The 57671-nt window shown below is 56.6% G+C and carries 50 protein-coding genes, 4 tRNA genes and 2 rRNA genes (1 of these 56 running past the window's edge); 35 read left to right on the forward strand and 21 right to left on the reverse strand.

Features of this window, described 5'->3' with window-relative positions; all coding sequences use genetic code 11:
• The first annotated feature begins 43 nt into the window (after positions 1-43).
• From rrf (F3J39_RS08785) to rrf (F3J39_RS08795), 3 genes are all read left to right on the forward strand, one after another.
• Positions 44-159 (forward strand): 5S ribosomal RNA (gene rrf, locus F3J39_RS08785).
• A gap of 15 nt (positions 160-174) precedes the next feature.
• Positions 175-250, forward strand: a tRNA-Thr gene (locus F3J39_RS08790).
• A 38-nt stretch (positions 251-288) separates the two neighbouring features.
• Positions 289-404, forward strand: a 5S ribosomal RNA gene (rrf, locus tag F3J39_RS08795).
• Between the two features lie 122 nt (positions 405-526).
• Here the strand turns inward: rrf (F3J39_RS08795) and F3J39_RS08800 are convergent.
• The 4 genes from F3J39_RS08800 to F3J39_RS08815 all read right to left on the reverse strand — a co-directional run bounded on the left by F3J39_RS08800 (position 527) and on the right by F3J39_RS08815 (position 4684).
• Positions 527-1288 carry an amino acid ABC transporter ATP-binding protein gene (locus F3J39_RS08800; protein WP_071669154.1) on the reverse strand — a complete coding sequence of 254 codons (762 nt, stop codon included), beginning with the start codon at positions 1286-1288 and terminating at the stop codon, positions 527-529.
• Between the two features lie 8 nt (positions 1289-1296).
• Positions 1297-2397: an amino acid ABC transporter permease gene (locus F3J39_RS08805; RefSeq protein ID WP_071669155.1), complete on the reverse strand. Its 1101-nt coding sequence runs from the start codon at positions 2395-2397 to the stop codon at positions 1297-1299.
• Positions 2398-2411: 14 nt separating this feature from the next.
• Positions 2412-3590, reverse strand: a complete 1179-nt coding sequence (locus F3J39_RS08810) for an amino acid ABC transporter permease (protein ID WP_071669156.1) — start codon at positions 3588-3590, stop codon at positions 2412-2414.
• 68 nt (positions 3591-3658) lie between these two features.
• Positions 3659-4684, reverse strand: a complete 1026-nt coding sequence (locus F3J39_RS08815) for an amino acid ABC transporter substrate-binding protein (protein ID WP_071669157.1) — start codon at positions 4682-4684, stop codon at positions 3659-3661.
• Positions 4685-5061: 377 nt separating this feature from the next.
• Between F3J39_RS08815 and F3J39_RS18925 the strand changes: the two genes are divergently transcribed.
• Positions 5062-5193 (forward strand): hypothetical protein, encoded by a 132-nt coding sequence (locus tag F3J39_RS18925; protein WP_255402078.1) that lies wholly within the window; start codon positions 5062-5064, stop codon positions 5191-5193.
• Here the strand turns inward: F3J39_RS18925 and fis are convergent.
• The 10 genes from fis to msrP form a co-directional block, all read right to left on the reverse strand.
• Entirely contained in the window at positions 5190-5486 is a 297-nt protein-coding gene (gene fis / locus F3J39_RS08820) for a DNA-binding transcriptional regulator Fis (RefSeq protein WP_003855228.1), read from the reverse strand. The two genes, F3J39_RS18925 and fis, sit on opposite strands and share 4 nt — an antisense overlap.
• A 24-nt stretch (positions 5487-5510) precedes the next feature.
• The gene (gene dusB, locus F3J39_RS08825; RefSeq protein ID WP_039380734.1) at positions 5511-6476 is read right to left on the reverse strand and encodes a tRNA dihydrouridine synthase DusB; all 966 of its coding nucleotides are present in this window, start codon (positions 6474-6476) and stop codon (positions 5511-5513) included.
• Between the two features lie 371 nt (positions 6477-6847).
• Entirely contained in the window at positions 6848-7729 is an 882-nt protein-coding gene (prmA, locus tag F3J39_RS08830; protein WP_039380731.1) for a 50S ribosomal protein L11 methyltransferase, read from the reverse strand.
• Positions 7730-7740: 11 nt separating this feature from the next.
• On the reverse strand, positions 7741-9186 hold the full coding sequence (gene panF / locus F3J39_RS08835) for a sodium/pantothenate symporter (RefSeq protein ID WP_104085371.1): 1446 nt from the start codon (positions 9184-9186) through the stop codon (positions 7741-7743).
• Complete coding sequence (locus F3J39_RS08840) at positions 9176-9418, reverse strand: YhdT family protein (RefSeq protein WP_071669160.1); 243 nt, start codon at positions 9416-9418, stop codon at positions 9176-9178. Before F3J39_RS08840 ends, panF begins: the two co-directional genes overlap by 11 nt.
• 71 nt (positions 9419-9489) lie before the next feature.
• Positions 9490-10839 carry an acetyl-CoA carboxylase biotin carboxylase subunit gene (gene accC, locus F3J39_RS08845; protein WP_071669161.1) on the reverse strand — a complete coding sequence of 450 codons (1350 nt, stop codon included), beginning with the start codon at positions 10837-10839 and terminating at the stop codon, positions 9490-9492.
• Positions 10840-10850: 11 nt separating this feature from the next.
• Complete coding sequence (gene accB, locus F3J39_RS08850) at positions 10851-11315, reverse strand: acetyl-CoA carboxylase biotin carboxyl carrier protein (protein ID WP_039380716.1); 465 nt, start codon at positions 11313-11315, stop codon at positions 10851-10853.
• A gap of 21 nt (positions 11316-11336) precedes the next feature.
• Complete coding sequence (gene aroQ / locus F3J39_RS08855; RefSeq protein WP_166714166.1) at positions 11337-11789, reverse strand: type II 3-dehydroquinate dehydratase; 453 nt, start codon at positions 11787-11789, stop codon at positions 11337-11339.
• A 232-nt stretch (positions 11790-12021) separates the two neighbouring features.
• The gene (gene msrQ, locus F3J39_RS08860; protein WP_108569965.1) at positions 12022-12624 is read right to left on the reverse strand and encodes a protein-methionine-sulfoxide reductase heme-binding subunit MsrQ; all 603 of its coding nucleotides are present in this window, start codon (positions 12622-12624) and stop codon (positions 12022-12024) included.
• The gene (msrP, locus tag F3J39_RS08865) at positions 12625-13629 is read right to left on the reverse strand and encodes a protein-methionine-sulfoxide reductase catalytic subunit MsrP (RefSeq protein WP_071669248.1); all 1005 of its coding nucleotides are present in this window, start codon (positions 13627-13629) and stop codon (positions 12625-12627) included. It lies immediately after the preceding gene.
• Positions 13630-13926: 297 nt separating this feature from the next.
• On the opposite strand from msrP, the gene csrD reads away from it, so the two are divergent.
• The 13 genes from csrD (at position 13927) to F3J39_RS08930 (ending at position 31698) form a co-directional block, all read left to right on the forward strand.
• Positions 13927-15873, forward strand: a complete 1947-nt coding sequence (csrD, locus tag F3J39_RS08870; protein ID WP_094111842.1) for an RNase E specificity factor CsrD — start codon at positions 13927-13929, stop codon at positions 15871-15873.
• 309 nt (positions 15874-16182) lie between these two features.
• Positions 16183-17226 carry a rod shape-determining protein MreB gene (gene mreB / locus F3J39_RS08875; protein ID WP_003855260.1) on the forward strand — a complete coding sequence of 348 codons (1044 nt, stop codon included), beginning with the start codon at positions 16183-16185 and terminating at the stop codon, positions 17224-17226.
• Between the two features lie 212 nt (positions 17227-17438).
• Positions 17439-18473 carry a rod shape-determining protein MreC gene (gene mreC, locus F3J39_RS08880; RefSeq protein WP_039380699.1) on the forward strand — a complete coding sequence of 345 codons (1035 nt, stop codon included), beginning with the start codon at positions 17439-17441 and terminating at the stop codon, positions 18471-18473.
• On the forward strand, positions 18470-18958 hold the full coding sequence (mreD, locus tag F3J39_RS08885) for a rod shape-determining protein MreD (protein WP_039380697.1): 489 nt from the start codon (positions 18470-18472) through the stop codon (positions 18956-18958). The genes mreC and mreD overlap by 4 nt, the downstream gene beginning before the upstream one ends.
• Before the next feature lie 8 nt (positions 18959-18966).
• Positions 18967-19560 carry a Maf family protein gene (locus tag F3J39_RS08890; protein ID WP_039380695.1) on the forward strand — a complete coding sequence of 198 codons (594 nt, stop codon included), beginning with the start codon at positions 18967-18969 and terminating at the stop codon, positions 19558-19560.
• Complete coding sequence (rng, locus tag F3J39_RS08895) at positions 19550-21019, forward strand: ribonuclease G (protein ID WP_071669165.1); 1470 nt, start codon at positions 19550-19552, stop codon at positions 21017-21019. The genes F3J39_RS08890 and rng overlap by 11 nt, the downstream gene beginning before the upstream one ends.
• A gap of 47 nt (positions 21020-21066) precedes the next feature.
• Positions 21067-24861 carry an AsmA2 domain-containing protein YhdP gene (yhdP, locus tag F3J39_RS08900; RefSeq protein ID WP_166714089.1) on the forward strand — a complete coding sequence of 1265 codons (3795 nt, stop codon included), beginning with the start codon at positions 21067-21069 and terminating at the stop codon, positions 24859-24861.
• A 64-nt stretch (positions 24862-24925) separates the two neighbouring features.
• Positions 24926-26371, forward strand: a complete 1446-nt coding sequence (tldD, locus tag F3J39_RS08905; RefSeq protein WP_039380688.1) for a metalloprotease TldD — start codon at positions 24926-24928, stop codon at positions 26369-26371.
• A gap of 377 nt (positions 26372-26748) precedes the next feature.
• Positions 26749-26952 carry a p-hydroxybenzoic acid efflux pump operon protein AaeX gene (gene aaeX, locus F3J39_RS08910; RefSeq protein ID WP_065648072.1) on the forward strand — a complete coding sequence of 68 codons (204 nt, stop codon included), beginning with the start codon at positions 26749-26751 and terminating at the stop codon, positions 26950-26952.
• Between the two features lie 8 nt (positions 26953-26960).
• Positions 26961-27890, forward strand: a complete 930-nt coding sequence (gene aaeA / locus F3J39_RS08915) for a p-hydroxybenzoic acid efflux pump subunit AaeA (protein ID WP_039380683.1) — start codon at positions 26961-26963, stop codon at positions 27888-27890.
• Between the two features lie 11 nt (positions 27891-27901).
• On the forward strand, positions 27902-29854 hold the full coding sequence (aaeB, locus tag F3J39_RS08920; protein ID WP_094111847.1) for a p-hydroxybenzoic acid efflux pump subunit AaeB: 1953 nt from the start codon (positions 27902-27904) through the stop codon (positions 29852-29854).
• A gap of 105 nt (positions 29855-29959) precedes the next feature.
• Positions 29960-31414 (forward strand): NAD-dependent succinate-semialdehyde dehydrogenase, encoded by a 1455-nt coding sequence (locus F3J39_RS08925; RefSeq protein ID WP_104085375.1) that lies wholly within the window; start codon positions 29960-29962, stop codon positions 31412-31414.
• A 14-nt stretch (positions 31415-31428) separates the two neighbouring features.
• Entirely contained in the window at positions 31429-31698 is a 270-nt protein-coding gene (locus F3J39_RS08930) for a hypothetical protein (RefSeq protein ID WP_094111849.1), read from the forward strand.
• Between the two features lie 60 nt (positions 31699-31758).
• On the opposite strand, the gene yhcN (F3J39_RS08935) is transcribed toward F3J39_RS08930, so the two are convergent.
• From yhcN (F3J39_RS08935) to argR, 3 genes are all read right to left on the reverse strand, one after another.
• Positions 31759-32025 (reverse strand): peroxide/acid stress response protein YhcN, encoded by a 267-nt coding sequence (gene yhcN / locus F3J39_RS08935; protein WP_039380672.1) that lies wholly within the window; start codon positions 32023-32025, stop codon positions 31759-31761.
• A 93-nt stretch (positions 32026-32118) separates the two neighbouring features.
• The gene (gene yhcN, locus F3J39_RS08940; protein ID WP_039380669.1) at positions 32119-32382 is read right to left on the reverse strand and encodes a peroxide/acid stress response protein YhcN; all 264 of its coding nucleotides are present in this window, start codon (positions 32380-32382) and stop codon (positions 32119-32121) included.
• A 465-nt stretch (positions 32383-32847) separates the two neighbouring features.
• Positions 32848-33318 (reverse strand): transcriptional regulator ArgR, encoded by a 471-nt coding sequence (gene argR, locus F3J39_RS08945; protein ID WP_039380667.1) that lies wholly within the window; start codon positions 33316-33318, stop codon positions 32848-32850.
• Between the two features lie 419 nt (positions 33319-33737).
• Here argR and mdh point away from each other — a divergent pair, with 419 nt between their 5' ends.
• On the forward strand, positions 33738-34676 hold the full coding sequence (gene mdh, locus F3J39_RS08950) for a malate dehydrogenase (RefSeq protein ID WP_039380662.1): 939 nt from the start codon (positions 33738-33740) through the stop codon (positions 34674-34676).
• A gap of 47 nt (positions 34677-34723) precedes the next feature.
• Here mdh and mscM read toward each other — a convergent pair whose 3' ends face one another.
• The 3 genes from mscM to rsgA all read right to left on the reverse strand — a co-directional run bounded on the left by mscM (position 34724) and on the right by rsgA (position 40117).
• Complete coding sequence (gene mscM / locus F3J39_RS08955) at positions 34724-38059, reverse strand: miniconductance mechanosensitive channel MscM (protein WP_071669169.1); 3336 nt, start codon at positions 38057-38059, stop codon at positions 34724-34726.
• A gap of 16 nt (positions 38060-38075) precedes the next feature.
• Positions 38076-38972: an archaetidylserine decarboxylase gene (gene asd / locus F3J39_RS08960; protein ID WP_094111853.1), complete on the reverse strand. Its 897-nt coding sequence runs from the start codon at positions 38970-38972 to the stop codon at positions 38076-38078.
• A 95-nt stretch (positions 38973-39067) separates the two neighbouring features.
• Complete coding sequence (gene rsgA / locus F3J39_RS08965; protein WP_039380655.1) at positions 39068-40117, reverse strand: small ribosomal subunit biogenesis GTPase RsgA; 1050 nt, start codon at positions 40115-40117, stop codon at positions 39068-39070.
• 102 nt (positions 40118-40219) lie between these two features.
• On the opposite strand from rsgA, the gene orn reads away from it, so the two are divergent.
• The 4 genes from orn (at position 40220) to F3J39_RS08985 (ending at position 41317) form a co-directional block, all read left to right on the forward strand.
• Complete coding sequence (gene orn, locus F3J39_RS08970; RefSeq protein ID WP_039380653.1) at positions 40220-40768, forward strand: oligoribonuclease; 549 nt, start codon at positions 40220-40222, stop codon at positions 40766-40768.
• 218 nt (positions 40769-40986) lie between these two features.
• Positions 40987-41062: transfer RNA gene (locus F3J39_RS08975), tRNA-Gly, on the forward strand.
• Positions 41063-41140: 78 nt separating this feature from the next.
• Positions 41141-41216 (forward strand) — tRNA-Gly (locus F3J39_RS08980).
• A 25-nt stretch (positions 41217-41241) separates the two neighbouring features.
• Positions 41242-41317: transfer RNA gene (locus F3J39_RS08985), tRNA-Gly, on the forward strand.
• Between the two features lie 425 nt (positions 41318-41742).
• Here F3J39_RS08985 and queG read toward each other — a convergent pair.
• Complete coding sequence (queG, locus tag F3J39_RS08990) at positions 41743-42882, reverse strand: tRNA epoxyqueuosine(34) reductase QueG (RefSeq protein WP_104085379.1); 1140 nt, start codon at positions 42880-42882, stop codon at positions 41743-41745.
• Here queG and nnr point away from each other — a divergent pair.
• The 13 genes from nnr to rnr form a co-directional block, all read left to right on the forward strand.
• Positions 42881-44395 (forward strand): bifunctional ADP-dependent NAD(P)H-hydrate dehydratase/NAD(P)H-hydrate epimerase, encoded by a 1515-nt coding sequence (nnr, locus tag F3J39_RS08995; RefSeq protein ID WP_071669171.1) that lies wholly within the window; start codon positions 42881-42883, stop codon positions 44393-44395. The genes queG and nnr overlap by 2 nt on opposite strands.
• A gap of 6 nt (positions 44396-44401) precedes the next feature.
• The gene (gene tsaE / locus F3J39_RS09000) at positions 44402-44875 is read left to right on the forward strand and encodes a tRNA (adenosine(37)-N6)-threonylcarbamoyltransferase complex ATPase subunit type 1 TsaE (RefSeq protein WP_039380649.1); all 474 of its coding nucleotides are present in this window, start codon (positions 44402-44404) and stop codon (positions 44873-44875) included.
• Positions 44872-46533, forward strand: coding sequence for an N-acetylmuramoyl-L-alanine amidase AmiB (gene amiB, locus F3J39_RS09005; protein ID WP_094111854.1), 1662 nt, complete (start codon positions 44872-44874; stop codon positions 46531-46533). The genes tsaE and amiB overlap by 4 nt, the downstream gene beginning before the upstream one ends.
• A gap of 40 nt (positions 46534-46573) precedes the next feature.
• Positions 46574-48463 (forward strand): DNA mismatch repair endonuclease MutL, encoded by a 1890-nt coding sequence (mutL, locus tag F3J39_RS09010; protein WP_145339504.1) that lies wholly within the window; start codon positions 46574-46576, stop codon positions 48461-48463.
• Positions 48456-49406: a tRNA (adenosine(37)-N6)-dimethylallyltransferase MiaA gene (miaA, locus tag F3J39_RS09015; protein WP_094112182.1), complete on the forward strand. Its 951-nt coding sequence runs from the start codon at positions 48456-48458 to the stop codon at positions 49404-49406. Before mutL ends, miaA begins: the two co-directional genes overlap by 8 nt.
• 100 nt (positions 49407-49506) lie before the next feature.
• Positions 49507-49821 carry an RNA chaperone Hfq gene (hfq, locus tag F3J39_RS09020; RefSeq protein WP_039380637.1) on the forward strand — a complete coding sequence of 105 codons (315 nt, stop codon included), beginning with the start codon at positions 49507-49509 and terminating at the stop codon, positions 49819-49821.
• Between the two features lie 80 nt (positions 49822-49901).
• Positions 49902-51182 (forward strand): ribosome rescue GTPase HflX, encoded by a 1281-nt coding sequence (gene hflX, locus F3J39_RS09025; protein WP_104085381.1) that lies wholly within the window; start codon positions 49902-49904, stop codon positions 51180-51182.
• Positions 51183-51400: 218 nt separating this feature from the next.
• Positions 51401-52636, forward strand: a complete 1236-nt coding sequence (gene hflK / locus F3J39_RS09030) for an FtsH protease activity modulator HflK (protein ID WP_071669173.1) — start codon at positions 51401-51403, stop codon at positions 52634-52636.
• 3 nt (positions 52637-52639) lie between these two features.
• On the forward strand, positions 52640-53644 hold the full coding sequence (gene hflC / locus F3J39_RS09035; RefSeq protein ID WP_039380630.1) for a protease modulator HflC: 1005 nt from the start codon (positions 52640-52642) through the stop codon (positions 53642-53644).
• Between the two features lie 54 nt (positions 53645-53698).
• Positions 53699-53899, forward strand: coding sequence for a DUF2065 family protein (locus tag F3J39_RS09040; protein WP_039380628.1), 201 nt, complete (start codon positions 53699-53701; stop codon positions 53897-53899).
• A gap of 165 nt (positions 53900-54064) precedes the next feature.
• The gene (locus F3J39_RS09045; RefSeq protein ID WP_071669175.1) at positions 54065-55363 is read left to right on the forward strand and encodes an adenylosuccinate synthase; all 1299 of its coding nucleotides are present in this window, start codon (positions 54065-54067) and stop codon (positions 55361-55363) included.
• 194 nt (positions 55364-55557) lie between these two features.
• Positions 55558-56001, forward strand: a complete 444-nt coding sequence (nsrR, locus tag F3J39_RS09050) for a nitric oxide-sensing transcriptional repressor NsrR (RefSeq protein ID WP_039380624.1) — start codon at positions 55558-55560, stop codon at positions 55999-56001.
• 15 nt (positions 56002-56016) lie between these two features.
• Positions 56017-57671, forward strand: partial view of a ribonuclease R gene (gene rnr / locus F3J39_RS09055; protein WP_039380621.1) — the 5' portion only. The gene runs 781 nt beyond the window's last position; 1655 of the gene's 2436 nt are visible here — the first part of the coding sequence; it begins with the start codon at positions 56017-56019; its stop codon lies beyond the right edge, outside the window.

Below are 57671 nucleotides of genomic sequence, written 5' to 3' on the forward strand. Positions count from 1 at the left end.
GAGACCCGATTTTCAGCTTGTTTTGCCGGATTAACAGAATTTGCCTGGCGGCCACAGCGCGGCGGTCCCACCTGACCCCATGCCGAACTCAGAAGTGAAACGCCGTAGCGCCGATGGTAGTGTGGGGTCTCCCCATGCGAGAGTAGGGAACTGCCAGGCATCCAATTAAAGCGTGCTGATATGGCTCAGTTGGTAGAGCGCACCCTTGGTAAGGGTGAGGTCCCCAGTTCGACTCTGGGTATCAGCACCAGTTTTAAAAAAAAGCATGAGTTCGGGTAAAAGAATTTGCCTGGCGGCACTAGCGCGGTGGTCCCACCTGACCCCATGCCGAACTCAGAAGTGAAACACCGTAGCGCCGATGGTAGTGTGGGGTCTCCCCATGCGAGAGTAGGGAACTGCCAGGCACCAAACACAGAAGCCCTGAACGAAAGTTCAGGGCTTTTTTGTTTTTGCCTGGCAGGATAAAAACGCGCAGCCATAAAAAAGCCCCTGCTGCATGGCAGGGGCAGAGCTAAGGGCGCTGAGATCAGTGAATAACCTGCGACAGAAACGCGCGGGTACGCTCTGAGCGTGGATTAGCGAAGAACTCCTCTGGCGGCGCCATCTCTACGATCTCTCCCCGATCCATAAAGATCACCCGGTCAGCCACCGTACGTGCAAATCCCATTTCATGCGTCACACACAGCATGGTCATGCCATCTTCTGCCAGGCCAATCATGGTATCCAGCACCTCTTTTACCATCTCAGGATCAAGGGCTGAAGTCGGCTCGTCAAACAGCATAATTTTGGGTTTCATACAGAGCGAACGGGCTATCGCCACACGTTGCTGCTGACCACCAGAGAGCTGTCCCGGAAACTTATGTGCATGTTCGGCGATGCGCACCCGCTCAAGGTAGTGCATCGCCAGCGCTTCCGCCTCCTTCTTCGGCATCTTTCTCACCCAGACAGGGGCCAGCGTGCAGTTCTGCAGAACGGTAAGATGCGGGAACAGATTAAAGTGCTGAAACACCATGCCGACTTCGGTGCGTACCCGTTCGATGTTACGCACGTCATCATTAAGATGAATACCGTCCACGACGATACGTCCCTGCTGATGCTCTTCCAGATGGTTGATACAGCGAATAGTGGTCGATTTTCCTGAGCCTGACGGGCCGCAGAGTACAATGCGCTCACGCGGTTTAACCTGCAGATTAATATCCTTAAGCACGTGAAACTGTCCGTACCACTTGTTCACGTTTTCGAGCGTAATCATCATAGCGTTAGCCGCCGTCGTTATTGTGGATGTCATAGTAAACCTCAGTGCGCTTTACGCCCGGTGTGAAAACGCTTCTCCAGATACTGGCTATAGCGCGACATGCTAAAACAGAAAATCCAGTAGACCAGTGCAGCAAAGACATAGCCTTCTGTGGACATGCCCAGCCATGCAGGATCGACCGTGGCCTGCTGCACGCTGCTGAACAGATCAAACAGGCCGATAATGATCACCAGACTGGTATCTTTGAAGAGTGCGATAATGGTATTCACCAGTCCGGGGATCGTGAGCTTAAGTGCCTGCGGCAGGATCACCAGCGCCTGCGTCCGCCAGTATCCCAGTGCCAGCGATTCAGCCGCTTCATACTGGCCTTTTGGCAGTGCCTGCAGACCGCCGCGCACCACTTCCGCCACATAGGCGGACTGAAACAGAATCACGCCAACCAGCGCCCGAACCAGTTTGTCGATAGTCGTGCCTTCCGCCATAAACAGCGGCAGCATGACAGAGGACATAAACAGCACGGTGATCAGCGGTACGCCACGCCAGAACTCAATAAAAATAACGGATAGCGTACGCACCACCGGCAGGTTTGAGCGCCGGCCCAGTGCCAGCAGAATACCCAGCGGTAATGCGCCGGCGATACCAACGGATGCGATAATCAGCGTCAGCGTCAGGCCGCCCCACTGACGGGTTTCCACCCGCTCCAGACCAAAATAGCCGCCATAAAGCAGCAGCCACACCGCGATCGGATAGAGCACCGCCCAGCAGGCCAGATAGCGGCCACGGCGCGGCATGGCGCGGATAAAGAGCGGAATGACTGACAGTAAACCGATAACCAGAGCCAGGTTGATTCGCCAGCGCAGTTCGTGCGGATAAAGTCCATACATAAACTGACCAAAGCGCGCATGGATAAACACCCAGCAGGCCCCCGCTTTAGTGCAGTCAGCACGGGTTTCACCCAGCCAGTTTGCCTGAAATATCAGCCAGTTCAGTGCCGGTGGAATAACACTCCAGATGAGCCACAGACTGACCAGCGTAAGCAGGGTATTCAGCCAGCCGGAAAAGAGATTTTTGCGCGCCCAGCTCCAGCTCTTCTGCAGCAGATTACTGCTTACCGGCGGCGTTTCATGCGTTGTCACGGACATAGTGTTTCGTTCTCTTAACGCTCAACCAGCGCAATTTTGCGGTTATAGAGGTTCATCAGCAGGGAAATGGTCAGGCTGATGATGAGATAAACCGCCATGGTAATCGCAATGGTTTCTATTGCCTGGCCGGTCTGATTAAGCACCGTACCGGCAAAAAGCGACACCATATCGGGGTAGCCGATAGCGGCGGCCAGCGACGAGTTTTTGACTACGTTTAAATACTGACTGGTCAGCGGAGGAATAATGACGCGCATCGCCTGAGGAATAATGACCTGACGTAGCGTCACGGGATTCGGCAGTCCCAGCGAGCGCGCTGCTTCACTCTGGCCATGTGGTACTGACTGAATACCGGCGCGGATCACCTCAGCAATAAATGAAGAGGTATAAATAGAGAGCGCCACCGTCAGCGCCGCCAGCTCCGGGATCATCACAAAGCCACCGCGGAAATTGAATCCGCGTAGCTCAGGCACATCCCAGTGCACGCCCGCGCCGAACAGGGTATGAGCAATCAGCGGCAGCAGCACAATGAGCCCGGCTGCAGCGGGCCAGGTACGACGCAGCTGACCGGTTTTCAGCTGATGTTTACGATTAAAGCGAAACAGCGCCAGGCTGGCGATAATGCTTAACGCCAGCGCAACCAGAAACGGCAGCGTACCAGGTGCATACTGGGGCCATGGAATATACAAGCCACGATTGCTGACAAAGGCGAGGTCAAAGGCGTTTAGCGCCTGGCGCGGACCCGGCAGATTACGCAGTACGGCAAAGTACCAGAAGAAAATCTGCAGCAGCGGCGGAATATTACGGAACGTCTCAATATAAATGGCAGAGAGCTTACGCAGCAGCCAGTTATCGGACAGGCGCGCCAGGCCTACCGCAAAGCCAAGCAGGGATGCAAAGACGATGCAAAGTGCAGAGACCAGCAGGGTATTGGTCAGCCCGACCATAAAGACCCGGGCGTAGGTATCTCCCTCGGTGTAGTCAATCAGATGCTGAACAATACCAAAACCGGCACTGCGCTCCAGAAAGCCAAAACCTGACGTAATGCCGCGGTTAGCCAGATTGATAATGGTGTTGTGGATTAAATATCCCACCACGGCCACTACCGCAATAATCGCGACAAACTGGTAAAGCCAGGCGCGAACCGCAGGGTTACCGAATGAAAAATCCCTTTTCACGGTTGGGCGTTGCGACATGTTGAAACCTCAATGATAGATACGCGTGGGCACCGCAGGACGCGGTGCCCGACTGGCACAGCAGTAAATCAGCGCACCGGCGGTGCGTACTGAATACCGCCCTGATTCCAGAGCGCATTCTGTCCGCGTGCGATTTTCAGCGCGCTATCTTTACCGACGTTGCGGTCAAAAATTTCCTGATAGTTGCCCACCTGCTTGATGATGTTATAGGCCCACTTGTTATCAAGTTTCAGGTCTTTACCAAAGTCGCCTTCTGCACCCAGCAGATGCGCCATGTCAGGCGTGGTCGGTTTTGCTGCCATCTGATCGACGTTCTTTGAGCTGATGCCCATCTCTTCGGCATTCAGCATGGCAAACAGCGACCACTTAACAATCGTAAACCAGTCGTCGTCACCGCGACGTACCAGCGGCCCGAGCGGCTCTTTGGAGATCACTTCCGGCAGTACAATAAATTCGTCAGGCTTGCCCAGCTTGATACGCAGCGCATAGAGCTGGGATTGATCGGAGGAGAGTGTATCGCAGCGGCCGCTATCAAGTGCTTTGGCTGACTCATCGGAGCGGTCAAAGGTGACCGGGGTGTACTGCATTTTATTCGCTTTGAAATAGTCGGCGACATTGAGTTCGGTATCGGTACCCGCCTGAATACAGACCGTTGCGCCATCCAGCTCTTTGGCACTTTTCAGTCCCGCTTTCTTATGCGTCAGGAAGCCAATGCCGTCATAGTAATTTACGCCGGCAAACAGAAAGCCCATTCCGCCATCGCGTGAAGAGGTCCAGGTAGTATTACGCGACAGGATATCCACTTCGCCCGACTGCAGCGCAGTGAAGCGCTCTTTAGCCGTCAGCGGGGTATATTTAACTTTGCCGGCATCGCCAAACACGGCAGCGGCGGCGGCACGGCAGACATCCACATCAATACCCGTGAATTTGCCGCTGGCATCTGCGTACGAGAAACCAGGCAGTCCATCACTGATCCCACACTGCACAAACCCTTTCTTTTTAATTGCGTCCAGAGTGGTACCTGCATGCGCCTGCTGAGTCACGCTCAGCAGCGTGGCAGCGGCAATCAGGGTGGAGAGCATCATCTTTTTCATAAAGCATCCTGTGTGGCGGTTCGTCTGTTGTTATTGTGGTGCGCACTTTGTAGTGCACTGCTGTCTGTCGGTGGCAATTAGCCATCCAGCCTGTTGCAAAGCTGATGCCAGGTTTGCAGCGGGCTGAATTCTTCAGGAAAGAGCGTCAGAAAAGGGCAGGAAGTAACGTGCGGTTACTATCGCGCACCAAAAGGCGGCATGACGAGTCGCCGCGATCACAAATAGTGCAAATAGTTTCACTATTGGAGCGCAGTGTGAGCTACCGCTCATTAGCCGGACCAGTTAATGCCGCTATGGGTAAACGCAGCAGTGACCGGGGATAGTGGCAGGCACGTGTGAACAGCCCGCAGATTTACGCAGGAGAGGGAGCAGGAAAAATGACGCAGGAGATTGCAACGATAGTTACCATTCAGGCGGTAACTGTTTCACCTGAGGTGATGAGCGGAAGCGGCGACAGAAACAAAAACGCCAGCCCGGAGGCTGGCGTTATCGCAGCAACGAACAATTAGTTCATGCCGTATTTTTTCAGCTTCTTACGCAGAGTACCACGGTTGATACCCATCATCAGGGCTGCACGGGTCTGGTTGCCACGGGTATACTGCATTACCATGTCCAACAGAGGCTGCTCAACTTCAGCCAGTACCAGCTCATACAGATCACTAACATCCTGACCATTCAGTTGAGCAAAATAGTTCTTCAGTGCCTGTTTAACCGAATCACGCAGTGGCTTTTGGGTCACCTGATCCTGTGAGTTAACGGTAGAAACGGTCAGTACGTCAGAATTTACGCGTTGTTCGAACATAGTTCTTTCAGCTCTTTATTTCGTTTACGCAAGATTTTCGAAGTATGCCTCCAACGCCTCCAGCTGTTCGCTGGCATCCTCAATGGCGTTGAATGTGCGCCGAAACTGGTCGTCAGGGGCACTTTCCTGCAAATACCAGGAAACGTGTTTTCGGGCAATACGGTATCCCTTGCGCTGACCGTAAAAGTCGTGCAGCTCCCGTATATGTCCAATCAGCATTTGCTTCACCTCTGCCAGCGGCTTTGGTGCAAGCAGCTCCCCTGTGTCCAGATAATGCTGGATTTCCCGGAAGATCCACGGTCTTCCCTGAGCAGCACGTCCTACCATCAGAGCATCTGCCCCGGTGTAGTCGAGCACTGCCCTGGCTTTATGCGGGTCAGTTATGTCCCCATTCGCGATAATCGGAATGGAAACGCTCTGCTTAACTGTCCGAATGCTGTCGTATTCAGCCTGCCCCTCAAACAAACAGGCGCGGGTGCGTCCATGAATGGTGAGAGCCTGAATGCCACAACGTTCAGCCAATTGGGCAATCTCTGTACAATTACGATTTTCTTTGTCCCAGCCGGTGCGAATCTTCAGCGTAACCGGTACGTCTACTGCATTAACGACCGCACGGAGAATCGATTCTACCAGTTGCGGATGCTGCAGCAGCGCGGAGCCAGCCATCTTACGATTCACTTTTTTAGCCGGACAACCCATATTGATATCGATAACCTGCGCGCCAGACGCAACGTTAATTCGCGCGGCGGCAGCCATCTCATCGGGATCGCAGCCAGCAATTTGCACGGCACGAATGCCGGGCTCGTCACTATGCACCATACGCAGCCGGGATTTGTCACTGGCCCAGACTTCCGGGTTAGATGACAGCATCTCGGAGACAGTCATACCGGCGCCGTTCTCGTAACAGAGTGTGCGAAATGGCTTGTCGGTTACTCCGGCCATAGGCGCAGCAATGAGGCGATTACGTAGCTGGTGGTGTCCAATGCGCATGAAAAAAGAAGTGACCCTAACTGTTCGCAAGGCGGCGTATATTACGCATTTTTTCCGGAAGATGAAAGGCCAAACTTTGAACAACAGCCTCTTAACATTAAAGCGTCTGCGCTGCCTTCAACCCGCCTCTTATAATAGTCTTTTAAAATCATTAGGTTAAATATTTAAGGCGAAATTGTGAACAAACATTTTTCTGAATTCAGACCGCAAAACGCGATATAAAAGCCGCGATTTTAACGAATTAACCACAGAATTAACGGCTATTTGCGCAAATTTAATACAAAATTATTCTGTCCGAAGGCAGTGCCGGTACCGCATGCTATCTGTTCCGAAGAAACCCCAGGCTTGCGCTTGCAGACCTGGGGTAAAAACTAACGCAGGCGTCCGGTAATACGGCACCACTCTTCTTTCTCCGCGACCGGATCAAGTGCGAAGCGCTCAGCATAAGCTTCACAAACGCTTTCTGCCTGACTGGCCAGTACGCCAGAAAGACCAAGGTAGCCGCCTGCTTTTGGCAGAACGCCAATCAGCGGTGCCAGTTCGCGCAGCGGGCCCGCCAGAATGTTGGCGACCACCACGTCAGCCTGCAGGTTTTCAGGCTGCTGATGTGGCAAGTAGAGCGACAGGCGATCTGCCACGCCGTTGCGTTCAGCATTATCACGGCTCGCCTGAATGGCCTGCGGATCGATATCGATCCCAATCGCCTGTGCGGCACCCAGCTTGAGCGCGGCGATCGCCAGAATGCCGGAGCCGCAGCCAAAGTCGATCACCGTTTTGCCCTGCAGATCGAGACCATCCAGCCAGCTCAGGCAGAGTGACGTGGTAGGGTGAGTTCCGGTGCCGAAGGCCAGGCCGGGATCGAGCATGACGTTGACCGCGTCCGGATCGGGAACATCCCGCCAGCTTGGACAGATCCACAGGCGTTCACCAAAGCGCATCGGATGGAAGTTGTCCATCCACTCGCGCTCCCAGTCTTTATCTTCGATCTGCTCGATCTTGTAGTGAAAGGTCGATCCCGGCACCGGCTGCAGACGCAGTGCGGCTACCACCTCATCCATATCACTTTCGGCGTCAAACAGGCCAATGACATCAGTATCACCCCACAGTCGGGTTTCACCCGGGAGGGGTTCATACACCGGATTGTCGTGCGTGTCCTGAAACGTCACCGAGACGGCACCCACTTCCATCAGAGCATCGCTCAGCGGCTCAGCCTGTTCTCCGGTGCTGTTAATCTTGATTTGAATCCATGGCATAGCGTTTCTCTTTATTTCAGTGCAGCGTCGTGCGTCGCAGACGCGCTGCCAAACAGGTTACCTGCCAGAAAAGCGAGCAGGCTCAGGGTTAGCGAGGGAACAATAGGGTGGAGTCCCCACCACTCAATATTCAGGCTGGCGAGCAGCGTATAGCTTACGGCACCGGCGATCATACCGCTGATGGCTCCGGCAGCATTGGCGCGCTCCCAGTAGAGACCCAGCACCAGCGGCCACAGAAAGACCGCTTCCAGCCCGCCAAACGCCAGCAGATTAAGCCAGATGATCATATCCGGCGGATTCCAGGCCGCCAGCAGCAGCAGGATGCCCAGCACAAAAGTAATCGTGCCGGAGAGCATGCGCAGCCGCGCTTCATTTTCACTCTGCCGGGGCGCAAGACGCAGATAGAGATCTTTGATCAGCGTAGCGGATGCCTGCAGGAGCTGCGCGTTAATGGTCGACATAATGGCCGCCATCGGCGCGGCAAGAAAAATGCCGGCTGCCATCGGCGGCAGTACGGTAATCATCAGCGTCGGGATCACCTGGTCAGGTATGGTCAGGTCAGGCAATACCACACGTCCCAGCGCGCCAGCCAGATGCATCCCCAGCATCAGGATCACCACCACGATGGTGCCGAGAATGATCCCGCGATGCATCGCCTTGCTGTCTTTGTAAGAGATGCAGCGTACGGCGGTATGTGGCAAACCGATAACGCCAAAGCAGACCAGTACGGCGAATGAGCTGAGGAAGGCAGGTGTAATCACATTGCCTGCCCCTTCCGGCGACACCAGTTGCGGATCGATAGCGCGCAGCGTGCTGACCGCGTGACTCAGCCCGCCGGCATGATGAATAACAGCAAACAGCAGCAGAAACGTGCCAGCCAGCATTACCAGCCCCTGCATCGCATCGTTCAGCACGCTGGCGCGAAAGCCCCCGAAAGCCGTATAAAGGGCGATAGTTCCGCCAAAAATCAGCAGGCCCGTATCGTAAGGAATGCCCGCCGCCGTTTCCAGCAGGCGAGCGCCGCCGATAAACTGCACGGTCATGGCACCGATAAATGCCACCAGCAGGCTGATACTGGCCAGCCAGATCAGCAGCGGGCTGCGATAGCGACCATAAAGCATATCGTTGAGCGTTACTGCGTTATAGCGCCGGGCCAGAATGGCAAATTTCTTGCCGAGCACGCCCAGTGATAGCCAGACGGCAGGCACCTGAATCATCGCCAGCAGTACCCAGCCCAGACCATATTTATAGGCGGCACCGGGCCCCCCTATAAATGAGCTGGCGCTGATATAGGTTGTGGTCAGCGTCATGGCCAGCACAAACCCGCCCATGGAGCGGCTGCCGAGAAAATATTCGGTCAGAAAACTGCCCTGGCGCTGTTTGCGCATGGCGATTACCGATAGCACGGCGATCAGAACCAGGTAAGCCAGCAGCGGCAGAAGGATCTCACTCTCCATCACGGTCCTCCAGTGACATATCACGGAAAATGACGCGGACCATCAGCGCACAGAGTCCGGTAAACAGTAGCGGTGCAAATATGCAGGAGAGTTCGAACCAGCGGGGCAGGCCAGATATTCCGCTTTGCGTCCCGCCGAGCCAGGCAGACAGGGCCCACACCAGCAGATATGCGAGAGCGAGGCCCAGCGACCAGCGCGCCTCTTTGTTCGCTTGTAGAAAACGCCCATCCATCAGATAACCTCACAGGCGATAACAATAAAAAAGGCCGGATTAACCGGCCTCTGTCGTGCTCTGCGCTGCGATTACTTTTCGTGCAGGCCGAGTTTTTTCTCCAGATAGTGGATGTTGGTGCCACCCTGCTGGAAGTTTTCGTCGGACATGATTTTCATCTGCAGCTCGACGTTGGTTTTGATGCCGTCGATGATCAGCTCAGCCAGAGCATTTTTCATGCGGGCGATCGCCACTTCACGGGTTTCGCCGTAAGTAATGAGTTTGCCAATCATGGAATCGTAGTACGGCGGCACGGTGTAGCCAGCGTAAATGTGCGATTCCCAGCGTACACCAAAGCCACCCGGCGCGTGGAAACGCGTAATTTTACCCGGGCTTGGCAGGAAGGTATTAGGATCTTCGGCGTTGATACGGCATTCCACCGCATGACCACGCACGACCACATCTTCCTGTTTGATCGACAGCGGCTGACCGGCAGCAATACGCAGCTGCTCTTTGATAAGGTCAACGCCGGTGATCATTTCGGTAACCGGATGTTCAACCTGAATACGGGTGTTCATCTCAATAAAGTAGAACTCGCCGTTTTCATACAGGAACTCAAAAGTACCGGCTCCACGATAGCCAATTTCCACGCAGGCGTTAGAGCAGCGCTCGCCGATGAAGCGACGCAGTTCCGGCGTGATGCCTGGCGCAGGTGCTTCTTCCACCACTTTCTGGTGGCGACGCTGCATGGAGCAGTCGCGCTCCGCCAGATAGATGGCGTTGCCCTGGCCATCGGCCAGCACCTGAATTTCGATATGGCGCGGGTTCTCGAGGAATTTTTCCATGTAGACCATGTCGTTATTGAAAGCCGCTTTGGCTTCCGCTTTCGTCATGCCGATGGATTGCTCAAGATCTTTTTCATGGCGTACAACGCGCATACCGCGTCCGCCGCCGCCGCCAGAGGCTTTGATGATAACCGGATAACCGATACGCTTCGCGATAGCGCGGTTTTTATCCATATCATCAGTCAGTGAGCCATCTGAACCCGGAACGGTCGGTACGCCCGCTTTTTTCATCGCGGTAATAGCAGAAACTTTGTCGCCCATCAGGCGGATCGTATCCGCTTTCGGACCCACAAAGATAAAGCCTGAACGTTCAACCTGCTCAGCAAAATCAGCGTTCTCAGACAGAAAGCCGTATCCCGGATGGATCGCAACTGCGCCGGTAATTTCAGCGGCAGAGATCAGGGCCGGAATATTCAGGTAACTTTTGACCGACTGCGCCGGGCCGATGCAGACAGTTTCATCTGCCAGCAGCACGTGCTTGAGGTCGCGATCTGCCGTGGAGTGGACCGCTACGGTTTTGATGCCCAGCTCTTTGCAGGCACGCAGAATGCGCAGCGCGATTTCACCACGGTTAGCAATGACAATTTTATCCAGCATGCTTCGCCTCGTTATTCGATGACGACCAGCGGCTCGTCAAATTCAACCGGCTGGCCGCTTTCTACCAGGATCGCCTTCACAACGCCGGATTTATCGGCTTCGATCTGGTTCATCATTTTCATCGCTTCAACGATGCACAGGGTATCGCCAGCGTTCACTTTCTGACCCACTTCCACAAACGCTTTTGCGTCCGGGCTTGGGGTACGGTAGAAGGTGCCGACCATCGGTGAACGGACAATGTGACCGCTGACTTCAGGCTTAGCGGCTTCAACCGGAGCGGCAGCAACCGGCGCAACGGCAGCGGCCAGTGCAGGCTGCGGAGCAGGTGCAGCATAAGCCTGCTGCATCATAGGATAACCGACATTGGCAGGTGAACGGCTGATGCGAACTGACTCTTCGCCTTCAGAGATTTCCAGCTCAGCAATGCCGGACTCTTCAACCAGTTCGATCAGTTTCTTAATTTTACGAATATCCATGAGTGTGGTTCCGTACTCTGTTTAATTGGAATGTGACAGGCGTTTTATCGCCGTTTGTAAAGCCCACGCGTACCCATCCGCGCCAAGTCCACAAATGACGCCGGCAGATACATCGGAAAGATAGGAGTGGTGCCGGAACGGCTCGCGTGCATGCACGTTGGAGAGATGCACCTCGATAAAAGGTATGCTTACCGCCAGCAAAGCATCACGCAGCGCAACGCTGGTGTGCGTGAACGCAGCCGGATTGATGATGATGTAATCCACATTGCTGCGCGCGGCGTGAATACGATCGATCAGCTGATATTCTGCGTTCGATTGCAAATGACTCAATTTCACATGGTGCTGGTCAGCCTGCTGCGCCAGATCGCTGACGATATCAGCCAGCGTGGCGTGACCATACTTGTCAGGCTCGCGCGTTCCCAGCAAATTCAGGTTGGGACCGTTCAACAACAGTATGTGAAATTTATGCGCCATCTTGCGGCTATCTCCTGCAATCATTAGGGCATCGCGTAAAATACCGCGACATCCTTCATTTGTCACCCTTGAGAGTGAAAAAGAAGGGTTTGCTTGCAATAAAGCCGGGCATTATATCCGTTTCGGGACAATTCGCAGCAAAATACTGGTCTTATCTGCGAAGTTGATCCGGTGCGGCCCGAAGGCCACACGTTTTAACAGAAAGCGGGGGGAGAAAACAACCTCAGGAAAATCAGCGGCTGAAGCTTTTGCGTAACTTTTTGTAGCGCCACGCCAGCAGCAGCGCGGCTGCCAGCGCATAGAGCCACGGCTGTGGTGACAGGACTTTGACTGACCAGAGATAGTGAATGGGAACGAGGATCGCTACCAGATAGATAGCGTTATGCAGCGTTTGCCAGCGTCTGCCCAGCTTGCGCTGCGCGCGCTGAAATGAGGTTATCGCCAGCGCAAATAGCACCACCCAGCTGATCATACCCAGCAGCAGATAGGGGCGGGCGAAAATTTCACTGCCGAGCAGGCGCAGATGCGTATAGCCCAGCTCCAGCAGCCAGTAGCTGATCAGATGTAGCGTGGCCCAGGCAAAGCACCAGAGACCCAGCATCCGGCGGGTGCGGATCAGCAGTGGCTGTTTGAGATAGCGCGTCAGCGGAGTGACCAGCAGCGTTGCCAGCAACAGCTTCAGCGCCATTCTGCCGGTAAAGTGCTGAATATCTTTGGCCGGATCGGCGCTCAGCCAGCCCTGAGCAGCCGAAAGCACCAGATAGATCAGCGGCAGCAGGGCGGCCAGGTGCAGCACCACTTTGAGCCAGGTAACCTGTCGCAGGGTCAGTCGCATTTAAAAATTCTCCCGCAGATCGAGCCCGCGATAGAGTGACGCAACCTCACGTGCATAACCGTTAAACAGCAGCGTAGGCTGCCGCTCTACGTTGAGCAGGCCGCCCGCGCCGATAAAACGCTCTGTCGCCTGTGACCAGCGCGGGTGGTCAACGTGCGGATTCACATTGGCGTAAAACCCATATTCGCTGGCGGCAATCTGGCTCCAGGTGGTCGGCGGCTGTTCAGCGGTCAGCGTGATTTTCACAATGGATTTAATGCCTTTGAATCCATATTTCCACGGCACCGTCAGGCGTATCGGGGCACCATTCTGCGGCGGCAGCGCTTTGCCGTAGACACCGGTGCTGAGCAGCGTCAGCGGATGCATCGCTTCATCCAGCCGCAATCCTTCAACATAGGGATAGTCGAGCCCGCCGCCAATAAAGCGATCTTTCTGACCTGGCATCTGTTCAGGATCGTAGAGCGTCTGAAACGCCACATAGCGTGCGCGGCTGGTGGGTTCAGCCAGCTTCAGCAGCTTACTGAGTTCAAAGCCCACCCAGGGCACGACCATTGACCAGGCTTCAACGCAGCGCATACGGTAGATACGCTGCTCCATGGCAAAGCGTTTAAAAATGTCATCCATATCCAGCGTCATGGGCTTAGCCACTTCGCCATCAATACGCAGCTGCCAGGGTTCAGTCTTTAGTGAGCCGGCGTTAGCTGCGGGATCGGCCTTATCCAGGCCAAACTCATAAAAGTTGTTGTAGCCCGCAACCTTATCGTAAGGCGTCAGGGGCAAATCCGCCTGCCACTGTGCGGGTTTAGTGAACGTCAAATCGCGTCCTGCGGGTGCCGGCGGTCGATCATTTCCTTTAAACCAGCTCAGAATGTCCGCCCGCGCGCTACCCGGCAGCGTCGCAGCGGCAGCGCCAATCCCCAGCGCCTTCAGCACCTGACGCCGGCGCAGCGCAAAGATGTTTTCCGGGGTAACATCAGCTTCAGTGAGAGTGTGCTTGAACTTCATGGTGTTCTCCGGCAGATAAGCAGTGATCATTAAGATGCGTAAACCCCATCGGCGATGCCACTTTGCCGGGGAAAATATGAAATTTCCTGGCAGACAGCCTCTGTTGAGAATAGGACGAAAAAGTCCGCCCGGCAGTCAGGCGCTGTGACTTTACCGTTATACTCGCGCGACAGCGTGCTTGCCGGAGCATTGGCGCTGATTCAGACAGCTATTTATGGTACTTTGCTCAGGATTGCGTCAGCTGAATGACGCACAGGCTGGCTGCCCGTTTATAACCGCAGTGGTACAGGCACAGGGATGCGATTAACAACGAAGTTTTCTGCGTTTATTACATTATTAAGCTTACTGGCAATGTTACTGATGCTGGTAGGCTGCGCTTTTAGTTTTATCTGGCTGTCGCAGGAGCGCGTTGAGAGCCGTATCGATACGCTGGCGACCGAAGTTGACAAAGCGCTGATGACTCAGTCGCCGCAGGAGGTTGAACAGTGGCTGACGCGGCTGATGCCGGTGATCAACGCTGAGCAGGTCACGCTGCTCAATGACGAAGGCGAAGTATTCCGTCTTACCCGCCATGAGAATCCGATGCTGGAAGATGAGCCTAACCGGTTTATTCAGCTTGAGCTGCCCCTGGTGCATGCGCCCGAAATGCAGCTGCGCGTCGTGGTTCTCGATCCGGCAAAAACCTGGTTCCGCTCCTTTACCGGCGCCTATACGCTGGTGGTGCTGCTGAGCGTGGTTGCCATTATGGCGGCGCTGCTGGCGATGACGCACCACTGGCTTAATCGCCGCTGGCGCAATATGGATCGGCTGGAGGCGCGCGCGGAACGCATTATTGCCGGCGAGCGCATTGCCCGCGTTCCGGGCACCACTGAATGGCCGGCTAAAGCCAGCCGCGCGCTGGATACGCTGCTCAGCGATCTGCAGGAAGCAGGAGAACAGCGTCTGCGAATCGATACGCTGATCCGCACGTTTGCGGCTCAGGATGCGCGCACAGGTCTCAATAATCGCCTCTTTTTTGATAACCAGCTGGCGACGCTGCTGGAAGATCAGGAGGATGTCGGTACGCATGGCGTGGTAATGATGATCCGCCTGCCTGACTTCGACAATCTGCATGAGATAATTGGTCCGACGCTGGCCGAAGAGTACCTGTTTGATATCATCAATATGTTTTCTACGTTTGTGCTGCGCTATCCGGGGGCGCTGCTGGCCCGCTATTTTCGCAGCGATTTTGCCGTGCTGCTGCCGCACCGGACGCTGAAAGAGGCGAACAGCATCGCCGAGCAGCTTATCAATGCGGTGGACTCGCTGCCGCCGATGCGCAGGGTGGATCGTGATGATTTAATCCATATCGGCATCAACGCCTGGTGCAGCGGACAGAGCGCACTGCAGGTGATGGAGAGCGTAGAGCTGGCCACGCGGCGCGCCGTGCTGCAGGGAGGCAACACCTGGTCAGTGGGCGAGGGTAATCCGCTGGAGATGGGCCGCGGCAGCGTGCGCTGGCGTACGCTGCTGGAGAATACGCTCAATCGCGGTGGTCCCCGTCTTTATCAAAAGCCTGCGGTACTACTGGATGGTAAAGTGCACCACCGTGAGATGCTGGCGCGCATATTTGATGGTGATAAAGAAGTGGTTGCCGCCGAGTTTATGCCGCTGGTCATGCAGCTGGGGCTGACCGACAGCTGGGATCGCCAGCTGGTGACGCGCATCGCCGCGCTGACAGAAGTGTGGCCGGATGAGACGCTGGCGCTGCCGGTAAGTATCGATTCACTGCTGCAGCGCCCGTTCCAGCGCTGGCTGCAAAAATTGCTGCTGCAGTGTAATAAATCCCAGCGCCGGCGATTTTTATTTGAACTTGCCGAGGCGGATGTGTGTCAACACATCAATCGTTTGCTGCCGGTCTTTCACATGCTCACCACGTTTGGCTGCCGTATCGCAGTCGATCAGGCGGGAATGACGGTGGTCAGCAGCGCCTATATCCGCCAGCTTCCTGTTGATGTGATTAAGCTGGATCCGGGGCTGGTACGGAATATTGACCGCCGCACAGAGAATCAGCTTTTTGTGCAAAGCCTGCTGGAGGTGTGTAAATCCACCTCCAGCTATGTTTTTGCTGCTGGCGTGCGTACCCGGGCTGAATGGCAAACCCTGACTGCACTTGGGGTAGCGGGCGGGCAGGGCGATCTGTTTGCGCCTTCCTTACCGGTTAACAGTAACGTTAAAAAACACTCGCAACGTTACCGCATTTGATGCGCTGGCAGGGTTTGTCCCGGCAATCGATGTTTTTCTGGCGTTAACCAGCGGGAGCGGGCAGAGCCAGAGGCATGAAATGTTAAATTTTATGTCGATAACCCCGCCGCAGGTCCGGGCAATTTGCGTTAAAGAGGGCCGTTTAGCGCTATCTGGCGCTGCCAGTAGCGAACAGTACCGGCCGGAAAAATTATATGGTCTATTTTTTCACCTTAGCCGAACGTTTTTGCGCCTTGTAGCGGCTTCGTGTGGTTGGTAAAGTAAGCGGATTTTATTTTCCGCCCCCAGCTTGCAGGATTATCCCTTAGTATGTTTAAAAAATTTCGCGGCATGTTTTCCAATGACTTGTCCATTGACCTGGGTACTGCGAATACCCTGATTTATGTAAAAGGACAGGGCATCGTGCTGAACGAGCCTTCAGTGGTTGCTATCCGTCAGGACCGCGCCGGCTCCCCAAAGAGCGTAGCGGCTGTTGGTCATGACGCAAAGCAGATGCTTGGCCGTACGCCGGGCAACATTGCCGCTATTCGTCCGATGAAAGATGGCGTGATTGCCGACTTCTTCGTGACTGAAAAAATGCTCCAGCACTTTATTAAGCAGGTACACAGCAACAGCTTTATGCGCCCGAGTCCGCGCGTACTGGTGTGTGTACCGGTCGGCGCGACCCAGGTTGAGCGTCGCGCTATCCGTGAATCTGCGCAGGGCGCAGGGGCACGCGAAGTCTTCCTGATTGAAGAGCCGATGGCTGCGGCTATCGGTGCCGGCCTGCCGGTCTCTGAAGCAACCGGTTCTATGGTCGTGGATATCGGTGGCGGTACGACTGAAGTCGCCGTGATCTCCCTGAACGGCGTGGTCTACTCCTCTTCTGTACGTATCGGTGGCGATCGCTTTGATGAAGCTATCATCAATTACGTGCGCCGCAATTACGGTTCATTGATTGGTGAAGCCACCGCAGAACGTATCAAGCATGAAATCGGTTCAGCCTATCCGGGCGACGAAGTGCGCGAAATCGAAGTGCGCGGCCGTAACCTTGCAGAAGGCGTGCCGCGTGGCTTTACGCTGAACTCAAATGAAATTCTTGAAGCGCTGCAGGAGCCGCTGACCGGCATCGTCAGCGCGGTTATGGTTGCGCTGGAGCAGTGTCCGCCAGAGCTCGCTTCTGATATTTCAGAGCGTGGCATGGTGCTGACCGGCGGTGGCGCACTGCTGCGTAATCTGGATCGCCTGCTGATGGAAGAGACAGGTATTCCGGTCGTGGTAGCGGAAGATCCGCTGACCTGCGTAGCGCGTGGCGGCGGTAAAGCGCTGGAGATGATCGACATGCATGGTGGCGATCTGTTCAGCGAGGAGTAATTCCTCACTGGCTGCGACCATGGTCATATTGCGCAGGGAATCGCGACAATACTCATCATAAACTGAACCGCACGCAGCGTTGTATTATGCAGCGGCGGTTCAGGCATGGGTAAATGGCGCGGCTGCGTATGACGGCATAGTGCGTCCAGCCCTGGAGGCGCGGGTCTGCGGACTGGTGCTTCTTCCCTGATGTCGAGGAATTCGCAGAATTTATGAAGCCGATTTTTAGCAGGGGGCCTTCCCTGCAGTTGCGTCTCTTTCTGGCCGTTATCGTGGCAATTGCGATTATCATCGCCGACAGCCGCGTAAGTACTTTCTCCCGGATCCGCAACTATCTGGACACGTCAGTCAGCCCATTTTATTTTCTGGCCAACGGCCCGCGACAGCTGCTTGACGGCGTGTCGGATACGCTGGCATCCCGTCAGCAGCTGGAGCTGGAGAACAAAGCGCTGCGCCGCGAGCTTTTCCTGAAAAACAGCGATCTGCTGATGCTGGGGCAATATAAGCAGGAAAATGCCCGCCTGCGCGAGCTGCTTGGATCGCCGCTGCGTCAGGATGAGCACAAAATGGTGACGCAGGTGATCTCAACCGGCACCGATCCTTATACCGATCAGGTGGTGATCGATAAGGGCAGCGTAAACGGCGTTTACGAAGGTCAGCCGGTGATCAGCGATAAAGGCGTTGTCGGGCAGGTGGTGGCCGTTGGCCAGCTGACCAGCCGCGTGCTGCTGATCTGCGACGCCTCTCACGCGCTGCCGATTCAGGTGCTGCGTAACGATATTCGCGTTATTGCTGCCGGTAACGGCTGCAGCGAAGATCTGCAGCTGGAGCATCTGCCAGGCAATACTGATATTCGCGTCGGCGACGTGCTGGTGACATCCGGCCTCGGCGGCCGGTTCCCGGAAGGTTATCCGGTCGGCGTCGTGTCGTCAGTCAAGGTTGATACCCAGCGCGCCTATACGGTCATTCAGGCGCGTCCGACTGCCGGGCTGCAGCGTCTGCGCTACCTGCTGCTGCTGTGGGGAGCTGATAAAAATGGCGATATGCCGATGGCACCGGATGAGGTACATCGCGTAGCGAACGAGCGTCTGATGCAGATGATGCCTCAGGTGCTGCCACCGGCGGGTGAAATGGGGCCGCCGGCGCCCGCGGGGATGCAGCAGAGTCAGCAGATGGGACCGCCATCTTCTGCGGCCAGCGGGAGTGCGCAGAGCACGCCGGCGAACACGCGTGGGGGCCAGCCTTGAGCCGATATCGCAGTCAGGGACGGTGGGTAATCTGGCTCTCTTTTCTGCTGGCATTAATTCTGCAAATCATGCCGTGGCCGGAGCAGTTCTATATGTTCCGGCCGTCGTGGCTGCTGCTTATTCTGATCTACTGGGTGCTGGCGCTGCCGCATCGGGTCAACGTCGGCACCGGGTTCTTTCTCGGTGCCGTTATGGATCTGATTGCCGGCTCCACGCTGGGCGTACGCGCGCTGGCCTTCAGTATCATCGCCTACCTGGTCGCCTTTAAATTCCAGCTGTTCCGCAACCTCGCATTGTGGCAGCAGGCGTTAATGGTTATGGTTCTTTCACTGGCAGTAGATGTCATTGTTTTTTGGGCTGAATTCCTGGTCATAGACGTCTCATTCCGGCCAGAAATTTTCTGGAGTAGCGTGGTCGACGGCATCCTCTGGCCCTGGCTATTCTTATTGATGAGAAAGATCCGCCGGCAGTTTGCCGTTCAGTAAGGAACACAATGATTACCCTGTATCTGGCTTCCGGCTCGCCCCGCCGGCGCGAGCTGCTTACGCAGCTTGGGCTGCAGTTTGAGCGTCTGTTAACCCATACCGAAGAGCAGCGTCAGCCCGACGAAGCGGCTGAACATTACGTTCGCCGACTGGCGGCGGATAAAGCCCGCGCCGGTGTCGCTATGGCGCCCCGGGATCTGCCGGTACTGGGCGCGGACACGATTGTGGTGCTGAATGGTGACGTACTGGAAAAACCGCGTGATGCAGAACACGCCGCAGAGATGCTGGCAAGGCTCTCCGGACAGACGCATCAGGTGATGACCGCGATAGCGCTGGCTGACAGCGAGACGCTGCTGGATTGCCTGGTGCTTACCGATGTGACCTTCCGCAACGTGACCGCTGATGAAATCGCGCACTATATCGCCAGTGGCGAACCGATGGATAAGGCGGGCGCCTATGGCATTCAGGGTCTGGGCGGTAATTTCGTGCGCACGATTAATGGCAGCTACTACGCCGTAGTGGGACTACCGCTGGTGGAAACCACAGAGCTGCTGAGCCATTTTCAGTCGCTGCGTGCATTAAGGGGACAGAATGACGGCTGAACTGCTGGTAAATGTGACACCTTCGGAAACGCGCGTTGCCTATATTGATGGCGGCATTTTGCAGGAAATTCATATTGAGCGCGAAGCGCGACGCGGCATTGTTGGCAACATCTACAAAGGCCGGGTCAGCCGCGTGCTGCCGGGTATGCAGGCCGCCTTTGTCGATATTGGCATGGATAAAGCCGCCTTTCTGCACGCCTCCGACATCATGCCGCACACCGAGTGTGTTGCCGGCGATGAAAAGAAAAATTTTGTTGTACGCGACATCGCCGAGCTGGTACGCCAGGGGCAGGATCTGATGGTGCAGGTAGTGAAAGATCCGCTCGGCACCAAGGGCGCACGCCTGACCACCGATATCACGCTGCCGTCCCGCTATCTGGTTTTTATGCCCGGCGCATCACACGTGGGTGTTTCACAGCGTATTGAAAGTGAGGCGGAGCGCGAACGGCTGAAAGCGGTGGTGGCTGCCTACTGTGACGATCTGGGCGGTTTTATTATTCGTACCGCTGCGGAAGGCATCGGCGCAGAAGAGCTGGCGCAGGATGCGGCGTTTCTCAAACGCCTGTGGACCAAAGTCAGCGAGCGCAAAAAGCGTAACCAGACGCGCTGCCTGCTCTATGGCGAACTGGCGCTGGCGCAGCGTGTGCTGCGCGATTTTGCCGGCGCCGCGCTGGATCGCATTCGCGTCGATTCGCGTCTGACCTGCGATCTGCTGGTGGAATTTACCAGCGAATATATTCCTGAAATGGCGGGCAAAATAGAGCATTACAGCGGCAAGCAGCCTATTTTCGATCTCTATGATGTAGAAAATGAGATTCAGCGTTCGCTGGAGCGCAAGGTCGAGCTTAAATCGGGTGGCTACCTGATTATCGATCAGACGGAGGCGATGACCACGGTAGATATCAACACCGGAGCGTTTGTTGGCCACCGTAACCTGGATGAAACCATATTTAATACGAATATCGAAGCGACGCAGGCTATTGCCCGTCAGCTGCGGTTACGTAACCTCGGCGGTATTATCATTATCGACTTTATCGACATGAGTAATGACGATCACCGCCGTCGCGTGCTGCATTCGCTGGAGAGTGCGCTGAGTAAAGATCGGGTCAAAACCGGGATCCATGGCTTTTCAGCGCTGGGCCTGGTGGAGATGACCCGTAAAAGAACGCGTGAAAGCATTGAGCATGTGCTCTGTGCCGACTGCCCGGTGTGTAAAGGACGCGGCTCGCTGAAAACCGTAGAGACCGTCTGCTATGAAATCATGCGTGAAATTGTACGCGTGCATCACGCCTATGACTCCGACCGCTTTCTGGTTTACGTCTCGCCGGCGGTAGGCGAGGCGCTGAAAACAGATGAGTCGCATGCGCTGGCCGAAGTCGAAATCTTTGTCGGCAAACAGGTCAAAGTTCAGGTTGAACCGCTCTATACTCAGGAGCAGTTTGACGTCGTCATGATGTAAGGCCTGCGGCCAGACGTTATTATCCAGTGACCAGCAAGGAGAGATGTGTGAGGCGGTTGCCAGGGATTTTGTTACTGCTGATCGCCACAGTGATTGTCATTGTGGCGCTGCTGGTGAGCGGGCTGCGTCTGGTGATGCCGCATCTCAACAGCTATCGCAGCGACATTCTGCAGACGGTTTCACGCATCAGCGGCGTCAACGCAGACGCCAGCGAACTGCAGGGAACGTGGCAGAATTTTGGCCCGACGCTGCAGGTACGCGATCTGCGCATTGATATGAAGCAGGATGGCGAACTGCACATTGGCCGCGTCACTCTTGCGCTGGATGTCTGGCAGTCGCTGCTGCACTGGCGCTGGCAGTTCCGCGATCTCACCTTCTGGCAGCTGCGTCTGGCGACGGAGCGGCCGCTGTTTACCCGCGACAGCGATACCACCAGCATCAAGCCTGCTCAGATTAACGACCTCTTCCTGCGCCAGTTCGATCACTTCGATTTGCGCGACAGCACTATCCGCTTTCTGACGCCTTCAGGCCAGCATGCCGAGCTGGCGATACCGCGCCTTACCTGGCTGAATGAAGCCAGCCGGCATCGCGCTGAAGGCGAGGTCAGCCTCAGCAGCTTTACCGGCCAGCATGGCGTGGTGCAGGTCAGGCTGGATTTAAAGGATACCCGTGGCCTGCTGAACGACGGTCGCATCTGGATGCAGGCAGACGATGTGGATGTGCGTCCCTGGATTGGCCGCTGGCTGCGTGATAACACCAGTCTGGAGAGCGCGCGTATCAGCCTGGCGGCGTGGGCCAGCCTGCGCGATGGCGAACTCTATGCGGGCGATGTGCTGATCAAACAGGGTGGGGCGCGCTGGCGCGGCGAGCAGCGCGACCATCAGCTGCAGATTGACGGACTGACCGCACACCTGGCGCGCTTCCGCGACGGCTGGAGCCTGAATATACCGCAGACCCGGCTCAGCACCGATGGCGTGGCCTGGGCGCCCGGCCGGATTGCGCTGCTGTGGCAGCCTGAAGATAAAGCGGCAGCGGAGATCCGCGTGCGCGCTACCCGGCTGGACCTGCAGCGGTTTGCGCCGCTGGTGCCGCTGATTGGCCCGCTCTCGCCGACGCTGCTGGATACCTGGCGTGCGCTGCAGCCGCGCGGTTATATCGATACGCTGGCACTGGATATTCCACTGGCGCAGCCGGAACAGACGCGACTGCAGGCGACGTGGCGCGATCTGGCATGGCATAACTGGAAGCTGCTGCCGGGCATCAGCAATCTCAGCGGGCGCGCCAGCGGCAGCGTCAGCAATGGTCAGGTTTATCTCAGCATGGGGCAGGCTGAAGTGCCCTATGGTGATATGTTCCAGGCGCCGCTGGATATTCATCAGCTGAGTGGCCAGCTGAGCTGGCTGCGCGACCGTCACGGCCTGACGCTGGCCGGACATCAGCTGGATGTGCAGGCGCGGTCGCTCTGGGCGCGCGGAGATTTCCGCTATCAGCAAAACAGTGACGCTGCACCACGGCTCGATATTCTGGCCGGCATCCGCGTAACCGACGCGGGTGATGCCTGGCGCTATCTGCCGGAACCGCTGATGGGGCATAACCTGACGCACTACCTGAGCGAAGCGATAAAAGGCGGGGAGACCGATAACGCCACGCTGCTGTTCGCCGGCGATCCGCGCCTGTTCCCGTTTAAGCATAACGACGGCATGTTTGAAGTTAAAGTGCCGCTGCGCAATGCCGCGTTTCGCTTTCAGCCGGGCTGGCCGGCCCTGCAGGATCTGGATATCGATCTCGATTTTGTGAATGACGGCCTGTGGATGCGCGCCGATAACGCGCGCCTGGGCAAGGTCGAAGCGCGTAACGTCACGGCCGTTATTCCGGATTATCTTAAAGAGAAACTGCTGATCGCCGGCGATCTGAGCGGGCAGGGGGCGGATATCGGCGCCTACTTTAATGAGACGCCGCTGAAATCGTCGCTCGGCGCGGCGCTGCAGCAGCTGCAGGTTGGGGGCAACGTCAAAAGCACGCTCAACCTGGAGATCCCGCTGGATGGCGAACAGGTACACGCCAGCGGCAACGTGGTGATGAATAACAACACGCTGCATATTAAACCGCTGAAGAGCACGCTGACGCAGCTGACAGGGCGTTTCCGCTATAACAACGGCAACCTTGAAAGCGAAGAGATGCAGGCAAACTGGTTTGGTCAGCCGCTGGGCGTGACCTTCAGCACGCAGGAGAATCCGCAGGATTTTGGCGTTAACGTCCACCTGCTGGGCGACTGGCAGCCCGCGCGTCTCAGCGTGATGCCAGCGGCGGTAGCGCGTCAGCTCAGCGGTTCACTCGCCTGGCAGGGCGATGTGGCTATTACGCTGCCGCATAGCGGAGGTGCGAACTACAGCGTCGATCTCAGAGGCGATGGCAAAGCAGTAAGCAGTCACTTACCTGCGCCGCTGACCAAATCTGCCGGTGAGGCGCTGCCGGTAACGGTTAAGGCTAAAGGCGATCTGAACGGCTTTATGCTCAGCGGCAGCGTAGGCGAGATGCACCGCTTTAACAGCCGCTGGCTGCTGGAGCCGCAGCTGCGCGTCGAACGCGGCATCTGGCAGAACCAGACCACGGCAACGCCTGCGCTCCCGGCGCAGCGCGGTATGGTATTAAACCTGCCGCCGCTGGATGGGGAAGCCTGGCTCGGTGTACTGGCCGGAGCGGGCGGCAGCGGAGAGGGCGCCACGCAGGTGGGTGGGGTCGGCCTGCCGGGCGATGTCACGCTGCATACGCCAGCCCTGACGCTGGGCGGGCAGCAGTGGCACGATCTCAGCGCCACTCTGCTGCAGGGCGCGGGCGGTGATGCGCAGCTGAAGCTGGAGAGTCGTGAAGCGCGCGGCACGCTGACAACAGCGCAGCGTGCACCGTGGCGCATCAATCTGAACTACCTTTATTACAACCCGCAATGGAAAGAGACCGGCAGCAAACAGGCGTCATCACCGTTCAGCGGCGACAGCGGGATCGATTTCAGCCAGTGGCCTGCGCTGCAGCTTAACTGCGATGAGTGCTGGCTGCGCGGACAGAAGTTCGGACAGATGGCTGCGACGCTGACGCCGCGCGGAGAGACGTTAGCACTCACTAACGGAATTGTGGACAGCGGCAGCGCCCGGCTCAGCATCAGTGGCGAATGGGTTAACTCGCCGGGCAATCCGCGCACCTCGCTGAAGGGACGCCTGAGCGGCAGCAATATCAATGACGCCACTAACTGGTTCGGTATGAACACGCCGCTGCGCGACGCGCCGTTTAACGTGGATTATGACCTGCACTGGCGCGCCGCGCCCTGGCAGCCTGCTGAGGCGTCGCTGAGCGGCACGCTGAAAACGCACTTTGGCAAAGGAGAGATTGCCGACGTTAATACCGGACGGGCAGGACAGCTGCTGCGTCTGGTAAGTTTTGATGCGCTGCTGCGCAAGCTGCGTCTGGATTTCAGCGATACCTTCAGCGATGGCTTCTATTTTGATTCAATCAACGGCACCGCCTGGATCGAAAACGGCGTTATGCGCACCGATAACCTGCTGGTAGATGGGCTGGAGGCGGATATCGCGATGCAGGGCCGGATCGATCTGGTACAGCGGAAAATTGATATGGAAGCGGTTGTGGCGCCGGAGATCTCCGCGTCGGTCGGTGTGGCAACGGCGTTTGCAATCAATCCGGTGGTTGGGGCCGCCGTTTTTGCCGCCAGCAAGGTACTGGGACCGCTCTGGAACAAGATTTCCCTGCTGCGCTATCACATCAGTGGCCCGCTGGATAAACCGGAAATCAGTGAAGTGCTGCGCAAAGCGCGCGACGCCGGCAGCAAGTGAATTTGACGCCGTCGGGGAATTGCCGCAGGCTATGACTATCTGAGCACATAATGAGTGAGAAACGATGACTCTGAATCTGGTAAGTGAGCAGTTACTAGCTGCGAACAGCATTAATCAGCAGGACCTCCATTCCCTGTTAGGGCAGCTTTCAGAACGTCGTCTGGATTATGCCGATCTCTATTTTCAGTCCAGCTTCCATGAATCCTGGGTGCTGGAAGATAAAATTATTAAAGATGGCTCCTACCATATCGATCAGGGCGTTGGCGTACGTGCCGTAAGCGGTGAAAAAACCGGCTTCGCTTATGCAGACCAGATCACCCTGAATGCGCTACGGCAGTCTTCGGAAGCCGCGCGCAGTATCGTACGCGAGCAGGGCAATGGCACCGCACATACGCTGCAGGCAGTAATGCAACGTTCGCTCTATGCGCCGGTTAACCCGCTCGACAGCCTGACGCGCGAAGATAAAATCGCCCTGCTGCATCGCGTAGACCGCGTGGCGCGCGCGGCCGATCCGCGCGTACAGGAGGTCAATGCCAGCCTGAGCGGCGTTTATGAACAGGTGCTGGTTGCGGCAACCGATGGGACGCTGGCAGCCGATATTCGTCCGCTGGTGCGTCTGTCAATCAGCGTGCAGGTGGAAGATCAGGGCAAGCGCGAGCGCGGCTCAAGCGGCGGCGGCGCGCGTACCGGCTATGAATTTTTCCTCGCCGATGAGAGCGGTGACGTCCGGGCTGACGCCTGGGCGCGCGAAGCGGTGCGTATGGCGCTGGTTAACCTCTCTGCAGTTGCAGCCCCAGCTGGCGCGCTGCCGGTCGTGCTGGGCGCTGGCTGGCCGGGTGTGCTGCTGCACGAAGCGGTAGGACATGGCCTTGAGGGCGACTTTAACCGTCGTGAAACGTCGGTATTCAGCGGCAAGATGGGGCAGCTGGTTGCTTCGGAACTCTGCACCGTGGTGGATGATGGCACGCTGGAGGGGCTGCGTGGCTCGCTGGCGGTGGATGATGAGGGCGTTCCGGGTCAGTACAACATGCTGATCGAAAATGGCGTCCTGAAGGGCTATATCCAGGATAAGCTTAACGCCCGCCTGATGGGTGTGCCGCCAACCGGTAACGGCCGGCGCGAATCGTATGCGCATCTGCCGATGCCGCGCATGACTAATACCTACATGCTGGCGGGCAAGTCCACGCCGCAGGAGATCATCGAAAGCGTGGAATATGGCCTCTATGCGCCTAACTTTGGCGGTGGTCAGGTCGATATCACCTCGGGCAAATTTGTCTTCTCTACCTCAGAGGCGTATCTGATTGAGAAGGGTAAAGTTACCCGGCCGGTCAAAGGCGCTACGCTGATTGGCTCCGGCATTGAAGCGATGCAGCAAATCTCAATGGTCGGTAACGATCTGGCGCTGGATAAAGGCGTCGGCGTATGCGGTAAAGAGGGACAGAGCGTCCCGGTTGGCGTGGGCCAGCCGACGCTGAAGCTGGACAAAATCACCGTAGGCGGCACCGCCTGAGGTGCTGAACCTCTGTCACTATAAGGGCTGCCTGCGGGCAGCCTTTTTTGTGGCTGCGTCAGCTATAAATGCCTCCGATTCAGCCACTTTGGCAAAAACAGACATCGTGCTAAGTCGTGCGATTATTTATTCGGATTAAAAAGTGATTTATGTCACGATTTGTAGAAAACATATAGTCAGGCACGTTATTATACGCGCGCTGGGTTTATGCACTGCATTCCGTTACGGACCAGACAGGCTGATGATACGCTATGATTAGCGCAGGGCGGCCTGAAGGTTACTGCCATTTTTCTGCTGCCTGCTTAACCATTCCCGGTGCGGCACAGCGTGGGGGTAAAAGCGGTGCGATCCCGGCAAGGTCGAACTAAGGAACCGAAATGAGTGTGCTTCCGGTATTTGTCGTATTCGGGCTATCTTTCCCGCCCATCTTCATTGAACTACTGGTTTCGCTGGCGCTGTTCTGGCTGGTGAAACGTGTGCTGACGCCAAGCGGGATCTACGATCTGGTCTGGCATCCGGCCCTGTTTAACACGGCCCTGTATTGCTGTGTGTTTTATCTTGTATCCCGTCTATTCATCTGAGGTTTTAAGTGAAAGCGCTCATAAGAAAAATCGCGCGTTACGCGATTACGCTCCTGCTGGTTATCATCGCCGTCGTGATTGTCTTCCGCGCCTGGGTGTTCTACACCGAATCCCCGTGGACACGCGATGCTAAATTCTCTGCGGATGTGGTGGCTATCGCACCTGATGTCACCGGTCTGATCACCGACGTGCCGGTACATGATAACCAGCTGGTGAAAAAGGGCGATACGCTGTTTATCGTCGACCGGCCGCGCTATCAGAAAGCGCTGGCGCAGGCGCAGGCAGACGTGGACTACTATCAGGCGCTGGTGAGTGAAAAACGCCGCGAGGCGGGACGCCGTAATCAGCTCGGTACCAGCGCGATGTCGCGTGAGGCGATTGAACAGGCTAACAGCGATCTGCAGACCAGTGAACATCAGCTGGCGAAATCGATCGCTACCCGCGATCTGGCGGTTATCGATCTCGACCGTACCACGATCAAAGCCCCCTCTGATGGCTGGGTGACCAACCTCAATGTCTATGAGGGTGAGTTCATTACGCGCGGCTCCGTGGCGGTCGCGCTGGTACAGCAGCACTCTTTCTACGTGCTGGCTTATATGGAAGAGACCAAACTCAGCGGCGTGCGTCCGGGCTTTCGCGCTGAAGTCACGCCGCTGGGCAGCAATACCGTGTTACGCGGCACGGTGGACAGCGTGGCTGCCGGGGTGACCAACAGCAGCAGCAGCATTGATAATAAAGGTATGGCAACGGTGGACTCTAATCTGGAGTGGGTGCGCCTGGCGCAGCGCGTGCCGGTGCGTATCCGTCTTGATGCCCAGCCTGGCAACCGCTTCCCGGCAGGCACAACCGCGACCGTGGTGATCACCGGTGAGCAGGATCGGCAGACCAACGCCTCGCCGCTGGCACAATTCTTCAATCGCCTGCGTGAGTTTGGTTAAGCGGGGGCGTGATGATTGAGTTTTTGCGTTTCCCGATCAAGCTGACGTTTGCGCTGGTGGCCGCGCTGATGATTGGCTTTCACTTTCATCTGGAAACGCCGCGCTGGGCGGTGATGACGGCCGGTATTGTCGCTGGCGGTACCGCCTTTGCTGCCGGCGGCGATCCCTACTCCGGCGCGCTGCGCTATCGCGGCGTGTTGCGCATCATCGGCACCTTTATCGGCTGTATCGCTGCGCTGACTATCATGATCACCACCGTGCGTGCGCCGGTCGTGATGTTGCTGCTGTGCTGCATGTGGGCCGGTTTCTGCGTCTGGCTCTCTTCGCTGATCAAAGTCGAAAACTCCTATGCGCTTGGGCTGGCAGGCTACACGGCACTGATTATCGTCGTAACCGCTGACGCAACCGGCGGGCTGACGCTCGCCCCCCAGTTTGCCGTTGAGCGCTGCAGCGAAATTGTGCTCGGGATCCTCTGTGCGATTCTGGCAGATATGCTGTTTTCACCGCGCTCCATTAAAAAAGTGATTGATGCCGAAGTGGATGCGCTGCTGGTGGCACACTATAAACTGCTGCAGCTCTGCGTTGCGCATGAAGATAAAGATGAGGTGGATAAAGCCTGGAGCGCGCTGGTACGCCGCACCACTGCCCTGAACGGCATGCGCAGCCAGCTGATGATGGAGTCGTCTCGCTGGCAGAACAGCAGTCGCCGGCTGAAGATGCTTAATACGCTGTCGCTGACGCTGATTACGCAGGCCGCTGAGACGTTTCTTATCCAGAACTCCCGGCCCGACTATATTCCGCCGCAGTTCCGGCTGCTGCTGGAAAAAGAGGCAAACAGCGCCGGTGAGGTGCATAAGCGCATGAAAGTGCTGCGTCGCGTTATCAGCGACAGCAGCAAAACGGTTCCGGTCACGCTGGCGAGCTGGACCGGAGCAGCGACTGAATATCTGCTGCTGATCAAAGGGATTAAATGCAACAGCCGTATCAGCGCCCTTGAAGAGAACATCCTGCAGCGGGAGATTATCGTTCAGGCCCGTTCGGCTGAAACTCACCATGCGATGATCAACGGTATTCGCACCTTTGTCGCCACCGCGCTGGGGGCCCTGTTCTGGCTCTATACCGGCTGGACCTCCGGCAGCGGCTGCATGGTCATGCTGGGGGTGATCACCGCACTGGCGATGCGCATGCCCAATCCGCTGATGATGGCCAAAGATTTCTTTTACGGTATGGCGGTCGCCGTGCCGCTCGGGTTGTTCTACTTCACCTGGGTTCTGCCTGCCACGCAGCAGAGTGCGCTGCTGCTTTGCATCGCCATCGGCCTGCTCGGCTTTGTCGGCGGTATCTTTGTGCAGCGGCGGCAGATTGGCACGCTGGGCGCGCTGATCGGCACAATCAATGTGCTGGTGCTGGATAACCCGATGAAGTTTGAATTCAACGTGTTTCTGGATAACGCGCTGGGGCAGTGGATCGGCAGCTTTGTCGCCATGATGGTGATTTTGCTGATTCGCGATAAATCCAAAGCTCGTACCGGCCGCAAACTGCTGAATCGCCTGATGTATGCTGCTGTTGCAGCGCTGACGACGAATCAGGCCCGGCGCCGGGAAAACCATCTGCCGGCGCTTTATCAGCAGCTTTTTCTGCTGCTCAATCTGTTTCCGGGCGATATCGATAAATACCGTATCGCCCTGACGCTGATTATTGGTCATCAGCGGCTGCGTAATGCAGAAGTGCCGGTCAATGCGGAGCTCTCCGCTTATCACCGGCAGCTGCGACACACCGCGGATCGGGTTATCTCAGCCAGCAGCGATGATAAGCGACGCGACGCGTTCAAAACGCTGTTGCAGGAGCTGGCTGGCTATCAGGAGAAGCTGGCGCATTATAGTGCCCCTGCCAGCGTCACGGAGCCGGTCGCCCGCCTGACGCAGATGCTGGACAAATATCAGAACACCCTCATCCAGATTTAAGCCTGCCGCCCCGGGCGGCGGCGGGTTTATGCCACGCTGACACAAATCGGCTGCGCGTTGCCATCTATACTTTCCTGACGGATGCATACTGACAGGAGAATACTGATGTCCGCTTCTTTGCAGCAACATGAACTCTTCAAAACCGGCTTCTTCGCTGCGGGTCAATGGCATGCCGCCTCCGCGACGTTTGACGTAACCAATCCGGCGACCGGCGAGGTGATTGCCCGCGTCGCCAAAGCGGGTAAAGCGGAAACCGAACAGGCGATCGCTGCCGCGCAGCGCGCTTTCCCCGGCTGGCGGGATAAAACGGCCAAAGAGCGATCCGGGATCCTGATGCGCTGGTATCAGCTGATCGTGGAAAACAAACGCTGGCTTGCAGAGCTGATGACCGCCGAGCAGGGTAAGCCGGTCAAAGAGGCGGAAGGCGAAGTAGAGTATGCCGCGAGCTTTATTCAGTGGTTTGCAGAAGAGGCAAAGCGCGCTAACGGCGAGATTATTCCGCCCGCTAAACCCGGCTCGCGTATTCTGGCCACGCGTGAACCGGTTGGCGTGGTCGCGGCGATTACCCCCTGGAATTTCCCGATGGCGATGCTGACTCGTAAGCTTGGGCCGGCGCTGGCCGCAGGCTGCACCGGGATTATTAAACCGGCGAACAATACACCGCTCAGCGCCTTTGCCCTGATAGCCCTGGCGCAGCAGGCTGGCGTGCCGGACGGCGTGCTCAATGCCGTCGCGGGCGATACCCAGGCGATCAGCGACGCTATCATGGCCTCACGCGCGGTGCGCAAAATCTCGTTTACCGGTTCCACTGCCGTGGGCAAAACGCTGATGCGCAATGCGGCTGAGACGATGAAAAAGGTCTCCATGGAGCTGGGCGGCAACGCGCCATATATCGTCTTTGAAGATGCGGATATTGACGCTGCGGTACAGGGTGCGATTGCCAATAAATTCCGCAATGCCGGTCAGGTCTGCGTGAGCGTGAATCGTTTTTATATCCATGAGCAGATTTACGATCGCTTTGTTACGCAGCTGGCAGAAGCGGTTAAGCAGCTCAAAGTCGGGAACGGTATGGATGAAGGCGTAATCGTCGGGCCGCTGATCGCTGCCTCCGCGCTGGAAAAAGTTGAAGAGCATGTGCAGGATGCGGTGCGTAAAGGTGGCCGAATTGTCACCGGTGGCGAACGGCATGCGCTGGGCGGCAATTTCTGGCAGCCCACGGTTATTGCCGGGGCGCAGGAGAGCATGATGCTGGCGCAGGAGGAGACATTTGGTCCGGTTGCGGCCTGCTTCCGCTTCAGCAGTGAAGAGGAGGTAATCGGGCGGGCGAATGATACCGAATATGGTCTGGCTGCCTACTTCTATACGCAGAATCTGCAGCGGGTGTTCCGCGTCGCTGCCGCGCTGGAAGCGGGGATGATCGGTATTAATGAGTGCGCGGTCTCTACTGAGGTGGCGCCGTTTGGCGGGATTAAAGAATCAGGTCTGGGACGCGAAGGCTCAGTGCTGGGTATTGAAGAGTACCTGGAAGTCAAAGCGCTGCATCTGGGCGGTCTCTCTTAGCAGGAGGATACAGCATGCGAACCGAGCGTTTCGATTTTGATGAAATCGTCGATCAGGCCCACTTCTACAGTCAGTTTGGCGAGCGTTTTATGCTGAACGAGGCCGCTATTCGCGATCCGGACGATCTCTGGCGGGTGATGACCGGTGAACAGCTTCCGCTGCCGCTGGAAATTGTCTTCGTTAATCTGGGGAGAGGGCAGAAACGCCGGTATAGCGCACTGATCCTGCTATTTGAAAAGGCAGAAGAGGAGCTGGAGGGCCAGCTCCGCTTTACCGCTCAGTAATACAACCCAAAAAGGGCCCCGCAAAGCGGGGCCAAAGGGTTCGTCAGGGGTGACGAGGAATTACTTATAAAGTTCGGCGGTCACATGATAGCTGTCGCCGGTACGCGCTTCGATGACGCGGTAAGCACTGGCGCCCTGCGCATCAGCTTTCTGAGAAAGCTGTTCGCGATAATCCATTGGTGAACCGCCGGTACCGCTGATTGAGATGGTGCTGCCAGCAGGCTGCAAATTTTGTGCTGATTCACTGGTAACCAGTTGAGCCGCAGAGGCGCCAAAGGCAAACAGAGAGAGCAGGCCAGCCGTTGCAAGAGTTGTTTTGATTTTCATGATGTATCTCCTCGTTAGCATCAACAACCTGCAGCTACACCAGAGTAAGCGGGTCGTCGATTAGCATCGGCGTTGTATCACGCCGGTTGACAGTTATTTATAGAGTTCAGCTGTAGCGTGGTATGTGTTGTCGTTATAAGCCTCGATAACACGATACGCTTTTGCGCCCTGCGCATCGGCTTTCGCATTCAGCTGCTGGTGGATATCCATTGGCGAGCCGCCCACGCCGCTGACGCTGATGGTGCCGGCAGACTGCAGGTTCGCTGCCTGATCGGCAGAAATAGAATCTGCTGCAGAAGCGCCAAATGAGAGTGCAGAAAGAATGCTTAGGGTGGCGATAGCCGCTTTAACGTTCATGGTATTTTCCTCGTCTGTGATTTTTATCTTTTTAGTTAGTGTGATTTGCGTCACGAAAAGAAGTATAGATCTAATCACGCGGGAAATTAATACTTCGCTAATAATGTTTCGTTGTTATCCTTTATCCTTATGCCACCTTTTTATAACGTTAAGTTATTAAAATCGGCTATTTTTCATCCGTGAAGCGCTTTTTTTTCGCAAAAACAGTGATCTGCGTCAAATTAACTTTTCGTGCCAAAGTTTATGGTCAATGCCGCTGCACGCTGGCGAGAAAATTAGTTAAAACGGGCGAAAGAGCAGTTACAGGCAGGAGAATATATGGCTGAGAGTAACAGGAGCTTAAAGGTCTGACCTATATCAGCCAGCCTGATAACCTTTAGCGATAAAGGCGGGGCGAAGTAACAGAGGACATCAGGTATCTGAACGCCAGAAGGTGCCGGCAGGCTGGCCACCGGCAAAGAAGTGTTACAGCTCCTGCTCAAACAGCACCAGTACCGCGTCATAGAGCTGCTTAACGGTAAAAGCACGCGCCGGGGTGATGAAAATGGTGTCATCGCCGGCAATAGTACCCAGAATTCCTTCCGCTTTGCCGAGGGAATCGAGCAGGCGGGCAATCAGCTGCGCGGCGCCCGGACTGGTATGAATCACAACCAGCGCTTCATTGTAATCGATATCCAGCACCAGGTTTTTCAGCGGGCTGGTAGCGGTAGGGACGCCCAGTTCAGCGGGCAGGCAGTAAACCATCTCCATTTTTGCGTTGCGCGTGCGCACCGCGCCAAACTTTGTCAGCATGCGGGAGACTTTTGACTGATTGATATTTTCAAAGCCATCTTCCTGCAGCGCCTGCACGATTTCGCCCTGAGAGCTGAATTTTTCTTCTTTAAGCAAGGCTTTAAATGCCTTGATAAGGTCGTCTTGTTTTGAAGGATTACGCATAAGCTACCAATGAATAAGAGGCGCAGCAGGCAACAAGCCTGCAGCTGATAAATTATTATGCATTTAGATGAATTTTTATGCAATGCGTCAGCAGCGACTTTCGCCATACGTCCGCGCGGGACGGGCATTCTAGCAGAAACTGGCTACGCACCAAAATCGCGCGCTGACGCGCAAAGCAGAGGTTGCAAAGTTGTTATACTATTGACGTGGTAACAACCAGATCGACGATCAAAGCCGTATATCTCTGCTGGCTGCGATAAGATCATTCAGGCGCTTCTGAAACAGAGCGGTATCGGAAGCAGATAGCAGCAGGCTGCCTGTGCGCAACGGCTATGTCGCTATCGCCTGAGATGTTGACTAAACTCGTAAGCTGATGGATTTCTGGCATATCTTTGCCCCATCTTAATAAGGAGTTCAGGATGAAAGTTGCCGTTCTCGGAGCCGCTGGCGGTATTGGCCAGGCGCTGGCTCTGCTGCTCAAAACGCAGTTACCCGCGGGTTCCGCCCTCTCTCTCTATGATATTGCACCGGTCACGCCTGGCGTGGCGGTCGATCTCAGCCATATCCCTACCGCTGTGACGGTTGAAGGTTTCAGCGGTGAAGATGCCACCCCTGCGCTGAAGGGGGCCGACGTGGTCCTGATTTCTGCCGGGGTAGCGCGTAAGCCCGGCATGGATCGCGCGGATTTGTTTAACGTTAACGCGGGCATTGTCCGAAACCTGATCGCGCAGGTAGCCAGCACGGCGCCCAAAGCGCTGATTGGCGTCATTACTAATCCGGTTAATACCACCGTGGCGATCGCCGCAGAGGTGCTGAAAAAAGCCGGCGTTTACGATAAAAACCGACTGTTTGGCGTCTCCACGCTGGATGTCATTCGTGCTAATACCTTTGTCGCTGCGCTCAAGGGTAAACAGCCAGGAGAAGTAGAGGTGCCGGTCGTGGGCGGCCACTCTGGCGTGACCATTCTGCCGCTGCTGTCGCAGGTGCCGGGCGTCAGCTTCAGCGAGCAGGAGATCGCCGATCTTACAAAGCGTATTCAGAACGCCGGCACCGAAGTGGTAGAAGCCAAAGCGGGTGGCGGATCGGCGACTCTCTCAATGGGGCAGGCCGCCGCACGCTTTGGTCTGTCGCTGATCCGTGCGCTACAGGGTGAGGCCAATGTAGTTGAATGCGCCTATGTCGAAGGCGACGGTGAATATGCGCGCTTCTTCTCTCAGCCGCTGCTGCTGGGGAAAAACGGGATTGCCGAACGTCGCCCGCTGGGCACGCTGAGCGAATTTGAACAGCAGGCGCTGAACGGCATGCTGGAGACGCTGAAAAAAGATATTGCGCAGGGTGAAGAGTTTGTGAAGCAGTAACTCCTGTTACGCAGTGTGAAACGCCCGGCTGAAGCCGGGCGTTTTTGTTACAGTCCGCCAGATTTGAAGGTCTGCGTCGCCGCCGTGCCATTGCCGGCAGGCGTTTTGCGTCCCAGCGTTTCCATACGTACCTGGAAGGGCGGGAAAGGCATCTCAATATTGTGCTCCGCGAAGCCCCGCAGAATGAGCTGATGCAGCTCATGCCGCAGCGGCATGCGATGGCCCATCTCTGCCGCATGCACGCGCAGCTCAAACAGCTGAATACCCTGCTGCAGGTCCACCAGGTAAACTTCCGGCGGCGGCATATCCAGCACGTAGGTGCAGCGCTCGGCCGCCTGTTTGAGTATGGTGGTGGCTTCTTCACTGTTTACGCGCGCCGGCGCCGGTATCGTCAGCACCACACGCGTAACGGAATCTGACAAAGACCAGTTCACAAACTGCTCGGTAATAAACGCTTTATTGGGCACGATAATCTCTTTCCGGTCCCAGTCGGTAATGGTGGTCGCGCGGGTGTTAATACGCGTAATGCTGCCGGTAAGATCGCGAATGGTGACGGTATCGCCGATGCGGATCGGTTTTTCAAACAGGATAATCAGGCCGGAGATAAAGTTGGCAAAAATCTCCTGCAGGCCAAATCCGAGCCCAAGACCCAGTGCAGCGACCAGCCACTGCAGCTTTGACCACTCCACGCCAATCATTGAGAAGCCTATCAGGCCCCCCATCAGCATCAGCGCATATTTGGTCAGCGTTGTAATGGCGTAGCCGGTACCCGGCGCGAGGCTGAGATGCTGCAGCAGCGCCAGCTCCAGCAGCGCAGGCATATTGCGGACCAGCTGCGTGGTGATGATCAGCACCAGAATGGCGATAAGCACCGCGCCCAGCGTGATAGGCTGCACGCTCTCAACGCCCTGAACCGTGGTACTGGCATCCCAGAGCGGAATGTTATCGAGGAAGCTAAACGCGGAGTGGATTTCCGACCAGAGCAGGATCACCGATACCAGTGCAATCAGCGTCAGGATAGAGCGCACCAGCCGCAGCGACTGCGCACTGATGGCATCGAGGTCAATCACCGGCTCATCGATTTCAATGGTGTCAGTATTGGTGGCGCTCTGCTGCTCTTTTTCTTCTTCACTGCGGGCGCGATTGGCCAGCATATCAGCGCGACGCTGGCGGGCGCGATCGAACGCAATGCGTCGGCGCTGAATCAGCATCCAGCGGCGAATAATGTGATAAATCACCAGCAGGAAGAACCAGATACAGACTGAGGTTTCCAGGCGAGCCAGCAGCGCCTGGGCGGTTGCCAGATAGCCGATGCAGGATGCAAAAGCGGCCACCAGCGGAATGGCGATCATCAGGTTCCACAGGATGCGATTGACAAAATTATCACCGCTGCCCTCTTTATCAAGATAAAGCGGAATACCGGCGCGCTTCAGGCTGACCGTGACAATGCTCAGTGCACCGCAAATCAGCACAAAACAGAGTCGTCCCAGCGTCGCGGAAAACTGCGGATCTTCCAGATTGCCAAAGGCGATCAGCAGCATGATCAGCGGTACAATCAGCCCAACCGTCAGCGAATAGTAGCGCATGGCGCGCGCCACCCGCGTCTGCGGCCAGCGAAAATGCACGACAAACAGGCCGTCGTGACGGGCAAAGGCGGCGCTGATCATAAACGCCCACAGCAGAGGCAGCGTGGCGGTAATGCCATCCCCTATCGCCACGGCAAACGGATAGGGCCACGCATGCTGCAGGCCATACCCCAGTGCCGCCCAGAGCACCGGCAGCGGCAGCGCCACCAGAATGGACCAGAATACCGTCCGTAGCGTCAGGCTGAAGCGATCCTGTGTCACTTTGCCCACGCGGCTGGCGGCGCGCGCCATAAACGCGTTGTAGTGGCGGCGTGAGCTGATGCTGAAACCCACCAGCAGCACGGCACCCATAATCGGCAGCACCGTTTCACGACTGGTAAACATCATGGCCAGCGCTTTGCCCATCTGACCCAGCGTATCCAGCGACAGCAGGCGGGTGAGGGCGCTTGCTACCTCAAGGGGATACTTCAGGCCCACCGGACTGACATCTGCCGTCCAGAAGAGGTAACGATGCGTCGCCTCTTTAACTTCGCTGAGCGCATCCTGCAGCTGCGTGTTTGACACCCGCAGCTTAGTGATCTCCAGAATCAGCGTATCGCAGCCGGAGATCAGCGAATTAAGCAGTTCACGCTGGGTGCGCAGCTGCGCGTCCAGGATCCGGCTCTGTTCGCTGGTATAAGGCGTGCCATCTTCCTGCTTCTCTTTACGCAATGTCTGCTGACGCTCGAGCAGTGACTCATAGTGCAGCCGCTGTACCCGCAGCTCGCCCATTTCGCTATCGATCTGCTGTGCTTTTGGCATATCGGGCAGACGGGCTACCTGCGCGCGCAGCGCTTCACCCAGCAAATTAGAGGCGCCCAGCCACTGTGACTGCTCGCGCAGCGTGCTCAGCGCCTGGCGCACCTGCAGCGTCTGATTAGTTGCCAGACGCTGCTGGGAGGCGACCAGATCCATACGCTGCGCCTGCTGATTCAGATCGGCAGAGAGCTGACGATTAATACGCAGCTGCTCGCTAATGGTGGGCGGCAGATCGCCGCTGTTTTCCGCCAGCTGCTCCGTGCGCTCCAGCGCCAGTTCCGCCTCGCGCTGACGCTGATTGTTCAGCTGGCTGCGCAGCGCCTGCAGATAGTTATCCAGCTGCGTGGCTTTCCGCTGATGCACTTCTGCCCGCATGCGGGCCAGCTCCTGACGGTTATTGGCTGAAAGCTGCGCCAGCTCCAGCTCATCCACCCGGGCTTTGCTCGCTGCGCTTTCCGCCTGACGGGCATACACCTGCGCCTGGGCAAGGGGTGACGCGTTGTTTGAAATGCCCTGCGCGCGACGCTCATTCTCCGTCATGGCACGGCGCGCATCAGTCTGCTGCTGCGGCAGCTGCGCCAGCGAGTCGCTGATTTCACGTGCGCGGTCCTGCTCCTGCTGCGCCTGCCGTCCCTCTTCCAGCAGCTGGCTGCTGACCTGGAGTATTTCCTGATCCAGTTCCGCATTGCTCATGTTGCTGCGTACGGGTTTGCTGGTCTCGTTCAGCGTGGCGATCTGCTGGCGCAGTTCGCGTGCCAGCCGGGGAAAATCATCGATCACCTGCTGATACTGCTTCGCCCGCTCCAGCGAGTCGCTGCGTTCAGAGAGAAAATTGATGGCCGCTTCCAGCGCCTGCACCTGTTCGGTTTGTGCAGGACTGTTTTTAGCGGATTTCGCCTCATCCAGCTCCTGCTGCAGCTGCGTAGTGGAGGGGAGGGAGGCGGCACAGAGAGGGCTGCTGAGCACGAGGCTCAGCAGTAGAACAAGGAAAGCGCGCACGGGAGCAGGTCTCTGATTATTGAGTCAGCGGGGCGCTGTCGCCAGACTGCGGCAGTGCAATAGCCAGCGGCTGGCCGAGACGCGTTTTACTTTCCGCCTCCAGGCTTTCCGCCAGTTTTACCCGGTCAGGAGCGAACAGGTTGATCACGGTTGAACCCAGCTTGAAACGGCCCATTTCCTGACCTTTCAGCAGCACGACCGCACCATCATGTTCGGCAGAAGGATAGCGCCAGCGTTTGATCACACCTTCACGCGGCGGCGTCACGGTTCCTGCCCAGACAGTTTCAATACTGCCGACGATAGTGGCACCCACCAGAATCTGCACCATCGGGCCGTGATCGGTATCAAATACGCAGATAACGCGCTCATTACGCGCAAACAGATTAGGAATATTGCGCGCCGTGAGCGGGTTAACGGAGTAGAGGTCGCCCGGCACGTAGATCATTTCACGCAGAATGCCGTTGCAGGGCATATGCACGCGGTGGTAGTCGCGCGGGGCAAGATAAGTGGTAACGAACTCCCCATCAATAAACTTCTCTGCCAGCTCGTCGTTACCTGCCAGCAGCGCCTGCAGCGTATAGTAGTGTCCTTTCGCCTGAAAAATCTGATCGCCGGTGATGCGGCCCAGCTGGCTGATCGCGCCATCACACGGCAGCGCCAGCAGCGAGGCGTCAGGATCGACAGGGCGGGCACCCTCTTTCAGCGGGCGGACAAAGAAATCGTTGAACGTGCGATAGCTGCCGGTATGTGGCTTACTGGCTTCCGCCATGTCAACTTTATAGAACCAGACGAAAGCATCAATGACCGCTTTGGTCAGCCAGCCACCGCGGCGACTGGCGCCCCAGCCGGCGAGTTCGGTCAGCGCCTTCTTGGGCAGAATATGATTCAGGCCGAGTTTAAAACGATCAAACACCGTTGCCTCCTGGCTTAATACCTGTGGTTTACGTAAAAAAGGGGGGCGGATTGTAGCAGCGCCCCGGTGAGTTAGCGACTATGTCGTTTTACCGATCAATCTTCATCGGCAGAAAAGTTTTTACGCGTTTTTACCTGCGCCATACTCTCAAGAATACGGTGGTAATTATCAAAGCGCGACGCGTTGATCAGGCCATTCTCTACCGCTTCACGGATTGCGCAGCCGGGATCGGTATCGTGCTTGCAGTCGCGGAACTTACAGCTGCCGAGAAATTCGCGGAATTCGATAAACCCGCGGGTAACCTGTTCCGGCTCAAGGTGCCACAGGCCAAATTCACGCACTCCGGGCGAGTCGATCACATCGCCGCCGTGCGGGCAGTGGTAAAGACGTGAGGCGGTCGTGGTGTGCTGACCCAGTCCGGACACATCCGACACATCATTGGTCAGAATCTCACTGCCGGCAACATCCAGTCCCAGCAGCCGGTTCAGCAGGCTCGATTTACCCACGCCTGACTGGCCGGCAAAAATGCTGACGCGCCCGGTCAGTGCCGCTTCCAGATCTTTCAGGCCATCCTGTGCGTAGCTGGAGACCATCAGCACGCGATAGCCGATATGGCGATAGATATCCATCTGCTCATCAACAAACGCACGCGCGTCACTATCCAGCAGATCGATCTTGTTGAGTACCAGTAACGGCTCAATACCCAGCGTTTCGCTGGCGACCAGATAGCGGTCGATAATATTGAGCGAAAGCTCCGGCAAAATAGCTGACACGATCATGATCTGATCGATATTGGCCGCGATAGGCTTTACGCCGTCATAAAAATCGGGGCGGGTCAGCACGGTTTTACGCTCGTGTACCGCTTCAACGATACCTTTACCGCCATTTTCATTCGCTGCACGCCATACAACGCGATCGCCGGTAACCAGCGAGCGGATAGTGCGGCGGATATTACAGCGATGCACTTCGCCCGCCTGGTCTTCGACATCTGCGTGCATGCCAAAGCGGCTGATCACCACGCCCTCAGACGCATCGCCAAACAGGCTATCATCAGGCTCCGGTTTTTCACTCCGTTGCTGCAGACGACGCTGATGGTTTGCGCTTACGCGACGTTGTTGACCCTTCGACAGTTTATTTTTGCTCACGCATCCTCTCACGCTTTCGCCAGGCTTCGCCCCGCTGGGCAAAACGTCTATGATACACCTTAACGCGGTCGAATGACGACACTGGCAATGGATGGAAAATAGATGACAGCTGGAAACGAAAATAACCTGATCTGGATCGACCTTGAAATGACCGGACTCGATCCGCTTCGCGATCGCATTATTGAGATCGCGACGATCGTTACCGATGCAAACTTAAACGTGCTCGCTGAGGGGCCGGTACTGGCGGTGCATCAGTCTGATGAGCAGCTGGCCCTGATGGATGAGTGGAACGTGCGGACCCATACCGGCAGTGGCCTGGTTGAGCGGGTCAAAACGAGTCAGTATGACGATCGGGCGGCAGAACAAGCCACGCTGGCGTTTCTGCAGCAGTGGGTGCCTGCCAACACTTCACCGATTTGCGGCAACAGCATCGGTCAGGATCGCCGTTTTCTGTTTAACTATATGCCAGAGCTGGAAGCCTACTTCCATTACCGCTATCTGGATGTCAGCACGCTGAAAGAGCTGGCGCGACGCTGGAAACCGCAGATCCTGCCGGGCTTTAAAAAAGCGGGTACGCACCAGGCGCTGGATGATATTCGCGAGTCAATCGCGGAGCTGGCGTACTATCGCGAGCATTTTTTGCAGCTTTAACGGCCTGAAATGCACAGTAAAGCATCATTTTGTCGATTAAATCAGCAAACGCGCTGAAAGCGCAAAATTTTGCGATAAGAGGCTTGCGGCAAAAACGAATTCTCGTATAATGCGCACCCCGTACCGATGAAGAATTTCGTGTGGTGCGCAGCAGTAAAGCATCAGCGTTTATCCCTCCGCGTGAAAGTTACGCCGGTTCAGATAGTCGCGATGATGATGCGGGAATAGCTCAGTTGGTAGAGCACGACCTTGCCAAGGTCGGGGTCGCGAGTTCGAGTCTCGTTTCCCGCTCCAGATTTAAAGATGTAGTCAGATACCAATATCAGATATTTTGCTTTGCCGCATAGCAGCAGGCTGAATATCAACGATAATGCGGGAATAGCTCAGTTGGTAGAGCACGACCTTGCCAAGGTCGGGGTCGCGAGTTCGAGTCTCGTTTCCCGCTCCAGAATCTGTTTTGTAGTAACCTCTTTGCGGGAATAGCTCAGTTGGTAGAGCACGACCTTGCCAAGGTCGGGGTCGCGAGTTCGAGTCTCGTTTCCCGCTCCAGTTTTCTTATTCACGATTGTTTCCTGCCTGCGGGCGTCATCAGACATTAAGCACTGCTTTTGCTCTTTCTGCAGTCTGCGTTGTTCTGAACATTACACACGCTGTGTCAGCGTCGATATTGCCGATGGTTTGCTGCATACCGCTGCAAGTTATCCACAATTTGTCCGCGCCTGAAAGGCGGCGTTATACCCATCATGCAAAACCCTTTTAAACAGAGTTATCCACAAGCTCTGGCTCGACGCCTGCGCGTTATTCAGCAAATATAAGTTTACAATTTACATTCAATTAATTGTTTTTATTATATAAATCACTATTTCATTATGTTAATGGTCTCTATAGACCACGCATGCCTGTGCGTCACTATTTTTATGAAAAAATCTTATGCACAGCGTGTGGACAAGCCTGTGTGCAGCAGATGCGCTCAATCATGCATCACGTGTCAGACCCTTTTCCACGGCGCGGACTAAACGCAGCGTTTTCGCAGGCTGCACCTCAATAACTTCAGCTGCGCGCTTCTGCTGCTGCTGATCCAGCGCCCAGTCAATATGCTCATCCAGCAGCGGATCTTCACCGCGTCGCTGCTGCAGCGCCGCCACGCATTCAGCTGACCAGGGGGCATTGCCCAGCGCCACGGCAATGTTGCGCAGCCAGCGCAGATGACCGATTCGCCGGATTGCCGAGCCTTCCGTCACGCGCAGAAAACGCGCTTCGTCCCAGCCAAACAGCGCGGTCAGCTCTGGCGCATGCAGTACCGCACGCGGTGAAAAGTCCGCTTCATCCGTCAGCTGGCTGTAGCGGTTCCAGGGACAGATCAGCTGGCAGTCATCACAGCCATAAATACGGTTGCCGATGAGCGGACGCAACGCTTCAGGGATGGCGCCTTCCAGCTCAATGGTGAGGTAGGAGATACAGCGCCGCGCATCCACAACATAGGGCTCAACAATGGCCCCGGTCGGGCAGATCGTCATGCAGGCGACGCAGCGGCCACACTGCTCCTCCTGGGGAGCATCCACCGGCAGCGGCAGATCGATCAGCAGTTCACCAAGGAAAAACCATGAGCCCGCTTCACGATTCAGAATCAGTGAATGTTTTCCGGTCCAGCCGAGGCCCGCTTTCGCCGCCAGCTGCCGCTCCATTACGGGAGCGGAATCCACAAACGGGCGAAAATTGAGTTCACTGCAGTGCGCCTGGATCATTTCTCCGAGCTTTTTCAGACGATTGCGCAATACTTTGTGATAGTCGCGACCCAGCGCATAGCGGCTGACGTAGCCAAGCTGAGGATTTTTCAGAGTTTGGGCAAAAGCCGCTTTTGCGGGCAGATAGTTCATGCGGACGCTGATCACCCGCAGCGTGCCGGGCAACAGTTCATGCGGACGCGCACGCATCATGCCGTGGCGCGCCATCCATGCCATCTCACCGTGATACTGCTTGTCCAGCCACGCCTGTAGCTTTGGCTCTTCAGCACGTAAATCGGTGTCGCAGATGCCGACCTGCTGAAAGCCGAGGTCGCGGCCCCACTGTTTAATCTGTTGAGCAAGCTGTTGAAGATCGAGAGGGTATGACATGAGAAACCAGGCAGTTGATGCAAACGCGCGCAGTTTACCACACTCTGTCTGGCCTGCGCAGGCCATGGCGCAGCTGGAGCAGGATGCAGCAGACAGCCTGGGGCTGACGCTTTATGAACTGATGCAGCGCGCCGGTCAGGCGAGCTTTACCCTGGCGCGCCAGAGCTGGCCAGAGGCCGGGCACTGGCTGATCCTGTGCGGCCACGGCAACAACGGCGGTGATGGCTACGTCATTGCGCGGCTGGCTCAGGCAGCCGGTATGGCGGTCACGCTGCTGGCGTGTGAAGGCAGCAGGCCGCTACCTGATGAAGCACGGCAGGCGCGCGAAGCCTGGCTGGACGCAGGCGGCGAGATTCATGCCGCAGACAGCCCGTGGCCGGAGCAGGTCGATTTGATTGTGGACGCGCTGCTGGGCACCGGCCTCAGCCGCGCGCCAGCGGCACCTTATGCACCCCTGATTGAAGCGATCAATCAGCACACCGCGCCGGTACTCGCTATCGACGTGCCGTCCGGCTTACTGGCGACGACCGGTGCTACGCCAGGTGCGGCGGTTGTCGCCAGTCGCACGCTGAGCATGATTGCGCTGAAGCCGGGTCTGCTGACGGGAAAAGCACGCGATCATGTCGGTGAGCTGCACTGCGATACGCTGGGCCTTGATGCCTGGCTCAGCGGGCAACAGGCGCCTGTCCGGCGCTATGCAGCGGAGCACCTGACGCGCTGGCTTAAACCGCGCCAGGCGACCTCGCATAAAGGCGATCACGGACAGCTGCTGATTATTGGCGGCGACAGCGGTACTGCCGGCGCCATCCGTATGACCGGCGAGGCGGCACTACGCAGCGGTGCCGGACTGGTGCGCGTGCTGACGCAGGCTGATAATATCGGTCCGCTTATTACCGCACGTCCTGAGCTGATGGTTGATGCATTTACGCGCGAAAAACTGCATAACGCGCTGGCGTGGGCGGACGTCGTGGCGATTGGGCCGGGTATGGGACAACGCGACTGGGCACAGCAGGCGCTGCAGCAGGTCGCGGCTTGTGAAAAGCCCATGCTTTGGGATGCAGATGCGCTTAACCTGCTGGCAATCAATCCGGATAACCGTCAGAATCGCATCATTACGCCGCATCCCGGCGAAGCGGCCCGGCTGCTCGGAGTAAAAACCAGTGAGATCGAGCACGATCGCCTGCAGGCCGCGCAGAACCTGGCCCGGCGTTATGGCGGAGTCGTGGTTCTGAAAGGCGCCGGTACGGTCATTGCCAGCGCCGCGGGCGATATTGCCATTGCTGATGTCGGTAACGCCGGTATGGCGTCGGGCGGCATGGGCGATACGCTGAGCGGTATCATTGCGGCCCTGCTGGGCCAGCAGCTTTCGCTGTTTGAAGCCGCCTGTGCGGGCTGCGTGGTACACGGCGCAGCGGCCGATGCAGTTGCCCGTCAGCACGGAACGCGCGGTATGTTAGCCACTGATTTGTTTGAGCAACTGTGGCAGTTTGTTAATCCAGAGATGATGCAATAATAACGCATGAAAACCTGTGTAATTTCTTTGCCCGATGAGGCGGCAACCCTGAAAATGGGTGCGCAACTGGCTCGCGTTTGCAGCAGCGCGGCCGTTATTTATCTGTATGGCGATCTGGGCGCCGGTAAAACGACGTTCAGCCGCGGCTTTCTGCAGGCGCTCGGTCATCAGGGCAATGTTAAAAGCCCGACCTATACGCTGGTTGAGCCCTATGAGATTGGCGATCGTACCCTCTATCATTTCGACCTCTATCGCCTGGCCGATCCGGAAGAGCTGGAGTTTATGGGTATCCGCGACTATTTCAGCGGTGAGGCGCTCTGTCTGGTTGAATGGCCGCAGCAGGGCGCAGGCTTTCTGCCCGAGCCCGATCTGTCACTGACGCTGCGTTATGCAGAAACGGGGCGTGAAGCAGAAATCACGGCGGTTTCCGCACACGGCGCCGTGCTGCTGGAGCAGATGCAGCAGGGAGATCCGGCATGAAGCCACGGATAAAAAGCATCGTGCTGGTCGTGCTCTGCCTGTTTTCCGCTACGTCATTTGCCGCCACGCTTTCAGATATTAAAGTTGAGAACGGGGCGAATCAGGCAACGGTGACGCTCAGCTTCAACGGCCAGCCGGTATACGGTTTTTTTCCGCTGCATAACCCTGACCGGGTGGTGCTGGATATTCGCCAGAGCGGCACGATCAAAGGGCTGCCGCTGAGCTTCAGCGGTGAAAACATCGTGCAGCGCATTCGCAACAGCCAGCCTAAAGATGCCCAGAGCATCCGGCTGGTATTTGATTTAAACCAGTCCACTAAAACGCGCGCTGCGACGCAGCGTGACGGCAATAATTATCGCGTGGTGTTTACCCTGCGCGGCACCCGGCCGGTAAACCGCAGCAGCACCGCAGCCGCGCCGGTTACCGCTGCGCGCCAGAGCGCCAGCGTAGCCAGCAGCCAGGGCAATCCGTTTGATGGCAATCCGGTCACCGCGGTGACCAACAGCAACACCACGATACGTCCGGGCGGCGCGGTTACCCTTAACGATGCGGTGATTGTGGCCATTGACGCCGGTCATGGCGGGCAGGATCCGGGGGCGATGGGGCAGCGCGGGCTGCGGGAAAAAAACGTTACTATCGCCATTGCACGCAAGCTTAAAGCGCTGCTGGATCGGGATCCGATGTTTAAACCGGTGCTGACGCGCAACGGCGATTACTTTATCTCGGTGATGGGACGTTCAGAGGTTGCCCGCAAAGAGAACGCCAATTTGCTGGTCTCTATTCACGCCGATGCGGCGCCAAACCACTCGGCAACCGGCGCTTCCGTCTGGGTGCTGTCAAACCGGCGCGCCAATAACGAAATGGCAAACTGGCTGGAGCAGAAAGAGAAACAGTCTGAGCTGCTGGGCGGAGCGGGCGATCTGCTGGCGAACAGCCAGGCCGATCCCTATCTCAGCCAGGCGGTGCTGGATCTGCAGTTTGGCCACTCACAGCGCGTCGGTTATGACGTAGCGGTCAAAGTTCTGCAGCAGTTACGCGGCATCACGCCGCTGCATAAACGGTTGCCGGAGCACGCCAGCCTTGGCGTGTTGCGTTCACCCGATATTCCATCTTTACTGGTTGAAACCGGCTTTATCAGTAACGCCGGGGAGGAGCGGCTGCTTGGCAGCAGTGCGTACCAGGAAAAAATTGCGCTGGCGATCCATAAAGGCCTGCGCAGTTATTTCCTCGCACATCCGTTACAGTCCGTCCCAAAGCAGGAAAACCGGCCGCTGGACAGCGCACCAGCGGTTAGCGTCGCCAGCAATCCCGCCAGCGGAACCGTACAGTATACGGGCGTGACGCAGCGCCACACGGTAACGCGCGGCGAAACGCTGTCGGGAATCGCCGCAAAGTATGGGGTCAGCATGGCGACGCTGCGCGATCTCAACAACCTGAAGCGCGACGTGGTCTGGGTGGGGCAGCGCCTGAAAGTACCTGCCGGCAGCCGCGTCAGCACGACGGCTGCACGCCCGGCGCGCCACAAAGTGGTTCGCGGTGATTCGCTGACGGCCATTGCCGTGCGTTACGGCGTGAGTCCGAAAGCGATTATGCAGGCCAATAATATGAAGTCAGACAATGTAATGCTGGGACAGAATTTAAAAATTCCTCAATCCTGATCGCTGGCCTTCGGGCCAGCAAGCTACAAGGATCACCACCATGCCTATACAGATTTTACCGCCGCAGCTGGCAAACCAGATTGCCGCTGGCGAAGTGGTTGAGCGTCCGGCATCGGTTGTAAAAGAGCTGGTGGAGAACAGCCTCGATGCCGGCGCAACGCGTATCGATATCGATATTGAAAAAGGCGGAGCCCGGCTGATTCGCATTCGCGATAATGGCTGCGGTATTCCCAAAGCAGAGCTGGCGATGGCGCTGGCGCGTCACGCTACCAGTAAAATTGCGTCGCTGGACGATCTCGAAGCGATAGCCAGCCTCGGCTTTCGCGGTGAAGCGCTGGCCAGCATCAGTTCAGTTTCCCGTCTGACGCTGACCTCACGCACCGCCGATCAGCAGGAAGCGTGGCAGGCGTACGCCGAAGGGCGTGATATGCAGGTCACCGTTAAGCCGGCGGCCCATCCGGTGGGAACCTCGCTGGAGGTGCTGGATCTGTTCTACAACACGCCGGCCCGGCGCAAATTTATGCGCACGGAAAAAACGGAGTTCACCCATATTGATGAAGTGATCCGTCGCATTGCGCTGGCGCGTTTTGACGTCGCGATTTCGCTCACGCACAACGGTAAACTGGTGCGTCAGTACCGCGGCGTGACGCAGACGTCGCAACAGGAACGACGTCTGGGCGCGATCTGCGGTACGGCATTTATGCAGCATGCGCTGCGTATCGACTGGCAGCATGACGATCTCGCGCTACGCGGCTGGGTAGCCGATCCGGCTGGCGCGCGGCAAACTCCGGACCTGCAATATTGCTACGTCAACGGTCGTATGATGCGCGACAAGCTGATCAACCATGCCATCCGCCAGGCCTGGCAGGCCCAGGGGGGCGACGATCAGCAGCCTGCCTATGTACTCTATCTGGAGATCGACCCGCATCAGGTTGATGTCAACGTTCATCCTGCCAAGCATGAAGTGCGCTTTCACCAGTCGCGACTGGTGCATGACTTTATCTGGCAGGGCGTGATGAGCGTGCTGCAGGCGAGCCGCAGTGCGGAGCTGCCGGAAGTCGCGGTAAAAGAGCCTGCTGCACCGTGGCAGCCAGAGAACCGTCAGGCTGCCGGCGGTAACCATTTTGCTCAGCCTGCCGCTGCCCCATCCCGGCCTGACGACGCCGCCGCCAGCCCGCGCGATCGTGCGCCTGCCCGCAGCGGAAACGCGGGCGCAGGCTGGCAGCATAAAGAACCCGCGTATCGCGCCCGTGAGGGCGCCGCGTATCAGCAGTTGCTGAAGACGCCCTCAGCCGCACCCGCGGCACCGACACCGGCTCCGGCAGCCCCACAGAGAACACGCGAGCCCACAGCTGGTGCACCGCTGGCCGCGCACGCGCAGAGTTTTGGCCGCGTGCTCAGCGTCGTCCGCGAGCGCTATGCGCTGCTGGAGCGGGGCGCAGCGCTCCAGCTACTCTCGCTGTCCGTCGCTTCGCGCTGGCTAAAGCAGGCGCAGCTTCAGCCGGGGGAGGAGGGGCTGCGGCCGCAGCCGCTGCTGATACCGGTACGCCTGAAAATTGCCGCCAGTGAGCAGGAGGTTATTACCACCCGGGCTGCGCTGCTGCAGCAGATGGGTATTGATTTGCAGCGGGATGGGCAGCATGTCACCCTGCGCGCGGTGCCTTTACCGTTAAGAACACAAAATTTACAAATCTTGATTCCAGAACTGTTAGGCTACCTGGCCCGGCAGCAAGAGGTTTCTGCGTCCATGCTGGCTCAGTGGCTGGCACGTCGTGAGGATGCAGAGGAGCCACACTGGAATCACTCGCAGGCGATTGCGCTACTGGCGGAGCTGGAACGGCTCTGTCCGCAGCTGCTGAAGTCGCCGCCTTCAGGTCTGTTACAGACCCTGGATATTGAGAGCGCGATTAACGCGTTAAAGCATGAGTGAACTAAACCAGGCTGGCCGGCCAAAGGCTATTTTTTTGATGGGGCCAACCGCCTCTGGCAAAACCGCGCTGGCCATTGCATTACGCCAGCAGCTGCCGGTAGAGCTGATTAGCGTTGACTCCGCCCTGATCTATCGCGGGATGGATATAGGAACAGCAAAACCTTCAGCTGAAGAGCAGGCGCTGGCTCCTCACCGTCTGCTGGACATACGCGATCCGGCGGAGAGTTATTCTGCCGCTGAATTTCGTCGCGATGCGCTGGCAGAAATGGCGGAGATTACCCGGGAAGGTAAAATTCCGCTGCTTGTTGGTGGAACCATGCTCTACTTTAAGGCGTTGCTTGAAGGATTGTCGCCGCTGCCCCCGGCCGATCCGCAAATACGTCAGCAAATAGAGCAAACGGCGGCTGAACAAGGGTGGGAAACCCTGCACCGCCAGCTGTGTGAAATCGATCCGGTCGCCGGCAGTCGTATTCATCCGAATGATCCGCAGAGACTTTCGCGAGCACTGGAAGTTTTTTTTATTTCGGGTAAAACTTTAACGGAACTGACAAAAACGTCCGGTGAAGCGCTACCCTACGATGTGCACCAGTTTGCGATCGCTCCGGCGCATCGTGAAATGCTGCACCAGCGCATTGCAATGCGTTACGACCAGATGTTAGCGTCAGGCTTTGAGGCGGAGGCTCGTGCCCTTTTTGCGCGAGGTGATTTGCATACGGATATGCCTTCCATTCGTTGTGTCGGTTATCGCCAGATGTGGTCTTATCTTTCAGGCGAAATCAGCTATGACGATATGGTTTATCGGGGAATTTGCGCCACCCGGCAGTTAGCCAAGCGCCAGATGACCTGGTTACGAGGCTGGGAAGGTGTGCACTGGTTAGACAGTGATGCGCCTGAAACAGCCCGCGACACGGTACTTCAGGTAGTTAGTGCTAAGCAGGGCTGATTGTGTACAATTGATCGGTTAGCGTGCGCAAATTTTTACGCAGTTTTTCTGAACCACGGTTCTTAAGTAACAAACAACAAGCATATAAGGAAAAGATAGAATGGCTAAGGGGCAATCATTACAAGACCCGTTTCTGAACGCACTGCGTCGTGAACGTGTTCCGGTTTCGATTTATCTGGTGAACGGCATTAAGCTGCAGGGACAAATTGAGTCTTTCGATCAGTTCGTTATTTTACTGAAAAACACAGTGAGCCAGATGGTGTATAAGCACGCCATCTCTACCGTGGTTCCTTCGCGTCCGGTTTCGCATCACAGTAATAATGCGGGCGGCGGCGGTAGCAGTAACTACCACCACGGCGGAAGCAATCAGAGCGCTCAATCGCAGCCACAACAAGACGGTGATAGCGCAGAGTAAGTTTGCGTAGCCGTAAAGCCAGGGCCGGGGAGCAATCAGGTTTTCCCGTCCTGGTTATTTTATTTTAGCGAGGTTATAGCTTGTTTGACCGTTATGATGCCGGTGAGCAGGCCGTACTGGTACACATCTGGTTCTCCCAAGACAAAGAGCTGGAAGATTTGCAGGAGTTTGAAACTCTTGTCTCTTCTGCGGGCGTCGATGCACTGCAGGTCATTACCGGCAGTCGTAAAGCGCCACATCCCAAATATTTTGTCGGTGAAGGAAAGGCAGTTGAAATTGCCGATGCGGTAAAAGCGAGTGGAGCATCGGTCGTATTATTCGATCATGCCTTATCTCCTGCTCAGGAACGTAATCTCGAGCGTCTGTGCGAATGTCGTGTTATCGATCGCACCGGCTTAATTCTCGACATCTTTGCGCAGCGCGCCCGTACCCATGAAGGGAAATTACAGGTCGAGCTGGCGCAGCTACGCCATCTGGCCACCCGCCTGGTGCGCGGCTGGACACACCTTGAACGTCAGAAAGGCGGCATCGGACTACGTGGACCCGGTGAAACTCAGCTGGAAACTGACCGGCGCTTGCTGCGCGGTCGCATCAGCCAGATCCTGTCGCGGCTTGAGCGTGTTGAAAAGCAGCGTGAACAGGGACGTCAGGCGCGTGCCAAAGCTGATGTGCCTACTGTTTCGCTGGTGGGTTACACCAACGCCGGAAAATCCACCCTGTTTAACGCGGTAACGTCTGCCAATGTGTATGCGGCGGATCAGCTGTTTGCCACGCTCGATCCAACCCTGCGCCGTCTTAATGTCGCCGACGTAGGCGAGGTGGTGCTGGCCGATACCGTCGGTTTTATCCGCCATCTTCCGCACGATCTGGTCGCGGCGTTTAAAGCAACGCTGCAGGAGACCCGCCAGGCAACTCTGCTGCTGCACGTCATCGATGCCGCTGATTTACGCGTTACCGACAACATTGACGCCGTGAATGAAGTTCTGGCTGAAATTGAGGCGGATGAGATTCCCTCGCTGCTGGTTATGAACAAAATCGATATGCTGGATGGGTTTGAACCGCGTATCGATCGCGATGAAGAGCAGCGCCCGACGCGCGTATGGCTCTCAGCGCAAAACGGCGTCGGTCTGGAGCTATTGTGGCAGGCGCTCTCAGAACGGCTGGCAGGTGAGATTGCGCAGTATGAACTGCGTTTGCCACCTGAAGCAGGACGTCTGCGTAGCCGCTTTTACCAGCTGCAGGCGATAGAAAAAGAGTGGAATGAAGAAGATGGCAGTACGGGTTTGCAGGTGCGTATGCCGATTATCGACTGGCATCGCTTATGCAAACAGGAGCCGTTGCTAACCAGTTATATTGTTTGATATTGCCCAAACGCCTTTATCTGACACATGAGAATGGTGCTGTAAGTATGACTGCAGGCTGTCTGCGCCGGAACAGGGTTTCGCGGGCGCAACGTCAACTGCGCGCATGACCGGATGCTTACCTCTGTAGCGGATCCGGCGGCGGGCAGGCAGTTCACCACGCGGCGGCAGGCGACGTGAAAGGTAAAACACGTAAATACAATAAATGGAGTAGAAACATGGCGTGGAATCAGCCCGGAAATAACGGACAGGACCGCGACCCGTGGGGAAGCAGCAATAATCAAGGCGGCAACTCTGGGGGGAATAAAGGAGGGCGCGAGCAGGGGCCTCCCGATCTGGATGATATCTTCCGTAAGCTGAGTAAAAAACTCGGCGGACTGGGCGGTGGCAAACAGAACGATAACGGTCAGCGCAGCGGCGGTAGCGGTGGCAAACTGGTTGGCATTGCAGGCGCAGCCGTAGTGATTATCTGGGCGGCAAGCGGCTTCTACACCATCAAAGAAGCGGAACGCGGTGTTGTAACCCGTTTTGGCAAATTCAGTCATCTGGTTGAGCCTGGCCTCAACTGGAAGCCGACATTTATTGATAACGTACGCGCTGTCAACGTTGAAGCCGTGCGCGAGCTGGCTGCATCAGGCGTGATGCTGACATCCGATGAAAACGTGGTACGCGTTGAGATGAACGTCCAGTATCGCGTGACCGATCCGGAGCGCTATCTCTATGCAGTAACCAGCGCGGATGACAGCCTGCGTCAGGCCACCGACAGCGCGCTGCGTGGCGTGATTGGTCGTTCCACCATGGACCGCATTCTGACCGAAGGGCGTACCGTGGTGCGTAGCGATACGCAGCGTGAGATTGACGAAACGATTCGCCCCTACAATATGGGGATCACCCTGCTTGACGTAAACTTCCAGGCGGCGCGTCCACCGGAAGAGGTAAAAGCCGCGTTTGATGATGCGATCGCCGCACGCGAAAACCGTGAGCAGTATGTGCGTGAAGCGGAAGCCTATGCCAACGAAGTGCAGCCGCGTGCCAACGGTCAGGCGCAGCGTATTCTGGAAGAAGCGCGAGCGTACAAAGAGCGTACCGTACTGGAAGCGCAGGGTGAGGTTGCCCGTTTTGCGCGTCTGCTGCCGGAGTACAAGGCAGCACCACAAATCACCAAAGAGCGTCTCTATATCGAAACCATGGAGCGCGTGCTGAGTCATACGCGTAAAGTGCTGGTTAACGATCGCAGCAACAATCTGATGGTACTGCCGCTCGACCAGCTGCTGCGCAACGGCCAGTCAGGCAGCCAGAGTGGCCAGAACAACACTAACCTGATGAAATTGCCTTCGTCGCCAGGCAGCAGTGCCGATCGCAACAGTAACTCATCTTATAGTCCGGACAGCGTCATGGACCAGCGTCGCGCAAACGCGCTGCGCAACGATACCCAGCGCGAAGGGAGGGAGTAACCGATGCGTAAGCCAATCATCGCCGTAATTATCGTAGTGCTGGTGGTGCTCTACGCGTCACTGTTTGTTGTGCAGGAGGGCCAGCGCGGTATCGTGCTGCGTTTTGGTAAAGTCCTGCGCGACGACGAGAATAAGCCACAGGTTTATTCGCCGGGTCTGCACTTTAAAATCCCATTCATTGAAACCGTGAAATCGCTGGATGCGCGTATCCAGACCATGGATAACCAGGCCGATCGCTTTGTCACTAAAGAGAAGAAAGATCTGATCGTCGACTCTTATATCAAGTGGCGTATCAGCGACTTCAGTCGCTACTACCTGGCAACGGGCGGTGGCGATATCTCTCAGGCTGAGGTGCTGCTGAAACGTAAGTTCAGCGACCGTCTGCGTTCAGAAATGGGCCGCCTCGATGTGAAAGATATTGTGACCGATTCGCGTGGCCGTCTGACCACTGACGTACGCGATGCGCTGAACACGGGCAGCGCGGGTAACGATGATGAAGTTCAGACGCCGGCAGCAGATGATGCCATCGCCAGCGCTGCCGCACGCGTTGAGCGCGAAACCAATAGCAGCGAGCCTGCGCCAAATCCAAACAGTATGGCGGCGCTGGGTATTCAGGTTGTTGATGTGCGTATTAAGCAGATCAACCTGCCAACTGAAGTCTCTGACGCTATCTACAACCGCATGCGCGCCGAGCGTGAAGCGGTTGCCCGTAGCCAGCGTTCACAGGGGCAGGAAGAGGCAGAAAAACTGCGTGCGCAGGCTGATTACCAGGTAACCCGTACGCTGGCTGAAGCGCAGCGTCAGGCGCTGATCTCGCGCGGTGAAGGGGATGGTGAAGCCGCCAAGCTGTTCGCCGATGCCTTCAGTCAGGATCCTGATTTCTATGCGTTCATTCGCAGCCTGCGGGCGTATGAAAACAGCTTTGCGGATAATCAGGACGTCATGGTGCTGAGCCCGGATAGCGATTTCTTCCGCTATATGAAAGCACCGACCAACGTTTCACGATAAGCGCTTATAAAGCCAGGGCCGACACTGATGTCGGCCCTTTTTTTTGGATAACGTATGAATTCAACCATCTGGATGGCGCTTGCGCTGGTGCTGATACTGGAAGGCGCAGGGCCGATGTTAATGCCGCGACTCTGGCGGCGCATGATCCTTTCTCTGACGCAGCTGCCTGACCGCCTGCTGCATCGTTTTGGCGGTGGACTGGTTGTAGCGGGCGTGGTGATTTACTGCCTGTTCAGCCAGCATATGCAGGGATAATCGCGCCGCTTACCGGTTAAGTTGTGCCTGTCGGGCCGAGCCTCCCCAACATGTTGTGAGCTGAACAAAAGGCAGGCAAAAAACAGCGCAAACGTGTGCTAAAAGTGCTGAAACTGTGAAAAACCGATGGTAGAATCCATTTTTAAGCAATCGGTGATTTTAGAAATGGGTAAGAACGTCGTCGTACTGGGCACCCAATGGGGTGACGAAGGTAAAGGTAAAATCGTAGACCTTCTGACTGAACGCGCTAATTATGTGGTGCGTTACCAGGGTGGCCACAATGCAGGCCATACACTTGTCATCAACGGTGAAAAAACCGTCCTCCACTTAATTCCTTCTGGCATCCTGCGTGAAAATGTTACCAGCATCATTGGTAACGGGGTGGTATTGTCACCTGAAGCGCTGATGAAAGAGATGAATGGTCTGGAAGCGCGCGGTGTGCCGGTACGTGAACGTCTGCTGATTTCTGAAGCCTGCCCGCTGATCCTGCAATATCACGTTGCAATGGATCTGGCACGCGAAAAAGCGCGCGGTGCCAAAGCGATCGGTACCACGGGCCGCGGTATCGGGCCTGCCTATGAAGATAAAGTGGCGCGTCGCGGCCTGCGGGTCAGCGATCTGTTCAACAAAGAGACCTTTGCAGCCAAGCTGAAAGAGATTGTTGATTTCTACAACTTCCAGCTGGTGAACTACTACAAAACCGATGCCGTTGACTACGAAAAAGTGCTGAGCGACGTGATGGCCGTAGCGGACATCCTGACCAGCATGGTAGTGGACGTATCCGATCTGCTGGATGGCGCGCGCAAGCGTGGCGATCTGATCATGTTTGAAGGTGCGCAGGGTACCCTGCTGGATATCGACCACGGTACTTACCCCTATGTGACTTCCTCTAACACCACCGCAGGCGGCGTGGCAACCGGCTCCGGTATCGGTCCGCGCTATGTCGACTACGTGCTGGGTATCGTGAAAGCCTACTCCACTCGCGTCGGAGCGGGTCCGTTCCCGACCGAGCTGTTTGATGAGACCGGTGAGTTTCTGTGCAAGCAGGGCAATGAGTTTGGTGCCACTACCGGCCGCCGTCGCCGTACCGGCTGGCTTGATGCGGTTGCTGTACGCCGTGCCGTACAGATTAACTCGCTTTCCGGCTTCTGCATGACCAAACTGGACGTGCTGGATGGCCTGAAAGAGGTTAAAATCTGTGTCGGCTACCGTATGCCGGATGGCCGCGAGATGACCACTACGCCGCTGGCAGCTGAAGGCTGGGAAGGTATCGAACCGATTTACGAAACTCTGCCTGGCTGGAGTGAGACCACCTTTGGTGTCAAAACCGTGGAGGGTCTGCCCCAGGCCGCACGTGATTACATCAAGCGTGTCGAAGAAGTAACCGGTGTGCCGGTTGATATTATCTCAACGGGCCCGGACCGTAGTGAGACCATGATTCTGCGCGATCCGTTCGACGCATAATCTTCTCAGGCCGGACATGTTCCGGCCTCTGTTTATCCGCTGTCTGCTTCCGCTCACTCTGTTTTTTTCGGCTCAGGACCACACGGGCATGAAAAAAGCGCTCCGGGTTTTTCCGCACTGGTTTATCATCATTGTTAATCGAAGCGCGCAGCTGGCGCTAAAACTAAAAAATCTGATGGTTTACTGAGGTATATGTGCAGCTAACAAGTTTTACCGATTATGGTCTGCGCGCACTGATTTACATGGCTACGCTGCCCGAGGGCAGGCAGACTAACATTACTGAAGTCACCGATACTTACGGCGTATCGCGTAACCATATGGTAAAAATCATCAATCAACTGAGCCGGGCCGGCTTTGTAGCTGCTACACGCGGCAAAAACGGCGGAATTCGTTTAGGTATGGACCCGGAAAAAATTATTATTGGCGACGTTGTCAGAAAGATGGAGCCGCTGCAGTTAGTTAACTGTGACACCTGCGCCATCACCCCAGCCTGCCGCTTACGTAAGGCGCTTAATGACGCCGTGCAGTTATTTTTGCAGGAGCTGGATAACTATACGCTGGCCGATCTGGTAAGAAACAACGATTCGCTCTACCACATCCTATTGTCCGAACCGCCGGTGGCAATCCACTCCAAATGACATCGGAGGAACCTAATGTCAAAAGATCCTTTTCAGGACAGAGAAGCTGAAAAATATGATAACCCGATCCCCAGCCGCGAATTTATTCTCGGGCTGCTGGAGCAGCGGGAAAAACCAGCCAGCCGCGAAGAGATTGCGGGGGCGTTAAACATCACCAGTGAAGATCAGCTGGAGGCGCTGCGCCGTCGTCTGCGCGCAATGGAGCGTGACGGTCAGCTGGTCTTTACCCGTCGTCAGTGCTATGCGCTGCCGGAACGCCTCGACCTGCTGCGCGGCAAAGTGATTGGCCATCGTGACGGCTACGGCTTTTTACGCGCTGAAGGGCAAAAAGATGACTTCTATCTTTCCGCCGAACAGATGAAATTCTGCCTGCATGGCGACGTGATCCTGGCGCAGCCAGGCGGTGCCGATCGTAAAGGTCGCCGTGAAGCGCGCGTGGTGCGGGTGCTTGAACCGCGCAACAGCCAGATTGTCGGCCGCTACTTTACCGATGCCGGCACGGGCTTCGTGGTGCCGGACGATAGCCGTCTGAGCTTTGATATTCTTATTCCGCAGGACGCAACGCTTGATGCCCGGATGGGCTCTGTTGTCGTGGTCGAGATTGTGCAGCGCGCCACGCGCCGCACCAAAGCTATCGGTAAAGTCACCGAAATCCTCGGCGACAATATGGGCACCGGTCTGGCAGTTGATATGGCGCTGCGTACGCATGAAATTCCGCACACCTGGCCGGAAGAGGTCGAAAGAGAGATTGCGAAGCTGAAAGAAGAGGTGCCGGAAGCGGCGAAGCAGGGACGTATCGATCTGCGTCAGCTGCCGCTGGTTACCATTGATGGCGAAGATGCCCGCGACTTCGATGATGCCGTCTACTGCGAGAAAAAGCGCGGTGGTGGCTGGCGCCTGTGGGTAGCGATCGCTGACGTAAGTTACTACGTGCGGCCGGGTACGGCGCTGGATGACGAAGCGCATCAGCGCGGAACATCAGTCTACTTCCCGTCGCAGGTCGTGCCGATGCTGCCTGAGATCCTCTCCAACGGCCTCTGCTCGCTGAATCCGCAGGTTGACCGCCTTTGCATGGTCTGTGAGATGACTATCTCTGCCAGCGGTAAACTGACCGGCTATAAGCATTATGAAGCGGTGATGAACTCACACGCGCGACTGACCTATAACAAAGTCTGGAATATCCTGCAGGGTAATCCCGAGCTGCGTGAGCAGTATGCGGCACAGGTAAAACATCTCGAAGAGCTGCACGCTATGTACGAGGTGCTGGAAACCGCACGCGAGCAGCGCGGTGGCATCTCATTTGAAACGGAAGAAGCGAAGTTTATCTTCAACGCTGAGCGCCGTATTGAGCGCGTTGAGCGCACGGTACGTAACGACGCGCATAAACTTATCGAAGAGTGCATGATCCTCGCTAACATTGCGTCTGCCCGCTTTGTGGAGAAACACCAGGAGCCGGCGCTGTTCCGCGATCACGATCGTCCGAGTGAAGACAGCATCACCAGTTTCCGCACCGTACTGAGCGAGCTGGGTCTGAGCCTGCCGGGCGGCGCAAAACCGCAGCCTGTGGACTACGCCGAACTGCTGGATCAGATCGCCGAGCGTCCGGATGCTGAGATGCTGCAGACCATGCTGCTGCGCTCCATGAAACAGGCGGTCTACGATCCGGAAAA

Source organism: Pantoea sp. Acro-807, assembly GCF_011752675.1.
GTDB lineage: Bacteria > Pseudomonadota > Gammaproteobacteria > Enterobacterales > Enterobacteriaceae > Pantoea > Pantoea eucrina.

What these genes read in the sequence shown, in the direction of transcription:
- F3J39_RS08800 (WP_071669154.1), bottom strand. Translation starts at nt 1,288, where the DNA reads ATGACATCCACAATAACGACGGCGGCTAACGCTATGATGATTACGCTC.
- F3J39_RS08805 (WP_071669155.1), bottom strand. Translation starts at nt 2,397, where the DNA reads ATGTCCGTGACAACGCATGAAACGCCGCCGGTAAGCAGTAATCTGCTG.
- F3J39_RS08810 (WP_071669156.1), bottom strand. Translation starts at nt 3,590, where the DNA reads ATGTCGCAACGCCCAACCGTGAAAAGGGATTTTTCATTCGGTAACCCT.
- F3J39_RS08815 (WP_071669157.1), bottom strand. Translation starts at nt 4,684, where the DNA reads ATGAAAAAGATGATGCTCTCCACCCTGATTGCCGCTGCCACGCTGCTG.
- F3J39_RS18925 (WP_255402078.1), top strand. Translation starts at nt 5,062, where the DNA reads ATGACGCAGGAGATTGCAACGATAGTTACCATTCAGGCGGTAACTGTT.
- fis (WP_003855228.1), bottom strand. Translation starts at nt 5,486, where the DNA reads ATGTTCGAACAACGCGTAAATTCTGACGTACTGACCGTTTCTACCGTT.
- dusB (WP_039380734.1), bottom strand. Translation starts at nt 6,476, where the DNA reads ATGCGCATTGGACACCACCAGCTACGTAATCGCCTCATTGCTGCGCCT.
- prmA (WP_039380731.1), bottom strand. Translation starts at nt 7,729, where the DNA reads ATGCCATGGATTCAAATCAAGATTAACAGCACCGGAGAACAGGCTGAG.
- panF (WP_104085371.1), bottom strand. Translation starts at nt 9,186, where the DNA reads ATGGAGAGTGAGATCCTTCTGCCGCTGCTGGCTTACCTGGTTCTGATC.
- F3J39_RS08840 (WP_071669160.1), bottom strand. Translation starts at nt 9,418, where the DNA reads ATGGATGGGCGTTTTCTACAAGCGAACAAAGAGGCGCGCTGGTCGCTG.
- accC (WP_071669161.1), bottom strand. Translation starts at nt 10,839, where the DNA reads ATGCTGGATAAAATTGTCATTGCTAACCGTGGTGAAATCGCGCTGCGC.
- accB (WP_039380716.1), bottom strand. Translation starts at nt 11,315, where the DNA reads ATGGATATTCGTAAAATTAAGAAACTGATCGAACTGGTTGAAGAGTCC.
- aroQ (WP_166714166.1), bottom strand. Translation starts at nt 11,789, where the DNA reads ATGGCGCATAAATTTCACATACTGTTGTTGAACGGTCCCAACCTGAAT.
- msrQ (WP_108569965.1), bottom strand. Translation starts at nt 12,624, where the DNA reads ATGCGACTGACCCTGCGACAGGTTACCTGGCTCAAAGTGGTGCTGCAC.
- msrP (WP_071669248.1), bottom strand. Translation starts at nt 13,629, where the DNA reads ATGAAGTTCAAGCACACTCTCACTGAAGCTGATGTTACCCCGGAAAAC.
- csrD (WP_094111842.1), top strand. Translation starts at nt 13,927, where the DNA reads ATGCGATTAACAACGAAGTTTTCTGCGTTTATTACATTATTAAGCTTA.
- mreB (WP_003855260.1), top strand. Translation starts at nt 16,183, where the DNA reads ATGTTTAAAAAATTTCGCGGCATGTTTTCCAATGACTTGTCCATTGAC.
- mreC (WP_039380699.1), top strand. Translation starts at nt 17,439, where the DNA reads ATGAAGCCGATTTTTAGCAGGGGGCCTTCCCTGCAGTTGCGTCTCTTT.
- F3J39_RS08890 (WP_039380695.1), top strand. Translation starts at nt 18,967, where the DNA reads ATGATTACCCTGTATCTGGCTTCCGGCTCGCCCCGCCGGCGCGAGCTG.
- rng (WP_071669165.1), top strand. Translation starts at nt 19,550, where the DNA reads ATGACGGCTGAACTGCTGGTAAATGTGACACCTTCGGAAACGCGCGTT.
- tldD (WP_039380688.1), top strand. Translation starts at nt 24,926, where the DNA reads ATGACTCTGAATCTGGTAAGTGAGCAGTTACTAGCTGCGAACAGCATT.
- aaeX (WP_065648072.1), top strand. Translation starts at nt 26,749, where the DNA reads ATGAGTGTGCTTCCGGTATTTGTCGTATTCGGGCTATCTTTCCCGCCC.
- aaeB (WP_094111847.1), top strand. Translation starts at nt 27,902, where the DNA reads ATGATTGAGTTTTTGCGTTTCCCGATCAAGCTGACGTTTGCGCTGGTG.
- F3J39_RS08925 (WP_104085375.1), top strand. Translation starts at nt 29,960, where the DNA reads ATGTCCGCTTCTTTGCAGCAACATGAACTCTTCAAAACCGGCTTCTTC.
- F3J39_RS08930 (WP_094111849.1), top strand. Translation starts at nt 31,429, where the DNA reads ATGCGAACCGAGCGTTTCGATTTTGATGAAATCGTCGATCAGGCCCAC.
- yhcN (WP_039380672.1), bottom strand. Translation starts at nt 32,025, where the DNA reads ATGAAAATCAAAACAACTCTTGCAACGGCTGGCCTGCTCTCTCTGTTT.
- yhcN (WP_039380669.1), bottom strand. Translation starts at nt 32,382, where the DNA reads ATGAACGTTAAAGCGGCTATCGCCACCCTAAGCATTCTTTCTGCACTC.
- argR (WP_039380667.1), bottom strand. Translation starts at nt 33,318, where the DNA reads ATGCGTAATCCTTCAAAACAAGACGACCTTATCAAGGCATTTAAAGCC.
- mdh (WP_039380662.1), top strand. Translation starts at nt 33,738, where the DNA reads ATGAAAGTTGCCGTTCTCGGAGCCGCTGGCGGTATTGGCCAGGCGCTG.
- orn (WP_039380653.1), top strand. Translation starts at nt 40,220, where the DNA reads ATGACAGCTGGAAACGAAAATAACCTGATCTGGATCGACCTTGAAATG.
- nnr (WP_071669171.1), top strand. Translation starts at nt 42,881, where the DNA reads ATGAGAAACCAGGCAGTTGATGCAAACGCGCGCAGTTTACCACACTCT.
- queG (WP_104085379.1), bottom strand. Translation starts at nt 42,882, where the DNA reads ATGTCATACCCTCTCGATCTTCAACAGCTTGCTCAACAGATTAAACAG.
- tsaE (WP_039380649.1), top strand. Translation starts at nt 44,402, where the DNA reads ATGAAAACCTGTGTAATTTCTTTGCCCGATGAGGCGGCAACCCTGAAA.
- amiB (WP_094111854.1), top strand. Translation starts at nt 44,872, where the DNA reads ATGAAGCCACGGATAAAAAGCATCGTGCTGGTCGTGCTCTGCCTGTTT.
- mutL (WP_145339504.1), top strand. Translation starts at nt 46,574, where the DNA reads ATGCCTATACAGATTTTACCGCCGCAGCTGGCAAACCAGATTGCCGCT.
- miaA (WP_094112182.1), top strand. Translation starts at nt 48,456, where the DNA reads ATGAGTGAACTAAACCAGGCTGGCCGGCCAAAGGCTATTTTTTTGATG.
- hfq (WP_039380637.1), top strand. Translation starts at nt 49,507, where the DNA reads ATGGCTAAGGGGCAATCATTACAAGACCCGTTTCTGAACGCACTGCGT.
- hflK (WP_071669173.1), top strand. Translation starts at nt 51,401, where the DNA reads ATGGCGTGGAATCAGCCCGGAAATAACGGACAGGACCGCGACCCGTGG.
- hflC (WP_039380630.1), top strand. Translation starts at nt 52,640, where the DNA reads ATGCGTAAGCCAATCATCGCCGTAATTATCGTAGTGCTGGTGGTGCTC.
- F3J39_RS09040 (WP_039380628.1), top strand. Translation starts at nt 53,699, where the DNA reads ATGAATTCAACCATCTGGATGGCGCTTGCGCTGGTGCTGATACTGGAA.
- F3J39_RS09045 (WP_071669175.1), top strand. Translation starts at nt 54,065, where the DNA reads ATGGGTAAGAACGTCGTCGTACTGGGCACCCAATGGGGTGACGAAGGT.